Here is a 57,671-nt window from a genome sequence, read left to right on the forward strand (position 1 = left end):
TACGGTGGTGACTGTACCACCTTAAATGGTGTCCGGGATCATTGAACCACTACACTGTTGCGCAAAGTAGTTCTAGCCAGTATTTTTTTCTCTAGCTTCTTTGCTAGCAATGCTCATTTTAGAAGTAAAGTCAGCTTTAGACTGACCAGCTTGAGGCTCATTAATATTAGCGCCAATAGAAGTACCTGAGCGTAACAGCTGCTTGGAAAGTACATACTCTCGCTGATCTTTTGATAAATACTGATACAACTTAACAATGCGCACAGCAAAACCAAAAGACTTATCAAGCACATTGTTCACTTTGGCTTCCATGCTCTACTCCTAGTGGTGAGCTTCATTAGTGTTTAGTTATGAATGCTTAGTTTTTATTTTTAACACTAAACATTCAACACTAATCACTCAAAACTCAAGAGACGCGATCGCCACTGCCTTTACCGGACACGGTAAGCAATATATAACGAAAATAGTCCTTCACCGACAGAGATTGGATCATTTTTTGGTCGGTCTCTGCAAGCAGCTCGGGAGTAGACATGTCTATTTCATTCACCTGCGCCAAGCCAGTAATACCGGGGCGCACATCATACACGCCGTGCGCAGCACGTGCGGCAGTGAGCTCTTTCTGATTAAACAGCCCAGGCCGTGGCCCCACCAGGCTCATTTCACCTTTAAACACATTCCACAATTGCGGCAACTCATCTAACTTTGTACGACGCAAAAAATGGCCAAAAGGAGTAATGGAAGATGCGCTTGCCAAGTGAGAAGCCACAGAGGCGGTATCCACCTTCATGGTGCGAAACTTGACCAATGTGAACGGCTTTTGGTGTCGCCCTACCCGCACCTGACGAAAAATGGGAGAGCCGGTATCAAAGAGGCCGATAACAGTAAGCAACACCAGCACCGGGAAGCCGCAAATCAGCCCCAGCAGCGAAAATACCATATCAAAAAACCGAATCATCAAAACACCTTTTTAATCCTTGATCCACCGTCAGCGGCGGGTTCCAGCCCAGCAGTTCACGCGCCTTAGAAATATCCACCTGCAATGATCCTAGCAGGCGCTGCGCCATAGCCTTTTTACCCAGCATAGTGGCTCCAAATTGTAGTACTCCGGCAGGCACCGGCATCAATCGGCACGGCTTCCCCGCCGCCTTGGCCACCCCACGCAGCAGCTCGCTGGTAGATATATCTTCACCATCGCCAGCCAAAAACACCTGATTCGCCGCCGCTGGATGATCAACGCAGGTGATAATGAGGTCAACCAGATTATCCAGTGCCACCAGCGAACGCCGGTTGTGAATGGCACCCAGTGGCAAAGGCAAGCCCTTTTCAACCAGCTTGATCATGCTGGCAAAATTGCCCTTAACACCCAATCCATAAACCAGCGGCGGGCGAATAATCACCACCTCCATCCCCGTTTCAGCGGCCTGTTGCAGCAAGCCTTGTTCGGCTTCCCACTTGGAAATACCGCAAGCGTCTTCAGGTGCGGGCATATCATCCGCTCTGAAAGGCTTCCCCAAAACAGTTTGTTCACCGTTCACTTTAATGGAGCTGATAAAGATAAAACGTTTTACGCCTGCTTCAGCCGCCTGACGGGCAAGGTTGAGAGTGCCGTCTACATTAATCTTCCGATATTCAGCCAACGGATCCGCCATAACATCTTTCATAATGTGAGCACGGGCAGCGGCATGAATGATGACTTGTTGATCGATCAGGGCGGTTGACCAGTAAGTGTCAGCATCGAGGTTCGGCACTTCCACAATGTGAGCAGCGGGTATTTCAACACAACGACGCACGGCAGCGGTCAAATTTACAGCCGGTTTGGTCTGTAAGTCTGTTGCAAGTCGACTGCCTAGAAAGCCGGTGGCACCTGTTAATAATAGCTTCATAGATACAGCCACTCAGTTATCGAAAAGCACCTGAGCCAGATGCTCGGCTAACTGCCCATACTCGTATTGCTCCAAAGCAGCCTTGCGACCATTCTCACCCAATGCTTCTCTTTCATGGGCAGGCATTTGATATAGTTTCAATATAGCCTCAGCCAGCTCATCTGCTCTACCTGGCTCAATTTCAAACCCACACCCTGCATCTTTGATTGGGTGATAATCACCTGAGTCAATATGGTAAACGATCGGTTTGCCTGAAATTAAATAATCAAAAAGTTTATTAGGTGAAACACCAAAACGATACATTGGCTCTTTTTTTGCACCTACAACCAATGTATCAAAGCGAGCCAAGACACTCTGTACTCTCTGTTTTTCTACAAAGCCTAAAAACGTAACATTATTGAGTTTATTTTCTTTTACATAACCTTTCAAATCAGCTTCTTCCTTTCCACCACCAACTAAAAAAAACAACACATCAGAATATTTTTCTAGTCTCTTTGCAGCAGCTAGCACCGTATACAAGTCATTTGCTAGCCCAAATGTACCTGTATAACCTACAATAAATTTCCCCTTAGGTATTTTACCTTCTAGATCAAAAGGTAATGGCTTACTATTGGTCACTTCATCTTTTGCAAAACCATTAGGTATCCATCTATATTTTTCTCGACTTAAGCCATGTTCAGCCATATGCTCAACAGCATTTTTTAGATTTGATACAACAACATCAGATTCGCGGTAAGCTTTATTTTCTACCCATTGCAGAAATCTGATAAAAGGATGTTTAACCGAATAGCCACCTATATCTGTCAAGGTTAATGGCCAAATATCACGAACATCGAAAACTAATCTTGCACCGAACTTACTTGCAATTTTTTGGGTAGCCAGAAAAGACACAAGGGAAGGTGATGAGCAAACTACAGAATCAGGCTTATCAGAAATTACTTTTGAAACCTGCAACAACTTTATACAAAAAATAAACCAGTTAAGTACACGCTGTTTACTATGGGCGTCCACATACTCGGGCATATTAATCCAAACCATTTTCAATCCATTATGATTTTCAATTTTAAAACCTGACTTCATTATCACCTTTTCACGAAGAAGATGGTGTTTGGCTGATGCAATTAAATATACATTATAGCCTTTTCTTGAAAGCTCTTTTCCTAAATAGTAATGACGCCCTGCATAACCATATTCAGGCGTAGAAGCATACTGGTTTATAATCCAAACAGTTTTCACATTAACTCTCTAATTTTTTTAGCCGGATTACCAGCAACCACAGTACTTTTCGGTACATTTTTAGTTACTACTGCACCCAGGCCTATAAGAGCATCATCACCAACTGTAATTTTTTGCATCATAGCAACATTAGGCCCAATCCATACTCTTTTTCCAAGCCTTACTCCGCCACTTAATTCAGCACATGCAGCAACCAAAGTACCGTCGTCAATAAAGCAATTGTGAGCTATATGCACCAAGTTATCCGTTTTAACATGATCACGAATTATTGTGTCTGATAGTGTTCCTCTAGCAATAGAATTAAGTGCACCAATTTCCACAGCATCACCTATTAACACACCTCCTAAATGCGGGAAGCGTAAAGGCGTGCCATCATCCAGCCTTTCAAATCCAAAACCATCACCACCGATGGACGAACATGAACGTATACGGCTATTTTTTCCGATACGTGTACCAACATGCAGAACAACATTATGCTCAATAATTGAGTTAGCACCTATAACACAGCCATTCTCAATAACAACATTCTGACCAATTTTAGCACTAGGATCGATTTCGGCTGGCGCATCCCATGTAGAAAACCCTATCTCATTTCCCAAAAAGGTTAGTGCTTTAATAAATGCCAGCCTAGAATTTTCCGCTATTATAAACCCATTACTATCTGCCTTATCATAATTAGGCTGCATTGGTGTTATAACAACTGCACCGTGAATTTTATCTGGCATATTTTTAGAGAAGGTTATTTCTGAACTTTCAACATTACTTGATGCTGCGACACCTTCAATCAAAACATCAAACCCAGTCCATTGAAGCGACAACCTCGATGCAAGATAAGACAGCTGTACCGGTTTTTTTAATTTATAACCCATCTAACCACCTCAAAACTTTCAGCATATTCAGCACCTATTTGAACACCTCGGGTCTTGGCAAGAGAGAAAATAAAATCCATCCCCATGTATTCTCTACCTGACTGTGACTCATAACACTGAAGTGCTAGAAACTTAGATTCAACATGCGAATGATTGAGTTTGACAAAACAGGTAGTATCAAAAGACAAATTATTCCAAATCAGTTCATATCCTAGAATAGTAGTATTCTTGAAAGCCCTCATACCTTCTTGGGCAATTGTTGTATGATCTTGATGTATATCCTTCAGTGATGGCATTAAGACCAAATCATATTTTTTATATTTTCTTATTTTTATTAATTCTTCCAGAATTTCCTGCCGCACATAGTTCAACTTACGCACTTGATAATTGAATATAATCAGGTTACCTGCGGCAATACCCAGTTTTGCTGTTGCAGCCTTTACTTCTGTTTTAAGGATATCTTTTGGCAGATGATCAGGCACAGATTCTTCAGCTGTGGAGAAAGCAACATAAGTAACTTTCGCCCCCTGCTCAATCAATTTCGCTATAAAGCCACCTGCGCCTAACTCCCCATCGTCTGTGTGAGGTGCCAAAACTAATACATTCTTAAAATCCATTAATGCCCCTGCTCATCAACTCGCTCACAATCCTTTCCGCCGCCTTTCCGCCACCATACAACTGCTGCGTATCTTGCACCTTTCTACCCAAATTACGAGTGACTGCATCAATAATCTTTTGACCATTCGCCCCCACCAACTCATTGGCACCTGCATCAATCAATTCAACCCACTCAGTCTGATCGCGCATGGTGACACAAGCTTTACCAAAGAAGAAAGCCTCTTTTTGCACGCCACCACTGTCGGTAAGCACCAGACCGGCGTGGTCAAGCAGCCAGACCATTTCAAAATAACCAACAGGGTCAATTAAGTGCACATTCAGCAACAGGCCAAGTTTTGCTACTACATTGCGGGTACGCGGATGCAGCGGTAACACAACAGGTGCTACCTCGGTATGCAAGTGATTAAGTGCGTCGACTATGCTGGCAAGACGCTCAGGAGCATCAGTGTTTTCGGCACGATGCAAGGTAGCCAGAATAAAGCCGGGCTTCACATCAAATCCTGCCGGTGCCAGCGCATGGTTGGCAAAGAACAGAGCGGCATCCTGCATTACATCGCCGACTTGCAACACCTTTACTGGCTTTGCAGCAAAGCCTTCTTGCTGCAGATGGTTTACCGCTGTATCGGTTGGGCAAAACAGCAGGTCGCTTATCTGATCAGTAAGAATACGATTAATTTCTTCCGGCATACGCATATTAAAGCTACGTAGCCCCGCTTCAACATGCGCCACCGGCACATGCAGCTTGGCCGCTGCCAGAGCACCTGCCAGTGTAGAGTTGGTATCGCCATATACCAGCACGCGATCAGGTTTGTGCTCAATAACGGCCTGCTCAATGTCGGCCAGCATGCGACCAGTCATTTCGCCATGGCTGCCGCCATGAATATCCAGCTGAATATGTGGCTGCGGAATGCCAAGCTGATTAAAAAACACATCCGACATATTGGCATCAAAATGCTGTCCGGTATGCAGCATAATCTCTTCAATGCCATCGGTATTCTTAATGGCGCGGGATACCACACTGGCTTTAATAAACTGTGGCCGCGCGCCGATAATAGTGAGTATTTTTATCATGATTTTGACTCATAGATATTTATAAAAATTAAGCAGTTTCTGCTCTTCTATACTCCAGTTATACTTTTCCTGAACTACTCTTTGGCCATTACGCCCCATCTGCTCAGCCTCAATAGGATGAGAAACCAGGTAATCAATGGCACCTGCAATGGCTTGGGGATCCAGGGGATCGACGCACAAGCCGCAATGGTTGCTTTCGATAATTTTTTTCCAGAGGGGAAAGTGAGAACTGATAACAGGTACACCTGCACTCATATACTCAAACATTTTATTAGGCTGTGCATCTATGTGGTTGGGTGAAGGTAAAAAAGTAACCAAACCACCAACGCAGTGAGATAGTAAGTCACGCACTTCCTCACGGCCTACAAATCCCAGCGCATCAACGTGTTGCCAACCTTTATCAGCATGTGCTGCTTGTTCGACTGCTGGTTCATTAAACTTTCCAGCAAGTTGAAGACGTGCATCAGACTGAACCAATCCCATTGCCTGTATAACCTGTGAAATGCCACGAATCTGACCAATGCCCCCAACATACCCAACCTGTAGCTTCTTTTTCGACCAACCCACTTCCCCTGTAGACAGCTCTCCCAGTAGTGGATAATTATTGATATCAATTGATCGCACACCCATAGCTGCAAACTTGTCAAGTATATAGGGTGTTGCCGTGACCACCGCATCCAGCTTGCGGCAGGCCCAGCGTTCATATACTGCAAAGGTTTTAGACAATAGCCACTTGGCAGGCTTATTCAGATAGGGCTTACCCAGCAGCTGTTTGGGTACATCCTCATGAGCATCGAAGATCACCTTTTTGCCATGCTTTTTCAGCTTTAAGCCAATGGGAATCAGCTCGGGATCATGTAAGTGGTAAATATCAGCATCCAGTTCCAGCGCTTTGGTTAGCACACGACCAGGAGCGTTGCGAATACGATCCAGGCGCCCTTTGGAGGCAAATACGTCATAAATAGCAACATTATTTTTCGTTTCATCGCCCTTGCCATCTGCAACGACTAAAGAGACTGTGTATCCATTGTTAGCAAGCGAAGTACATTCCTTAAGGAAAATACGGGTATCGAAACGAGGATGGGCGGAGGTGAGGTGGGCAACTTTATGAGTAATTTTTGACATTACGGCCTAACACTTTGGATACAAAAGACTGAACACGTTTTATAAAAATATATCGTGAGTTCCAATTAGGATACTCAGAGTAATCATGTCCAAGAGAGGAAACATATTCATCAAGCTGCTCGACGCTAATGCCAAGCTTCTTAGCAAGATAATGCTTATCTTCGCGAAGCTCATTTTTATCATACAGAGGCATCGCCAACTCTTCCAAGGCCTGTTCACGACTCATTAATCCAGACAGTACCATACTGGAAAAATGGGGTTTACGCTTGTCCATATTAAACTTGGTTGGCAAATAATAATTCTGGAAAAATTTGGTAAAGCGCGATTCACCGTGCTTACGGCCATAAGGCTTGTACCCCACCTTATCTATAAGCTCAGCCAAGGCTGCTTCTTTGCTGTATGGCAGGTAATTGAGGGGGCGAATCGCTTTCATCTTTTTGATAAAAGGATAATATAGGTAATACTGTAAAAAACTGATTGTTTTATATTCTTTTAATGAAAGCACTCCAAACTGCTTATGAATCGCCTTTAAATTAATTGCATCCATTGCAGCATGATGCCAATTTTTAGGAAAAACGGCTTCAGTAGCAATGTTTCCACCACTAATCACGTAATTAATATTATTATCTATTGCAAAGTGATAAAGTGATGCAAAAAAGGCATGGTCCTGAACCACATCTTGGTTAGCGACACCGGCCTTAAGGTATGCCAGTTGTAAATCACGCACCTCTGGCCAGTTCATCACATGGGTATGCAAATCGTAACCGCAGTACTTAACGACCTTTTCAATATTGTAAACAGCCAGTTCACTGTTCCAGCCAGCATCCACATGAACAACAAGCGGGCGTATTCCGTACTCTTTCATCACTAGCGCCAAGTACGAACTATCCAGACCGCCACTTAAACCAAGGATGCAGTCATACTCATAACTTTTGCGCTCCTCCTTTATTTTATTAAATATCTGTTCTAGCTGTCGCTTACCTTCTTCATTCGGAAACCAGCGTTTACTGGTTTCAGTATCAAACTGGTGACAGTGATTACAGACACCTTGTTCGTCAAATGTAATCTCTGGATCTGTTGTATCCATTACACAACGGGTACATACCTGATGAGCACGCTCTGTCATCTAAACCTCAATCTACAAATAAATTTTCCAATTCGTGGTAAGCTGGATATGTTAGCAACACTGCTTTGTGCTTACCATGAAAAGTAAAGAATGATCCTACAGCAACAGCGGATGCACCAGACGCTTTCACTGCTTGCTTAATATGTGCTAAGTCTCCCACGCCGCCTTGTGCAATCACCGGAATATCAACCGCAGCGGTCACCTGTTGGATCAAATCAAGATCCAGCCCCCTTCCCGCTCCTTCACGATCAATTGAAGTCAGCAATATCTCACCTGCTCCATAGGCTTCAGCTTTTTTTGCATGCTCAACAGGGTGCATATCTGTTTTTTTAGTGCCATTATGAATATAAACTTCATAGCGACCCAATATAGTTTTCTTAACATCAATTGCTACAACAATACTTTGGGAGCCTGCCACTTGGCTGCACTCTTTGATCAGAGCAGGATTATTGTGAAACTCACTGTTTACAATTACTTTCTCAACCCCAAGGCGAAACAACTTCTCAGCCTGCTCAACACGCCGAACACCACCGCCATAAGCAATCGGCATAAAGGCCTCGGAAGCCATATCCTCAATCAGTGCATAATCAGGCTCTTTTTTATCAATACCAACAGAGATATCAACAAATGCTAACTCATCCACTTCTTTCTCATTGAAAATGCGCACGGCATTGATAGGGTCACCAACATATTTGTGATTTTTAAACTTTTCCCCTTTAGCCAAGCCACCATTTTGTAATAACAGAACAGGAATAACACGTTTCTTTAACATTATAATAACTCAATAAACCGTTTGAAGAGCTGCTTACCGAACTTATGACTTTTCTCAGGATGAAACTGTACTCCATAGATATTTTTATCGTGGATTGCACAGGTAAAATCATAGCCATAGTGAGAAACTGCCATTTGATTTTCGCTAGGTACACTGTCAGCATGGAATGAATGAACAAAATAAAATCGATCCTGCTGATCCTGCTCAACCGGCTGCAAAAGTGCAGGTGAGTTCGTAGGGCGCACTTCATTCCACCCCATATGGGGTACGACAAGATGCTCATTACCACTTAACGCTGAGAAGTCAAAACGCTTGACCTCGCCCTCAATCCAACTCAAGCCAGGCAACTGGCCCTCTTCGCTTTTTTCAAGAAGCAGTTGCATGCCAAGACAGATTCCTAAAAAAGGAATTTGCTCATTCAATACTTTTTCTTCTAACACCGCCTTGAAAGGCTCAAGATGTTTAATACCATGATCGTAAGAACCCACACCCGGAAGAATAATACCTTTAGCACCTTCAAGACTAACAGGTTGATTGACAATCTCAGCATCAGTGCCGAGGTAGCGTAGCATGTTCTTAATAGAGCCGCAGTTACCCATGCCATAATCGAGAATTTTAATCATCTATTCAACATCCTTTGATAGCCTTCAAGCATTTTTTTTTCTTGCATCTCCCAGGAATTTTCGCAGGCTACTCGATAAGCACTAACTTTCATTTGGGTTAAATCTTTTTGCAAAAATGCATCTAAAGCGTGATTGATACCAGCAGGGCTAAATTCACTAATAACCGCTCCCATGTTGTTTTTCGTTACTAAGTCCGACATATCCTTCATATTTGAAACCACTATTGGCAAGCCAGCCATGGCATACTCAAACAACTTATTAGGCATACAGTAATAGTAAGACAAACAAGTATTTTCAATCAATGAAATACCTGCATCTGCAGACGAGGTATATTCCAACACCACTTGTGGCGGCACGGCAGGAAAAAAGTAGATGTTTGAGTGGTGTTCGGCGGCAGCTTTTATATCCGCCTCTAACTGTCCATACCCCATAAAAACAGCAACGAGTTTGTCATCTTTACGGGCCTTAAAAGCCTCTAAAATAAGGTGAACTCCACGACCGGCAGCCAAACCACCTTGATACAATAAAATAACTTGGTCATTTCTAATCCCAATCTGTTCCCGAAAGTGATTATTGGCTTTTAACTCACGTCTATTAGGTGCATTCAAAACTACCGGCGGGCGTTTGATTGTGTATTCGTCTGCGTACCAGTCAGCAATGTTTTCACTTACCACCAAGGTCATATCAACATGCTTGATAATTTTTCCCTCAAGAAATTTACTGACTCTTTTTCTAAAACCCCACAAGCCATTGGTTTCTGTTTCTAACTCATGGGCATCATATACCAACTTGGCTTTATACAATTTCTTTAGAACTAGGCCTAAGGGCAACAAACTAAGAGCATGGACGTTAACCACATCGATGCTTTTTTTTCTATAGAAAAAAAACACTCTGAAACAGTATTCAATAAACTTAAAAACTTGCACAACAAAGTTTTTAGGCAGTTTTCGAGTGGTTAGCTTAAAGCGTTTTAGATTTATATCACCCGCATAACTTTCGCATTCTTTAAGATCATCACCATGTAAAGAGGCGATATAAATACTTTTAAAAACTTTCGCACTTGAAAGACTGTTAACTTGTTTAATAACACGACTTTCGTTTCTAAACTCAGTGAGAGAGACATGAAGGTTTTTCACCTATTACTTCCCTAGTATTGAAAAATACATTTACTGCAAAGCCTAAAAAACCACACGAAAAAGTATCATCTTTAAAACTTTCTCAACTTCAATTTTGTAGTGGCAGTTAAAATCATCAGAACCATAAGACCAACGCCCACAATATAAAAATCATATAAAAACCCACTAAACCCAGTAAAGGCAAGGGTTTTCAGATGAAATATCATCCATACAGTGAAAGCTATAGAAACTGCATTAACTTGAAGCCTTGAAATAAAATAACTTACTACAGCAACAAAGCCCCCCATAATGAAGGCCACAATTGGAACACCTAAATATCCAAAGTTTAAATAAGCCTCCCCCCAAAAAACAGTTGGCATAGAGCCAACCATCCCTTGCTCAACAAGGTTGGGAAACTTCCAATTCATGATATCAACAGTATAACGAACTGGCTCAAAAGGTAAGATATGTCCAGGATTTGGAAAGGTTTTAAACCAGTAAAAATCCTGAATATGTGGAACATACTCCAAATAAAAATAAGCTGGTGCAATACTACCTGCAAAAGCACGTGAAAACACTGACATTAAAGCAGATATAGGGCTGTCACTTCCCATGAAATAAATATAAAAAACCATAAGAACAACCACAACAGTAACACCTAATAAAACTATATCTTTTTTAGGCACAAATCCATTTTTTCGAACCAGGTAGTAAACCATAAAGAGTGCCATTAAAAGTCCTACAAAAGGCGCTTTTTCAGTTGCCATAACAGCCACAAAACTTGAAACAAAAAAAGCAGCCAAAAACAAAACTAAGCGTATAAAGGTTTTCTCAAGCAACCACAAAGCAAAAAAAGACAAAGTAACAAGTGTACCCAAGTCATGCATGATTAAACTATAGCGATGATACTTTGCGAAATCATTCCCCATATTGCTTCGCGCTACTGCTGCCGCTGCAGCACCTTCTTTTAAAGCAACAAAAATAGCGGGCTGCCCCACCTTACATAAATACAATGCGAGAACAGCTACAACCACACCGAACGCCAATACCAAAGCAGCTCTATTCAGTTTTTTTAAAGGTTGAATCTCTGAAGAAATTATTGGGTAAGGCCTCAAGCCTATTGCTAGACGAACAAAAATTGCACCTAACAAGAAAAACAACATCGCAGTAAAACAGCATAGAAGCACAACAAAAACCAGTTTTGAATTAGTAACACCTGTATCTACTCGATATTGATCAAGCTGGTAAAATAATGGAAAAAGTCCTAATACTGAAAAAACGTAAATGGACACAGTAGTTATATTCATTACACTTATCTCATTTACTTTTTCGCCCGCAAACTTCAATAAAAACCAAATCACCAGTGGAGTTAACAAAAAGAAAAACCAAAATAAAACATCAAGCATGTGGTTTTATCCTTCGATTATCCGTCGATACATTTCTTTAAGCTCTGCACCATTAAAAAAATAAGAATTATGCCACAGGGTGGTAAAACAGCCGCCGAGCTTACGACATTTTTTTTTCAATTCCAAAAAAATTTTCTCTGCCTCAAACGTATTTCCTAAACCAAGATAAATATCATCTATCACCGAGCACTCCATGGCAATCAGGGGTCGGATACGCACTTTATGTTGTTGCTGGGTTACTGGATTAAACGCCGGATATTCAAAACAAGTGCCACATCTAAAGCCGGGGCGGTCAGCGTAACTTAGGGTGGTGTCGTAGGCCATGCCGGCGTCGTTCCAGGCTTGTAGTGTGGTTGGGTGTTGCCAGCGTAGGTAGTGCATTCGTCCGCCGATTTCGGTTTGTTGTATGCCTGCTTGTTGTAAGGTTTGGCGCAAGCGATCGGCTTCTTGTTTAATAAGTTCTGGGCGCTGGTAGGTGCCGTAACTGGGATGTAAACCAATTTCGTGACCGCGCCGATGCATTTGTTCCATCAACTTTATAATACGTGGGTCTTCAGGCTGGTAGTCGGCGTCCATATTGCTGGTGGTGCCACAAATAAAGTAAAACGCACTGGTTAAGTTGTTGGCTTCGGATACGTCCATTAACCAGCTAAAAGTATTGTATGGGTCTTGTGCGGGTATGCGCTTGCCGCCCATAAGTTTTAACCAAGGGGCTTGTAGTGTGGCTTTTAGGTCGCGGCGTTTGAGTAGATGCCCTGCCATCATGCGGATAATGGTTTTCCAGGATTTGAAGGCATACAGGCTGGGGCTGTCTACGTCGTGGCTTACTTTCATGCTGAATTGGTGTTGTTTCAGTTCTAGCTGCGGCCATTGTTTTTGAATTACTTGTCCGAGTACTTGCAGCCATTCGTCTACGATTGGGCGATCTAAATAGCCGTGTTGATAAGCATGGCTGTGAATGGCAGGAAAGCGCCCGTGGTTATCTAGGTCGGTACGGTCGATTTCTTCTACGCGATTCAGCATCCAGTAGGTGAGCCCTAAGATGTCGTAGTGAATTATATGGTGGTCGACCTGTTGCTGAATTAAAGGTTCTGGTAACTGGCTAACACCCGGCGCAGGTAAAGATTGATTTAAGGCACTCTGCCAGCCCTCTGCCTCAGCATTCCACTGACTGCAAGGTAGGTCTGAATGAGGTTGATGAAAATCATCCTCAAGCTTGGGGAATGCAATATAACCTTGTGGAGTATTGACTAGGGAAAGCTTAAAGCCAGCGGTGGATTGCTCAAGTAAGAAGCTGTGGCCGAAGCGCTCTTGTAAGATAAGACATAGCCAGCTAAGCGCTGCAGGGGTGTATTGAGCCATAGAAATTTAAAACCTTACAAATCAGAAAAGGGCAACTTTTGCCACGAAAAAACACGAAAGATTCAAAATCATTATTTGCCACAGAATAACATGAAAACACACAAAAAGCAGGGATTAGGGAATGGGAATTGGTAACTTCTACTCCCTGATTCCGAATCACTGCCCTATTTTCTGTGGCTGAAATCATTTTCGTATTTCTTGTAGAAAGTGATAAATTTTCAATAATTTAGAATTGGTTTTGCTGATCGCGAAGTAAGGGGTTTGCACTGCATCAAAAGCTCTAAAAAAGTGTTCTACAGGTTCTTGAATGGAGCCTTCAAAGTCGAAGTACTTAACGCCTAAAATACCAAGGCCATGGTATTGGCCATATGTACATTGTTTTTCCTTTACGCCCTAGCGCTATTGATTTATCAATAAGAGTGCGCGACTGAATCGCATAAAGCTCTAAACCAGATTTAGTTTCTTCTATCAGCTCATCAGCGGTAAAATACTTAGCGAGTTTTTGTGTATAGATTTGGCCTGTTCTTTCTCTATAACAATGTTCGCCTGTTTCACCATCCGCGTCTTTGTAGGTATAGCAAGTAGTGACTTTGAAAAGCTTTTTAAAATACGCGTTTTTTTTCCAGAGTGCGGCTTCAACACAATGTACAGCTGTTGCTATTTTAAGTCTATGCCCTACACCAAAACCAACAACCCATGAGTTTTCAAGCTCACGCAATCGGTAATACGGTGATTTATCATCCCAAGACGTTTCACTTTTATGATGCTCACTTGTTAAAAACTCAGCATTAGGGCCTAGCGCACACACCGAGTGGTTCAAGTTAACACTGCGTATAACATTAGGAAAACGACGGAATACTTCCGTAAGCATGCCACCTGCGGATGGCTCACGCTTAACATTAAATACCGCGCCGTTCACTTGCTTATCACCATGAGGAAAAGCAGGCATAGCCAATGTGCCCTCTTCTCCTAAATAACTAATAAGCGATTTTACTAACTCTGCTGCACTGAAATTACCACTATTCAGCGGTTCCCAAGCAGAATGCAACATAACTGTAGCACCGGGCTTTATTCCAGCTTTAGCTAAGAAGCCCTGAATATCATCGAGCGTTACATTGGATGGTGTCTGCACATCAGGCGATGTCCAGTAACGCTCATGCATGTATGCAGAAATTCGTGCAGCCAAATAATTAGGGACTTTCAGAGCACGTCTGAAAGTATTTTTCATGCTGCTATTCCTTTGCTCTCCAGCGAGTTAACGATAGCTTGAACAGTAATTACTTGTTCTAACTCATCAAAATCAAAATCTACATCAAACACTTCTTCAAGCTCTAATACTAAGTTCGTATGATTCAAAGAGTCCCATTTGTGAGTGATTCCTAAACCTGAGCTTATATTGACTTCACTTCTATCTACTTTCAAACAACGGGCAACTACATCAATTACTTCATTAACTAATCTCATTATAACCTCTTGACTAATGCTTTTTTATCAATTTTACCACTTTGGTTCAGCGGGAAATCAGTTACAAATTCATAATGTGTAGGGATCATATAGCTTGGTAGAGCAGCTTCTATTTGTAAATTAATATCGTCTTCTGTCAGTACACAATTTTTATTCAGTCTAACAAAAGCGGCTAATGCTGCATCAGATTGATCACCAAATGTAACCACCGCGCTCACGTCTACACCGGAAATGTTATCGATAACTTTAGAAACTTCATCAGGATGAATACGATAGCCACGAATTTTAACTAGTCCGTCAATGCGCCCTTTCAAATACACTAGACCATTATCCATATAAGCAAGATCGCCTGTTTTATATAAAGGACGGTTAACAAAACTAGCTCTTGGATCTTTAGTTAAAGTCGCTTGAGTCAACTCATCATCAGCGTAATAACCCATAAGTAATTGTGGACCACACACACATAACTCGCCCTCTACATCAGGTTCTCCATCATCGTTTAAAAGTACAAAGTCTAAAGAATCAAAGCACTCACCAATAGGAACGGGCTTCTCGTCAGCAGCTAATTGCTCTTTATTGTCAAGACGCACGGCAAAGCAGTTAATCGTTATCTCAGTTGGGCCATACACATTATAAAAATGTGCGCCTTGAGTAAGCTTAGTGTAGTCACTTACCAACTGCCAAGGAAACCGATCACCGCCAGATAGAAGTAAGTTAATCGAAGAAATGTCTGCACCGCGCTTTTGTTTGGCAAAAGCTGTTAATGCTAAGTGGGTGGTTGGTACTGAATAAAGCACATCAACTTGATACTTCATTATCATTGCCAAAACACTTGGAATATTTGTATTGTGACGTGCAACGCCAATACTAGTACCAAATGCTAAGGCGAAGGCTAGATCACCCATGGTAATATCAAAGGTCAATTCGGACGTCAATAGCAAACGTTTTGACTGCGAATATTCAAAAAAATAACGTTTTGTCCAATCAATATAACTACGAAAGGATGCAGCAGAGATCACAACACCTTTAGGTTCGCCAGTAGAGCCTGAAGTAAAGATGATATAAGCAACATCTGCCGGGCGCAGACCTGATGACTCATCCTTCAAAGTGCTTGCGTTAATAGGTTCACAAAACAATTCCGTACTGCAAAGTGTTTTAAACTCTACATTCACTGCTTCGTTATTTTCGGCATCGACTACAACAGCAGCAGGCTTAATTCTATTAATAATATCTAAGTTTTTTTGTAGCGGCCAAGCTGTATTGAGTGGTATTACATACAAACCTGCTTTCCAAGCAGCCATTACTGTGGTTATATAATGAGCGCTGCGCTCCATCAAAATACATATACCCTGCTGAATACGCTGTGCGCGTGGAGCAAGGTGAGCTAATAAATTTAAGGTGCAGTTATCAACATCCTTACTATCAAGCTCAGACTGGCCGTCAAAATATCTTATATTTTCAAACCGTGTGTTGTCAAGAATTGTATTTATTTCTTTCATGGCCCACCAAAATATAAATATATCAATTTAACCTAAAAAACTAATTTTTATCTGCTTTACATATTACACAACAACAGAACAAACGCATGAGCTTTTAATTTTAGTCATCAAGGATTTTTCCCTGGACCTAAATGTGGATAGATAAGTTTAAAAAGTGTTAGAGGGTTCATTTACTTGATGACTGCCAACAGTAATTTTTTTATTGAAAAATTTAAATTTAACTCTATATAGCCATCTTTAGTCGCAACCGCATAATTTTTACCATTTTTATAAATAGTCTCTAGCGGTTTAGTTTGCTCATCCAGTATTTTATAATTACCAACACTCCAGCGCTGCCCTTTATAAAATCCTTTAGGCTGCTCTAGCGCATTAAGCCAAAGTTCCGTGCCACGTAAAACGTGCCAAATATGACTGGTTTCCCAATTTTGCCAATCTATAATTTTTTTATGCTCTTCTGGATTTATTTTTCTTGCTCTTTTAGTTGGGCTTTGCTGGGGCTGCTTAATTGGATTGGCTATATTACCCGCTAATTCATCTATAGTTTTAAGCAGGTTTCTAACGCCAACCTTTCCAATAAGCTTATTAAGTCGATCTGATGACTTTGTGCCCAATGGAATATTTACTCGTTCTTGATTAAGAATATCACCCGTATCTTCTCCCTTATCAATATAGTGGATAGTTACACCTGGGTTCATTTCTAAGTTAATATACTGCCATACATCTGGATTAGGGCCACGATAATCAGGCAACATAGCTGCATGCATGTTTACTGTACCCAGCCTTGGAATTGTAAATATATTTTCTTTTAAAAGCTGAGACATACTAAAAACAACAATCAAATCTGGCTGTAGGCTTTTAAGCCATTGTTCAAGCCCCTCATCACTACTAGACAGCATGTATCTATAAGGAATTTTCTTATCATCAGATAAGGATTTTAAAGTTTTTTCTTGTTTCTTAACCAGTGAGTAGAGTTGCCTTGCAATTTTATAAAGATAGTTGGGTTCTTTCCTTTTTATTGCATCTCTTGTTGCAGACTCAATTACACCTACTAAATCGTGCTTACTATTTAGTAAAGGCTGAACTACTCTAGACACACCTTGTGTTATAAGAACTATTTTTAAAGCTATCATTCTGCCTTTAACCTCTACTTTAAAATCTAAACTGTTAAGGGTGAACGGCGGCTATTTAGGGATTTCTCTATTTTCTCATGCCAAGATTTAATTACTTTAGTAGCTTCCGCTGTTTCACTCGAGCACATTATTAAAATACCACACAGGCAAGAAAATCTGTATTATCAAGCTCCTAATCTAAAACTCTAATTGGTCTTCCATATTCTATCCAACCCACATCTGTTTCATCATTGATAACTAGATAAGCACCGCCTACTATTTAAACTGATGCAATTAACAGCTTGCCGATTTTTATGGTGACAATATAACTCACTTTCGTGCAGTTGTTAAAGTCATCAATGAAACCCTCCCCATTCACTCATTGGCCTACACCGATAACTTTATTATGCTGTAAAATTGTGTGAGCTTTTCGATTGCAAAATTTTTATCGTCAGAGTGCACTTACATGTGCCAGCATTGTATTTTAACTTACCCTACTGCGGCTAGTAAAAAAAAGTTCATCAAACTTTGCGATGTTTAACTTTCTAATAACCTTGGTAATTGTTTCTTTGCTTTCTAGCTCTTGTGTTATATTGCCATTCGGGCTTAGTTCTTTTAGCAGACAGGATTGTTCTGTGATATTTATAAACCAGTCTTTTAGGTTGCCTTTAAACCAGTGCCCTTCTGGAATTGGCCAGCCCATTTTGTCTTTCCGCCAGGTTATTTCATCGGGTAGTTTTTTATCGAAGGCTAGGCGAGCTAGATATTTAGTCCAACCATTGTGCATTTTATAGCAGGCGGGAACTTGGGCTAAAAACTCTACCAAACGATAATCCATAAAAGGCATTCTGGATTCTATGCTGTGCCCCATCGACACATGATCGGAATAGTGGATTAACGTAATCAACCCCTTATTTATAGATGACATTAACTCCAAATTCAATACATCGGGCGGTTGGCGGCCTTTTAATTTTTTGAATACAACTTGGTAGGCTTTATTGCCAAAGATAAATTTAAAATTAGCCATTAAAAAGCTAAGTAGCAGCGTTTTTTTAGCTCTAGGTATTTTTAGGAAGTAAAAAAACTCCTTGTAAAGGTCTAGCAAAGAAATAGAGGTTAGGTAACTAGCAATGTATGGAAAGTAGCCTGCCAGTTGTTCATCCGCGCCTTGGCCATCCAGAGTTACCTTTACACCGATTTGTTTCACTTTCATAAAAGTATGCCAACCAGACATGCAAGTGCTTTCTGGTGGGGTTTCCATTGCCCAAATTACTTTTTGGTGTTCTGCAGATACATCTTGTTCTTGGGGTTCTATTTGGTTGGAGTTGACGTTGAGTTCTTTTGCCAGCAGGTCTATAAACTCACTCTCATCACAGTCTTGCGTGCCGTCTGACTTATAAACTGATGAAAACGTTTCTTGAAGCTCCGCTTTGCCTTGAGCTTTTAGTTGTTGATTAACCAAGTAAACGATGGAACTGCTGTCTAATCCGCCGGAGAGTGCGGAGCCTATTTTTACGTCTGCTCTTAAACGCAGCTTTACAGCATCTGCCAGCAGGTCGTAGTACTGCTGCGCATATTCTTTTGCTTTATTCGGGCAGAAGCGTTCTTTGCTGGTGTTGCTGGTTAGTTCCCAGTAGCGGGTGAAATTTGGTTGGTTTAGTAGTTGTTCTTTACTGCCTAAAAAGTAGTGAGCAAAGGGAAAGCGATAGACATTGGCAAAGGCGGTTTCGGCTTCGTATTCCTTGGGCCCGTTTTCTAGGTATTTTTTTAGGTAGCTTTTGTTGGGTGCTTTTTCTACTAGGCCGCTGGCGTAGATGCCTTTGACTTCGCTACAAAATACAAAGTGGTCTGCTGTGTGGGTGTAATAGAGCGGTTTTTTTCCAAAGCGGTCACGGGCGATAAAGAATTGTTGGTCTTGTGTGTCGTAAAGTATAAAAGCCCACATGCCGTTGAATTTGTTTAGGCAGTCTACGCCCCAAAAATCGTAGCTGGCGAGTATAACTTCGGTGTCTGATTCGCTGTTGAAGCTGTAGCCGTAACTTTTTAGTTCTTCTCTAAGCTCTGGGTGGTTATACACTTCGCCGTTGTAGGTAATGACGTAACGGTCTAGGTAGTGCATGGGCTGTGTAGCGGCTTCACTTAAATCGATTATGGCTAAACGCCTGTGCCCTAGCGCGAAGTCTGGGGCGTAATAATGTCCTTCACCATCAGGCCCACGGTGAATAATGGCATCGGTCATATTTTTTAAAGGTGATTGGTCTGCTACTTGGTTAGCAATATAACCTGCGATTCCGCACATAAAAAGCCTTAGATAATTAATTGATTTTTAAATTAAACAATTTCTTCGGTGCCCTTTAAAATAAGCACCAAATAAACACTGTATAAAATGACTTCATGTATAACAAAAGCTAAAAAAAATTTCTCTACTGTTAGAGATGAACAAAAGTATAGGGTTGGTGTGATGGTGCATAAGTAAAGCACCTGCCAAAACACGCCTTTTTTTATATTTTTTTCTAAGCCGAGTACTGCACTTAATGGGCTAACTGCAAAACGTATGGCTACTGCTATTACTAGATAACCAGCATAGACACCTGCGCGCCCCCATTCCGCACCAAAAACAAAGGAAAATAGTCCATCACCCCAAATAAATAAGATAGGTACTGCCGGCAGGTAAAGTAAAAACAGTAAGAAAAATATTTTTAGAATGTAGCTCCTTAGCTTTTCTGGCGCTGTGTGGCTTATTTCTACCACCTTTTGAAAAAGTACCTGTGCTATGGCCGATGAAATTATGGCAGTCGGCATATTGAGCACGCGAAATGTTAAACTAAACATACCGGCAATTGTACTTGAATAAAATTTTGTAAGCATTAAGACGGGCATTTGTATAGCACCAGCATCACATAAGCCACCCACAATTCCGTACTTAGGGAATTTATGATATTTTTTCATTTGTAGCTTTAGGGTACTCACTTCTGTTTTTTTCACTATTTTTTGGTAATTGCGATCTTTTCTAAGTAAGTAGGTTATTGAGGAAATAATTCCAATAAACTGCCCCCAAATGAGCCCACCACCTAGCTGTAAAAACCCCAGTCCAGTTTGGCTTATTCCTTGAAATAGGCTTTGGTTAACGCGAGAAACTGCTGTATTTTTAAACTTTTTCTGTCTGTTATTCCAATAGGTTAACGCTTGATATACTCCTGTTAACAGCACTGAAATTGGCACTAGGTATAACCAGGATGCAATGGCTTCATTACCTAAAAACTTTGCGATTTCAACATTCCATATAACAATAGGAATACTGATAATTATAGATATACATAAAGCAACTAGAGCTGATACCTGTAGCAAAACACGTGCTTCCTCATTTTCTTTTGGAAGCATAATGGCTATCTCATAACGCCCTGTTGCTACCACACCTAGTATGGAAACAAAAGCACCGTATAAAGCTAACACCCCAAAGTCTTCGGGTGTGAAAATCCGGGTTAGTATAGGAATAATCGCAATGGGTACAGCTTGTGCTAATACTGCCCCCGTCATTAAGGTAAGTACGCTTTTAGCAAATTCATTATTCTTTAAAAGCTTAGTTAGCATTCATTACTTCTTGTTTAATTGTAGGCAGGGCTTGTTTTGCGTATTCAATTACACCAATCTCATTTAAATGGTGTTCATCATAGTAAATTAGATGCTTTTCCCAAATGGGTGCATATTTAAAAAGGTCGAGTTTATCTAATGCTAAATAGGTGGCTTTATCAGTAAGCTCTCGTAAGAGTTGATTTGTTCGTAGGTAGTCTTGGTTAAGCCCACCTCTTATACCGATACCTAAGTGAGTGAATCTTTGGTTACGTAATGGATGGCGGTTGAGTAGTGGCTCTTGGCTAACAAGGTACTTATGCGCTTGTAGTGCTTCTTTTTTTAGGAAGTTAGTAAGGGCCTGGTTAAATTCTTGGCTTTGCATGTGCCAATTCCACGATGCGGCTATAAATATAGTTTCTGCTTTATCTAGGTGTTTCTTAACTTCTTCTATTTGACTTAGGCAGGATTCGTGTGCCCATTCAGCTATGCGCTGGTAGTTAAACTCTGGAATAGTAACACAGCTACTGGCAGTGATTATTCGTGCCTTAAAGCCAAGCTCTTTACCAACGTAATCGAAAAAGTGGTTGAGCATAGCGGCGTGAGAGTCGCCTAACACCAATACTTCTTTATTGCTTTTTAAATCACCCCTTAGGCAGTCTCCGACCAGGTGACCATGGCAATTTATGGAATCATCACCGTAGCGAGTGTATTCCACAGACAAGGGCTCTGGTGTGTAATAGGCATTGATTTTTTTCATTCCTACAACTGTTATAACTAGCAGTAGAGTTAGGCTGGCGTAACCTAGCAGTTGTATTTTGCTGCGTTTTGATCTTAATGGTGTTTCTATCCAGTAAAAACTGGCTGTTGCCAACGCTAACGTTAGCGCTATAAAAGCCAAGTTGTATTGCCAGTTGAGTATTTCTGCACCTGTGTAGTAGCGCATAAAAGCCAGCACTGGCCAGTGCCAAAGGTAAAGCGAATAGGATAATGCGCCTATCCAGACGAGGGGTTTGCTGGCGAGTAGTTGGGTTAAGCGGTTGTTAGTGTTTAGCAAAACAATCAACGCTGCCCCAACCGTGGGCAGCAGCCCGGCTATGCCAGGAAAGAGGCCTGTGAACCTGGGTTGAATTAATGCAAAAGCGATTAAGCTTGCTGCTAGTCCAGTCAACCATAGCTTTTGCCCCCCCCCCAGCAATCCAGTTGCTTTTACCTATCAGCAAAGCGGCCCATGCTCCTAAAAAGAAAGCGGGTAAGCGAGCAATAAGGCTGTAATAGGTTGCTTGTTCTATGCCTTGCTGTAAGCGATATTCTGCATAGATAGTGAGAAAAACTATTGTCGAGGGAAGCAGCCAGTTCAGCATACGTTTGGGTAACAGTAAAAAAACAAATGGCGCAATAAGGTAAAACTGTATTTCTATTGCTAGTGACCAAGTGTGCAGCAAGGGCTGTTCGTGGTTAGCGGGTGCAAAGTAATCACCAAAAGTGGCAAAATAGCTATTGCTGTTGAACCATGCGGATTTTTTTAAGCCTCCTCTGTACGTTGCAAAGTCAGCTGGTAAAAAAAGTACCGCAGCTAGCAGGGTCACTACTATCAGCACAGTGAAATATGCAGGTGCGATACGCTTGAGGCGGCTGCTGTAGAAGTAATTTAAGGTAGATAATAATTGATATTCAGGTTTTGCGTTTTTGTGCAGCAAGATGCTGCTGATTAAAAAACCTGAAATAACCAGGAAGATATCCACACCAACAAAACCGCCTGGCAGCCAAACGGGATTAAGGTGGAAAGTCATTACAGCCAATACTGCAATGGCTCTTAAACCTTGAATATCTTGGCGGTAAGCGGTGTTACTCACTCGGTTAATGCCTTAACAACGTTCAACTGATCTTCTTCACTCATATACGGATGCATCGGCAAGCTCATTACCTTTTCAGCAACTGCGTCACCAATTGATAACTGTACATCAGCATCAACCACTGCTGGCTGCTTGTTGAGTGGTATGGGGTAATGCACTGCTGTTGGAATACCTGCTTCTTTAAGCCTGGCTTGTACCTGCTCACGGTTATCGACCTGGATGGTGTATTGCGCGTAAACACTGGTGTTGTGTACTTCAACAAAGGGCGTGCTAGTGATGCCAGCTTGGTTGAGCAGCTGATCGTACTGTGCTGCTACTTGTTGGCGCAGGCTGATTTCTTCTGCAAATATTTCCAGTTTGGGTAGCAAAATCGCCGCCTGCAGGGTGTCTAAACGGCTGTTCACACCTACACGTATGTGGTGATAACGACGATCTTGACCGTGACGAGCTATTTGGCGCAGCACTTTGGCTAATTCGTCATCGTTGGTAAAGATAGCGCCGCCGTCACCGTAGCAGCCGAGAGGCTTGCTTGGGAAAAAGCTCGTAGTAGCAACCGTACTTAAGTTACAAGACTTTTTGTCTTTGTAGGTAGCACCAAAGCTTTGGGCGGCATCTTCTATTACCGGTATACCGTACTTGTCAGCAATAGCGTTAATGGCATCAAAGTCTGCGCACTGGCCGTAAAGCGACACAGGAATAATGGCTTTAGTACGTGGGGTGATCGCGGCTTCTAGCTTGGTTGGGTCTAGATTGTAGGTTTTGGGGCATACGTCCACGTAAATGGGCTTTGCACCAAGCAAGGCGACAGTTTCGGCAGTGGCTATGTAGGTAAAGCCAGGGGTAATAATTTCATCACCATGCCCGATGCCAAACGCCATCTGGGCTATTTGCAGGGCATCGGTTCCATTGGCACAGGTGATGCAGTACCTGGCACCGGTAAAGGCTGCCAGCTCCTCTTCTAATGCTGACACTTCAGGCCCAAGGATGTACTGACCATGAGCGAGTACGTTTTGTATACCAGCGTCTATCTTTTCTTTAATACGCGCCTGCTGGGCAGCTAAGTCAATGAACTGCATGTTTTACCTTTTTAATGACGAAAAATTTTTGCCACGAAAGCTGACTAATGTTGATTTATGAGTGTTAAGCGTCGAGTAATTTACTTAATGCAACATTTATAACTTAACACTCGACACGGCCTAACCCTTGGTTACTGTGCGGCCGCTTAAAGTATAAGTAGCGCCTGTGTGTTCGCAGCTGGTAGTGGCTTCGCCTTGTAGTGGTAAGTCTAACTGCTCGCCAAATTCACTCATCCAGCCAATTTGTTTGGCCGGTACTCCCACCATCAGTGCGTAGGCAGGTACGTCTTTATTAATTACTGCACCGGCACCTACAAAGGCGTATTCACCAATAGTAATACCACAAACAATGGTGCAGTTGGCGCCTAGGGTTGCGCCTTTTTTAACCAGCGTGTTGCGGTACTGATCTTTACGTTCGATTAAAGAGCGTGGATTGTAGACGTTGGTAAACACCATGCTGGGCCCGCAGAATACGCCCTCTTCCAGGTGTACGTTGTCGTAAACCGAGACGTTATTTTGTATTTTGCAGTGATCACCTATGGTGACTTTATTACCTACAAATACGTTTTGCCCAAGTGATACGCCGTTACCAATAACGGCACCAGGGCAAACGTGTACGAAGTGCCACACGCGGCAGCCTTCTCCTATTTGTGCTCCATCATCAACGATAGCACTTGAATGCTGATAGTAATCAGCCATGCTGCACCTTTTTAAGTAATGGGTGTGGATTGGCCGGATGGTCGACAAGTTTGGCTTTACGCATTACGTCTACGGTTTCGATGGCGGCGCGATTATCTTCTACGCCGTAGCCCTTCCCTGCCAAAATACGCTGATAGCTTTGTGTATGCAGATCGGTAAAGCCACCGGAAAACTCCAACTCTTCACCTTCAATATCAATGCTACGGTAAGTTGATTTTTCACCGTGTACGGCATTATCGGGCAAGTGGTTAGCATCTATAGACAAGAACCAACGCACATTAGCGCGCTCGTATTTTAAAAATCCAGACGATGTTTTTTCATCGCGGTAGTGCACTTCATTGTGGATAATGTCGCCAAAGATGAAATGCAGCATGTCGTAAAAATGCACACCAATGTTGGTAGCTACACCACCGGATTTTTCATCAAATCCTTTCCAGGACTTTAAGTACCACTTACCGCGAGAGGTTAAGTAGGTTAAATCCACATCAAATACTTTATCTGCCGGTGCCGCTTGTACCTTATCGCGCAGAGCAATAATCGAAGGGTGTAACCGTAGCTGCAAAATCGAGTTCACCTTGGCACCGTACTGTTCTTGATAACGGTTAAGGGTATCTAAATCTTTAGTGTTCAACACTAACGGTTTTTCGCAGATAACATCAATGCCATTTTGTAAAGCAAACTTCATATGCGGTAGGTGCAGATAGTTTGGTGAGCAAATCGCAATGTAATCCAGCTTTTCGCCTTTTTGTTTAAGATCTTCAACATAACCAGAAAATTCTTCAAACTCGGTGAAAAATTCCGCCTCAGGAAAGTGAGTATCCATAATGCCGACAGAGTCATTGATATCCATAGCAACGACAAGCTCGTGACCGGTTTCTTTAATTGCTTTCAAATGACGAGGAGCTATATAACCGGCAGCACCAACAAGACCGAACTTTTTCATTTTCACACCTTGGAAATATTAATTGATCCCTAACAAAATAAACTATTTTGCCAAAAAATAAATCGGATACAGGGGGTTAAATAATGTAAATTGGCCTTACTCCCTATTCCATAAAAAGCTTATAAACGTAGGTCGGAGTGGCCTAGGGGAAGTACATACTTGACGTCGTACAATACATGGTTTTTTTTACCCAAAGTACGGATTTTATCTTCGCCCCACTCTTTAAATTCAGTATGGTCAACTGCCAGCACTATGGCATCGTATTGGTTAGGAATTAGATTTCTTACTAAATCAATGCCATACTCATGCTTCGCCTCGCTGGCATCTGCCCAGCTATCATGTACGTCAACTTGCATGTTAAAGCTTTTTAGCTCATCGACCATATCAATAATTTTAGTGTTACGTACATCTGGGCAGTCGCCTTTAAAGGTGAAGCCTAATATCAACACTCGTGCTTCATCTATGTGTATTTTTTTACGCGCTACTGCCTTTACCAACTGAGTCGCCGTATAACGGCCCATGCCGTCATTAATGCGACGACCAGCCAGGATGACTTCAGGCTGATAACCCTCTTCTTTTGCTTTATAGGTTAAATAGTAGGGATCAACGCTAATACAGTGACCGCCTACCAAGCCCGGCTTAAAGGGTAAGAAGTTCCATTTAGTTCCTGCGGCTTCCAGTACCTCTTGGGTATCAATACCAAGTAGGTTAAAAATCTTGGCAAACTCATTGATAATGGCGATATTCAAATCACGTTGGGTATTCTCAATGACTTTAGCGGCCTCAGCTACTTTTATAGAGCTAGCCAAGTGGGTACCAGCAATGATAATAGAGCCATAAAGCCGGTCAATAAACTTCGCAATTTCAGGAGTAGAGCCAGAGGTGATTTTTTTAATTTTAGTTAAGGTGTTAATTTTATCACCGGGATTAATTCGCTCTGGACTATAGCCCGCATAAAAATCCTGGTTAAACTTAAGGCCTGAACCTTTCTCAATAATAGGTATACACACTTCTTCCGTTGCACCGGGATAAACTGTAGATTCATAGATGACAATATCATCTGCTTTAACTACAGTTGCCAGCATAGCTGACGCTTTCCGCAATGGTGTAAGATCAGGAGCATTTGCATCATCTATGGGGGTAGGTACAGTAACAATATAAACATTGCAGTCAGTAAGATCAGCAACATCATTAGTAAACTTTAATGTTTTTGCTGATTGTAATGACTTATCGTCTACTTCTAATGTAGAGTCATGTCCAGCCAAAAGTTCATTAATACGCTTCTGGTTAATATCAAAGCCAACTACATCTCGTGTCTTACCAAATTCTACCGCCAAAGGTAACCCAACATAACCTAACCCTATGATAGCAACCTTAGCTTCATCTAATTTATACATTATAAAACCTATTTACTAAAAATTATTTATTATCGTTACGCAAACTAATACAAACTTGACTGACAAACTCACGAAGAAATACAGCAATAATAGCCAACATTACCGATAACACTAATCCTAGTGCGACTATCAGATTCGTTCTACTTTTAACACTTGGATTTAAAATATCTAAAGGCTGAGAAAGAGAGGCGACACTTGTTGCTATTGGCGGAAATTCCATATTTACTGCTGCGTTTATTTTTATTTCTTCAATCAATGTCTGATGCCGAGTCAATAGTGGGACTAAAATTGATTGATGATAAGCAGAAACTTCTTCTTGAAATTTTTTATCTGTCATCGTGACTAGCTTAATAATATTTGACTGGTTACTTGTGTTTTCTATTATGACTTTTGTATTAAAGATGTCACTTTTTGATGCCTGTGGGATAAAGGCATCCGTAAGCTGTGTTTTCACTCCTAACAGCGGCTCAATAAATGCTGTTGGTGTTTTATAGCCAACGGCTATCAGTGTAGTAAATGCTTTGTCTGTACTTTCCTCTACAGGCTGTGGCCGTTTTAACCAGGCGACCAGCAAGGTTACTAACAAGCCAATAATAAAAACAAAAAATAACCAGTTACGACGTTTAATCATAACTTTAGCGAGGTCGATCAAGGAAATTTCATCATCATGGTAAGAGTATGGCGGAGCTGGCTGGTTAAACTGAGCATCCTGCTTTTGTGGCGACTGGGTCATGGCTCAACCTCTACAGTAAGTTATTGAATTTTATTACAACGCTCTTTATTTAAGATATGGCTTCAGGCACGCTACCGCCCATAGGGTTCTGTTGGCCATTCCCCCAGGGCCGTACCTCTGCGTTGATCTTCCTGTTCGGCCCAAAAGGCGCCAATGAGTTGCATTTTGCAATTCATTGGCGCCTTGCGAGCAAAGGCGCACAGTTTACTGGATTTACCTAGCGGATAAAACCTTGTTAATAAAATGGGTAAGGATCAAGAATACTTGTATTTTATTCAGTCGAACGGGATAAGGTCACAAGGTCACCGCCAAGCTTAATGTGAAGGTAAAGCTTTCATTTACAAGGTGTTTTTTCATTAAAGATGTTGGAGCGGGCGATGGGAATCGAACCCACGCATGCAGCTTGGGAAGCTGCCGTTCTACCATTGAACTACGCCCGCTCAGAGGAACAGTTCACTATAGCCCTTTTTGCGCTGTCGGCAAGCAGTTGATACCTGCGAGCCTAAAACAGCCTGTGAGCGACGGTAGCCTCCCAATCATCCTCTTGCGCAGCCCCCGCTGTGATTCTGTGCTCCCAATAGCCCCCCGGTCGAATGAATTCGACCCTACGGCTACATTCGAACACTTGCGGCCCCGATTTCATTCGACCTTATGCGGCGCCTTGTGCAAAATAAGGTCAGCTTCTTTTTCTGAATTAAGGACTTGTCTTATGCGTCTTCTCGGGGTTTCTCTGCTGGCGGTTACGCTGTCTGGTTGTGCGGGCTGGGGGTTCAACAGCAATGTGTCACCAGATGGCATCAAGGACTACTACAAGGGCGATGGAGTGCAGCTGTACAGCAAGGCTGAGCTGGAAGACGTGAATTACGTCACCCTGGGCTCGGTGGAAGGCGAAGCCTGTCAGATAAAAGCCGACGAGGCGCCGCCAAAAGAAGCAGATGCCCGCGCCAGCGTGCGTCGCAGGGCGGCAGACATGGGCGCCAATGGTATCTTGATGGACCGCTGCATTCGCTTCGATGAGATGCCCGGCTGCATCGAACAGGTACTGTGCAGCGGTCAGGCGCTGAAGGTAGCAGACTAATGCCGCAGCCCATGCAACCACTGCAGCCCCCACCTGTACAATCCGTGACGCTGGATCCCATCGGCATCATTCGCTCGCCCTATAAGGAGAAGTTTGCGGTGCCCCGCCAGCCGGGCCTGGTCACCAGTGCCCGGGCACGACTGGAGATGTTGCCGCCCTACAACGAGCCCAGTGCCTTTAGGGGCCTAGGCGAGTTCAGCCACCTGTGGCTGGTGTTCGTATTTCACCAGACCCAAAACAGGGGCTGGAACCCCACGGTACGCCCGCCGCGCCTCGGTGGAAACGAGCGGGTCGGCGTCTTTGCCACACGCTCCACCTTTAGGCCCAATCCACTCGGGCTCTCCGTGGTGAAACTGCACGACATGTGCAAGGAAGGCAACAAGGTGTGGCTGGAGCTGGGTGGCGTGGATCTGGTAGACGGCACTCCCATCGTCGACATCAAGCCTTATCTGCCCTGGGCCGATGGTGTACCCGATGCCCACGGCGGCTTTGCACCGGCACCGCCGGACATCAGCATGGAGGTACACTTCAGCCCCGCTGCCGAACAGGCTTGCAAAGGCTCCTATATTCCCGATCTGCAACAGTTCATTAGCGAGGTACTGGTGCAGGATCCGCGCCCGGCTTACAAGCGCCACGACGAGCACTGGCAGCAGTATGGGGTGCGGCTTTATCACTACAATGTGCGTTACGAAGTGTTGGGCCAACTGACTCGGGTGCTGAACATAGAGCTGGAAGCTCAGGATTAACGGCGCTTCTGCCTGAAGCCCCCCCCTGCTACAATCGCCTTCTTTAATGGATTTTAAAAATCAACAAGGTTTAAGCGCATGCGTACCACTCAATACTTGCTTTCCACCCTCAAAGAGACCCCGAGCGATGCCGAGGTGATCAGCCATCAACTGATGCTGCGTGCGGGCATGATCCGCCGGCTGGCGTCCGGCCTGTACACCTGGCTGCCCAGTGGCCTGCGGGTATTGAACAAGGTCGCCGCTATAGTGCGGGAAGAAATGAACCGCGCCGGTGCGGTAGAAATGCTGATGCCGGTGGTGCAACCCGCCGAGCTGTGGCATGAAACCGGCCGCTGGGACAAGTTCGGCCCCGAACTGCTACGCATTAAAGACCGCCACGAGCGCGGCTTTGTGCTGGGCCCGACCCATGAAGAGGTGATTACCTCCATGGTGCGCAACGAGGTATCTTCCTACAAGCAGCTGCCGCTGAACCTGTATCAGGTTCAGACCAAGTTCCGTGATGAGGTACGCCCCCGTTTCGGCGTGATGCGCTCGCGCGAGTTCATCATGAAAGATGCCTACTCCTTCCACACCAGCTTGCAGAGTCTGGAGCAGACCTACGACGATATGTATCAGGCCTATAGCCGCATCTTCGAGCGTATGGGGCTGGACTTCCGCGCCGTGCTGGCCGACACCGGCGCCATCGGTGGCAGTGCCTCCCACGAGTTCCATGTATTGGCCCAGAGCGGTGAAGACGATATCGCTTTTTCTACCGAGTCCGATTACGCCGCCAACATCGAAATGGCCGAAGCCGTTGCACCCAAGGCCACCGCCGACTCCGCCACTCGGGAACTGACCCTGGTTGATACCCCCAACGCCAAGACCATCGCCGCGCTGGTGGAGCAATTCGGGCTGGATATCGAGAAAACCGTCAAGACCCTGCTGGTGAAGGCCGCCGACGATCAGGACGCCCCGCTGGTAGCGCTAATGGTACGTGGCGATCACGAGCTGAACGAGATCAAGGCCGAGAAACTGCCGATGGTTGCCAGCCCGCTGACCTTCGCCACCGAAGAAGAAATTCGCGCCATCGTCGGTGCCGGCCCCGGCTCGCTCGGCCCGATGAACATGCCGGTGCCTGTGGTAGTGGATCGCGCCGTAGCTGTGATGAACGACTTCGGCGCCGGTGCCAACATCGAAGACAAGCATTACTTCGGCATCAACTGGGGCCGGGATCTGCCGCTGCCAGACGTGGCCGATCTGCGTAACGTCAAGGAAGGCGATCCCAGCCCCTGTGGCAAAGGTGTGCTGCAAATCAAACGCGGCATCGAAGTGGGCCATATCTTCCAGCTGGGTAACAACTACTCCAGCAAGATGAACGCCACCGTGCTGAACGAAGAAGGCAAGTCCACCGTACTGGAAATGGGGTGCTACGGCATCGGCGTATCGCGCATCGTGGCCGCCGCCATCGAGCAGAACCACGACGCGCGCGGCATCATCTGGCCGGAAGCCCTGGCGCCGTTCCAGGTTGCCATCATCCCCATGAACATGCACAAGTCTTACCGGGTGAAAGAAGTAGCCGAGCAGTTGTATAACGAGCTGACCGAGGCCGGTATCGAAGTGCTGTTCGACGACCGCAAAGAGCGCCCGGGCGTGATGTTTGCCGACATGGAGCTGCTGGGCATCCCCCACAGCATCGTCATCGGCGATCGCGGATTGGACAACAACGTGGTGGAATACAAGACCCGCCGCGACGGCGAAAAGTCCGAGGTCGCCATCGCCGACATCAAAGCCCAGCTGACCCGAGCCATCAAGGGATAAGCTCGAAGTCACAAGCTGGAAGCAAAAATGCGGCGCCGTTCGATACGGCGCCGTTTTTTATTCTGCCCCTTGTGCACGACTCCTCCCCCGCCATCGTTCTGCCAATCCCGAATCAAGGGGAGGGAGTAAAGCGGCACCATTTTTATTTGCCCCCTCTCGCCTCACACTTCACCGTTACCGATCTTCCGGACTGATAACCAAGCTCTTATACTGAGCAAAAAGGAGGGGCATGTATGGAGCAAGAAGAAAGTAACGCCTGCGCCATGGTATTGACCGGCGGCGGAGCCCGCGCGGCCTATCAGGTAGGTGTACTCAAGGCCATTTCCGAGTGTTATCCCCGTGGTCAGCCCATTCCCTTCCCCATTCTGTGTGGTACTTCGGCCGGCGCCATCAATGCCACAGCCCTGGCCTGTTATGCCTCCTGTTTTCATCTGGGGGTGCGCAAGCTGGAATACGTTTGGCGCCATTTGCATACCGAAGATGTGCTGCGGTTGCAGGTTGGCAAAATCGTCACCCACTCCCTGAAAAGCCTGGTCTCCGGCATGTTCGGCCGACCAACCCAAATGGCTCTCCCCCTGTTCGACAACAGCCCGCTGGAGCGGTTACTGGAAAAGCTTATCGACTTTCAGCGCATCGACAACAACCTGCTCTACGGCGCACTGGAAGTACTGGCTGTCACCGCCTCCAACTACAACACCGGTGACTCCACCACCTTTTTTCAGGGGCGGCCCTATCATCAACCCTGGGCCCGGGCCGGCCGTTCAGGTCGTTCGGCCATCATTACCCCCCCACACCTGCTGGCCAGCAGCGCCCTGCCCTTTATCTTTCAGCCCAGCCGACTGCAAAATCACCACTATGGCGACGGCTCCATTCACCAGCTCAACCCGCTGAGCCCGGCCATCCACCTGGGCGCCAGCCGCATTCTTATTGTCAGCCTTGCATCGGACGAAGCCGACTCCGGTAACCTGCCCAGCGACCCCAGCAGCTCGGATATTGCCGGTCATTTACTCGATACCGTGTTTACCGACGCGCTTACCTCGGACATAGAACGACTGCAGCGAATCAACAGCACCATACGGCTGGTTCCGGAACGCAAGCGGGCACAACTGTCGCTGCGCCATATCGACAACCTGGTACTCAAGCCCAGCCGTAACCTGGATGATCTGACCCACAGGCACTTTCACAAGCTGCCATTCAATATTCGCGCCCTGTTGCGACTATTTGGCGTTAATGCCGGTGACGCCACCGGTCTGGCCAGCTTTCTGCTGTTCGAGCAGGATTACTGCCGCGAGCTGATCGAGCTCGGCTATCAGGACACCCAGCCCCGACTGGAAGAAATCTGTCACTTCCTGGCGGTAGAACCGAGGTGGAAGAAAACCGGGTGAATATCGTCACCGGTACAATGCGTTGGCCCCTTGAAGAATCACCCCGGCTGCCACTCCAGTCGCCAGCCGGGCGCATCGGGCTCGGGGCTGAAAGCTTGGCACACGAAGAGGCCAACGGCGGCGACTAGTTGGTTGCCCTGCATCAACAGCGGGATCTGCGGACGTTGCCAGGGGGGGATGCCGTATTCCTGCCACAGCTTTTTCAGCGGCCGTGAGCCAGATCTGCCTGCCGGTCGAGCGCGCAGGCCGGGAACCTGAAAGGCAATGTGCAACTCAGCCAGATCAAACCCGGCCACAAGGTCGGCGCCCCGGCTGACGGGGCCGAGCCGCAGTTTCCCCACACCACAATGCAGCCATTCGCCTGTTCTCACATTCGCCAGAGGCCGGGGGGTGCTGCCGGCGGTCGGCAGATAGAGGAAGTCCTGATAACGGCGGATACAACGCTTCCCGAGGCGCACTTCCGGTTCCGCATCGACGCGGGCCAGCGCCAGTTCCTGCCAGATGGCCTGCAACTGACTGCGACTGCTGTGTATGCCATGCTGCTGCAACCAATGGCGCAGCACATTATGGCGTCGGGCCCGACTCAACGTCTGCAAGCCGGCAATCGACACGCCACCGGCGGAGTTCAACAAATCGGGCAAGTCTGCTTCGACCAGTTCAGCCGCCAGCTCCATCTGCTCGGCGCACAGCTCGGCGCTGCGCGCCAGGGTACGATTGAAAGAAGGCCACTGCGCCAGCAGGGGCGGCAAGATGCGGTTGCGCAAAAAATTGCGATCAAAGTCGTCGTCGGCGTTACTGGGATCGTCCACCCAGCTCACCCCCTCCTCCCGGGCAAAGGCTTCCAGCTGTCGTCGCGAGCAGGTCAGCAAGGGCCGCCACTGCTGGCCCGGGCCGAACGGCTTTCTCATGGGCATGGCCGCCAGCCCCGCCACACCGGCACCGCGCTTCAGTGCCAGCAGCAGGGTCTCGGCCTGATCATCCTGGTGATGGCCGGTCAGCAGTATCTCGCCCGGCATCATTACTTCGGCCAGCGCCCGATAGCGGGATTCGCGCGCCGCCGCCTCCAGGCTGACTCTGGGCCCCAGTTCTACCTGTACCCTGATGGTCTGACAGGGAACGCCCAACGACTCTGCCACCCGGGCGCAGTGAGCCGGCCAAGGCTCGGCCGCCGCCTGCAGACCATGGGCTATGTGTACCGCCCGCACCGCTCTGCCCTGTTCGCGGGCCAAACGTGCGGCCAGCGCCAGTAGCGCGGTTGAGTCCAGCCCGCCGCTAAAGGCCACCAGCAGCGATTGTTTCGGCGCCAGCGTGGCTGTGTGTCGGCAAAATTCGGCGTATAAGTCCATGGTCAGACCCTGAAAAAAGCGGGGGTTGCAGGGTCGATTTCAATCGACCAGGATATGGCACCACATCCAAACCGGTCGAATAAATTCGACCCTACGAAAAATCATGCAGGCGGCGTGTGTTTTTACCCCTAACGCCGTTACCGGCAGCTGGAGCTGGCCGCGGTTTCACGAGCCAGTTCGATCCGCTTGGCGGTGGACGGGTGGCTGGAGAAAAGGCCACCGCCGCTACCGGCGTGTTGCATCAGCTTTTGCTGCGCGCGCATGGCCGCGTAAGGGTCCATCTTCAACTGACACAAGACTTCTACCCCGTAGGCATCGGATTCCAGCTCGTCTTTTTGAGAAAAGCGGGCGCCGATAAACTGGGTGCCGATCTCCGCATATTCTGACGCTGCCAAGGCTCCTACGGTTCCGCCCATAGCACCGGCGGCCTGGCGAGCGGCGCTGGTCAGATAGGCGGTCTTGAAGCGGTTGAGGGAATGCTCGAATTTGATGTGACCGACTTCATGGCCGATCACCGCCATCAGCTCGTCGTCTGCCATCACATCCATCAAGCCGGAATACACGCGTACCGTACCGTCTGGCATGGCAAAGGCATTGATTTCATCGTCCAGATAGACCTGAAAGTTAAGCGGTGTGCCGTCGATGCTGGTCAGGCCACGAGTCAGCCTGGTCAGGCGCTTGCTGTAGGCATCATTGGCCGGCGCCAGCTTGTTTTCTGCATCCATCTGTTTGGCGGACAGGCTGGCTTCGGCCTGCAACTGGCTCTTGCTCAGGGTAAAGCCCTGCAGCGCGGTCAGCCCTGCGCCCAGCAGGGCGTCGTTCCCGTTAGCCGCACAACCGCTCAGGCCAAGGGTTACCAGTGTGGCGGCAATCAATGTTTTTTTCATGTTCATCCCGATAAGTACATTCACAGTGGCAATATCAGAAAGGAAAAAGGGGTCGGAGTCAATTAAGAGTTAATTGACTCCGACCCCTTGTATGGTCGAATGATGCTGTTCCAGGGTCGAATGAATTCGACCCTACGACCTCTTCATTCCTTACACCTCACTGGAGTCCGGCTCAGCAATAACCGTAGCCCATCAGACGCTGGTAGCGCTGTTCCAGCAGGGTATCGGTATCCAGCTGCTCCAGATCGTTCAGATCGGTAATCAGGCGCGCCTTCAGATTTTCGGCCATCTGCAGCGGGTTGCCGTGGGCACCGCCCATGGGCTCATCCACCACGTTGTCAATCAGCTTCAGCTCGTGGATCCGCTGAGCGGTAATGCCCATGGCTTCGGCGGCCAACGAGGCCTTGTCGGCGCTCTTCCACAGAATGGAGGCACAACCTTCGGGCGAGATCACCGAATAGGTGGAATACTGCAGCATGTTGACCCGGTCGCCCACACCGATGGCCAGGGCGCCGCCGGAGCCGCCTTCACCGATCACGGTACAGATAATGGGCGTCTTGAGACCGGCCATCACCTTGAGGTTACGGGCGATGGCTTCGGACTGACCACGTTCTTCCGCCCCCACGCCCGGATAGGCGCCGGGGGTGTCGATGAAGGTCAGGATCGGCATCTTGAAACGCTCGGCCATTTCCATCAGACGCAGGGCCTTGCGGTAGCCCTCGGGACGCGGCATACCGAAGTTGCGACGAATCTTTTCCTTGGTTTCACGTCCTTTCTGCTGGCCAATCACCATCACGGGGCGACCTTCGAACCGGGCAACACCACCGACTATGGCCTTGTCGTCCGCATAGGCACGATCACCGGCCAGCTCGTCGAACTCGCCGAACATCATCTCCAGGTAGTCCAGGGTATAAGGACGGCGAGGATGACGGGCCAACTGGGAGATCTGCCAGGGGCCCAGGTTGTTGAATACCTTCTTGGTAAGCTCGTCGCGCTTGACTTCCAGACGCTTGATATCTTCACCCAGGTCGATGTCCATTTCGCCTTCGCTGACATGGCGGAGTTCTTCAATCTGGGCCTGCAGCTCGGCAATCGGTTGTTCAAAATCCAGGAAATGGTGGCTCATAAGTCCCCTCTATTCAAAAATTAGTTCGACTTTATCCTGACCCAGCAACTGCTTTAACGACGCCAGCATCTGGTCGGTGGGGGTTACCCGCCACTCGGTTCCCAGTGTCAGCTGCGCCCGCGCTCCTGGTCGGCAATAGGTCACTCGAACAGGACAGACTCCCGCCCGTACCGGGGTGAGAATGTCCAGCAATTGGGTAAAAAAGCCCTGGTCTATCTGACTTTTATCGATGTTCAACGCCAGACCACGAGCGAAACGCTCGCGGGCATCACTGATATCAAGCACTTCTCGTGCCGACATTTTAAGGCCGCCGGAGAAGTCATCAAAGCTGACCTGTCCGCTGATGACCAGGATTTTATCCTTTTCCAGCAAAGACTCATAGCGTTCCAGTGCTTCCGAGAACAGGGTCACGTCCAGCCGGCCGGATCTGTCATCCAGGGTAATAATGCCCATGCGGTTGCCGCGCTTGGTGGTCATGACCCGGGCGGCAATCACCAGGCCGGCGGCGGTGGTGATTTTATCGCGGCTGGTGGCCTGCAATTCTATCAAACGGCCGCTGGTATAGTGGCGCAACTCTTTCGCATACTGATTGATCGGGTGCCCGGTAAGATAAAGCCCCAGGGTGTCCCGTTCGCCGTCCAGCCAGACGTTGTCGGGCCAGGCCGGCACATCCACGAAGGCGTGCTCTATGTGCTCTTCTTCCACCAGCACGCCGAACATGTCGCTCTGGCCCAGCGCCTCGGCCTTGGCATGCTGCTCCGCCGCCTTCATTGCCTCGGGGAGGGTCGCCATCAACGAGGCCCGGTGCGGGCCGAGGCGGTCCATGGCGCCGGACAGGATCAGCTTTTCCATCACCCTTTTGTTCAGCTTTTTCAGATCGACCCGGTTACAGAAATCGAATAAATCCCGGAAGGAGCCGCCCTGCCCTCTCGCGTCCAGAATCGAGTCTATCGGTGCCTCGCCCACCCCCTTGATGGCGCCAATACCGTAGACGATGTGGCCTTCTTCGTTGACGGTGAAACGATAACGACCGGAATTGACGTCCGGCGGCAACAGGGTCAGCCCCATGCGCTGGCATTCGTCGACCAGGGTCACCACCTTGTCGGTGTTGTCCATGTCGGCGGTCATTACTGCCGCCATGAATTCGGCCGGATAATGGGTTTTCAACCACAGGGTCTGGTACGACACCAGGGCATAGGCGGCGGAGTGGGATTTGTTGAAGCCGTAGCCGGCAAACTTTTCCACCAGATCGAAGATCTTGATCGCCAGCTCACCGTCGATACCGTTTTCTGTCGCCCCGGCCTCGAAACCGGCGCGCTGCTTGGCCATTTCTTCCGGCTTTTTCTTGCCCATGGCCCGACGCAACAGATCGGCGCCACCGAGCGAATAGCCTGCCAGCACCTGGGCGATTTGCATCACCTGCTCTTGATAGAGAATGATGCCGTAGGTGGGTTCCAGAATGGGCTTGAGCGACTCGTGCTGCCAGGTGGCATCCGGGTAGGACACCGCCTCGCGACCGTGCTTGCGATCGATGAAGTTGTCCACCATGCCCGACTGTAAGGGGCCGGGCCGGAACAACGCCACCAGGGCTATCATGTCTTCGAAAGAGTCGGGCTGCAGCCGCTTGATCAGATCCTTCATGCCGCGGGATTCGAGCTGGAATACCGCCGTGGTTTCGAAGCGCTTCAGTAACTTGAACGAGGCCGCATCCGTCATGGGAATGGCGGCGATGTCGACCGGTGGCTTGCCTTCCTGCTCAAGCCTGGGGTTTATCATGCCCAGCGCCCAGTCGATGATGGTCAGGGTGCGCAGCCCGAGGAAGTCGAACTTCACCAGGCCCGCTTCTTCCACATCGTTCTTGTCGAACTGGGTAACCGGGTTGCGGCCATGTTCATCGCAATACAGCGGTGAGAAGTCGGTAATGCGGGTGGGCGCTATCACCACGCCCCCGGCATGCTTGCCGGCGTTGCGGGTAACCCCCTCAAGGGCACGCGCCATGTCGATCAGCGCCTTGACCTCTTCGTCCTGATCATACATTTCGGGCAGCTTGGGCTCGACCTCGAAGGCCTTGGCCAGGGTCATGCCCGGATCCGGCGGTATCAGCTTGGAGATGCGGTCGACAAAACCGTAAGGATGGCCCAGCACCCGGCCTACATCACGCACTACCGCCTTGGCGGCCATGGTACCGAAGGTGATGATCTGGCTTACCGCGTCCCGGCCGTACAACTCGGCGACGTGATCGATCACCTCGTCGCGTCGGTCCATGCAGAAGTCGATATCGAAGTCGGGCATCGACACCCGCTCCGGGTTCAGGAAGCGTTCGAACAGCAGGTCAAATTCAAGTGGGTCCAGGTCGGTAATGCTCAACGCATAGGCCACCAGAGAGCCGGCACCCGAGCCCCGGCCGGGACCGACCGGAATGCCGTTATCCTTGGACCACTGGATAAACTCCATCACGATCAGGAAGTAGCCGGGAAAGCCCATCTGGTTGATCACATCCAGCTCGATCTTCAGTCGTTCGTCGTATTCGCCCCGCTTTTCGGCGCGCACGGCCGGGTCGGGAAACAGAAACGCCAGCCGCTTTTCCAGCCCTTCTTGCGAGCACTTGACCAGAAAATCTTCAATGCTCATGTCGCCGGTGGGAAAGTCGGGCAGGAAGTATTCTCCCAGCCGCACCGTCACGTTGCAACGCTTGGCGATCTCTACGCTGTTTTCCAGTGCCTCGGGAATGTCGGCAAACAACTCGGCCATTTCAGCCGGGCTTTTCAGGTATTGTTCGGGGCTGTAACGCCGGGGCCGGCGCTTGTCGTCCAGGGTGTAACCATCGTGAATGGCCACCCGGATCTCGTGGGCGTCGAAATCGCTTTTATCGAGAAACACCACCTCGTTGGTGGCCACCACCGGCAGGCTTTCGCGTTCGGCCACCGCCACCGCCATGTGCAGGTAGCTTTCTTCGTCCGGTCGCTCGGTGCGCTGCAGCTCCAGGTAGTAACGATCCGGAAAATGCTGCCGGTAGAAGTCCAGGCACTGGCTGACCAATGCCTCGTTGCCCTTGAGCAGCCCTATGCCCACATCGCCCTCGCGCCCGCCGGACAGCACTATGATGCCCTCGCTGAACTCGGCCAGCCAGGCCTTGTCCACCAGGGGCCTGTGCTGCACGTGACCGCGCTCGTAGGCCTTTGAAATAATTCGGGTAATGCTCTGGTAACCGCTGTTGTTCATCGCCAGCAGGGTGATACGAAACAGCTGTTCGCCCAGCTCGTCGCTCTGCACCCAGATGTCGGTACCGACGATGGGCTTGAGCCCCTTGCGGTGGGCATCGCCATAGAAGCGTACCAGGCCACAGAGGTTCATCTGATCGGTCAGCGCCAGCGCCGGATAGCCCAGCTCGCCGGCGCGCTTGTTGATGGGGCCAATCTTGGCCACCCCATCCACCATGGAAAAGTCAGAGTGAATACGCAGATGGACGAAGGGCGTACTCATGTGCCTGCCACCTCGGAGGCCGAGGCAAGCAGCGCCGCCACCGGCTTGAAGCTGCGTCGGTATTCCGCCAGCACACCATGCTCGGTCAGGGCCGACAGATGCTCCCTGGTAGGATACCCCTTGTGACGAGCAAAGCCGTACTGGGGGTGCTGGGCATCCAGCGCTATCATCTCCTGATCGCGCGCCACCTTGGCCAGAATGGAGGCGGCGCCGATCTCCGCCACTCGACTGTCGCCCTTGACCACCGCCTGCGACGGCATCGGCAGGCTGGGGCAGCGGTTGCCGTCGATAAACACGAAGCCGGGTTGCAGCGACAGCGCCGCCACCGCCCGGCTCATGGCCAGCATGGTGGCCTGCAGAATATTGAGCTCGTCGATTTCGGCAGGCGAACAGCGGCCTATGGCCCAGGCCAGGGCGCGCTCGCGAATAAGCGGCGCCAGCTGTTCGCGTTTTTTCTCGCTCAGTTTCTTGGAGTCACCCAGACCAGGAATGGGGTTATTTGGATCCAGGATCACGGCGGCAGTGACGACATCGCCGACCAGGGGGCCGCGGCCCACCTCATCGACGCCGGCCACCAGCACGCCCTGGGGATAAACGATGTCTGTCATGTTCTATTGGCCAGTTCCAGCACCGCCAGCGCGGCCTGCTCATCGGCATTACAGCGGATCTGTTTATGCAATTGGGTAAAGTGCGCCACCAGCTCGCTGGTGTCGTTATCCAGCAGCTTGCCGACCTCGTCCACGATATGGCAGGGGGTGCAGTCGTGCTGAATAAGCTCGCTCACCAGCATTTTATCCGCCAGCAGGTTGGGCAGGGAGGCATAGGCGGTATGCACCAGCTTGTTGGCCAGCCAGTAGCTGACCGGCTTGAACCTGTACCCCACCACCATGGGTTTCTTGGCCAGCATGGCCTCCAGGGTGGCGGTACCGGATGCCAGCAGTATGGCGTCGGCGGCTGTCATTACTTCCCGCCCCCGGCCCTCTATCAGGATCACATCCAGATTGGGTGCCACCTGCTGTTTGATGGCCAGAAATTCTTCGCGCCGTTTGGCACTGACCAGGGGCACCACAAACTCCAGCTCGGGGTGGCGCACCTTGAGCTGCTTGCAGGCTTCCAGATACACGGGGCTAAGCAGGGTCACTTCCGCATGACGGCTGCCGGGCAGCAGGGCCAGGTAACGGCCGTCGGGCTTGAGCCCCAGCCGCTCGCGGGCGCCCTGGGTGTCAGGCACCAAGGGCATCTGATCGGCCAGGGTATGGCCGATGAAGCGACAAGGGGCGTCGAAACGATCATAGAAGGCTTTTTCGAACGGCAGAAAGGCCAACACCATGTCGGTGGCGGCCTTGATCTTGTGAATGCGGTTTTGCCGCCAGGCCCATACTGAAGGGCTGACGTAATGCAGGGTAGCAATGCCACTCTTGCGTAATTTGAGCTCGACACCGATGTTGAAGTCCGGGGCATCTATGCCCACGAACACATCCGGAGGATTCTCGGTGAAGTGACGGATGATTTGCTTGCGAATGGTCAGAATACGCGGCAACCGTCCCAGCACCTCGACCAGGCCCATCACCGCCAGTTCTTCCATCTCGAACAGGGCTTTGCAGCCCTCAGCCACCATCTGGGGCCCGGCAATGCCTTCGAATACCGCATCGGGATGGCGCGCCCGCAGCTCGCGGATAAGGCCGGCACCCAGGGTGTCGCCGGACACTTCGCCGGCGACGATACCAATACGCAGGGGACGGACCTCAGGCACGAATAATACCGCGCTCGTTTTGCTTGAGGAACTCGATCATGATGCCCACTTCCGGCTGCAGCTTGTTCAGCGCTTCCAGTTCGGGAATCACTTCGGCCACGGTTTTACCGCTTCTGAAGATGATCTTGTAGGCCTTCTTGATGGCCGAGATACCTTCGGCGGAATAGCCCCGGCGGCGCAGGCCTTCGGAGTTGACGCCGAAGGGTTTGGCGTAAAGGCCGGCGGCCATCACATAGGGCGGCACGTCCTTGTTCAGCGCGGCACAGCCGGCGATAAAGGCGTGGCTGCCGACCCGGCCAAACTGGTGAATGGCCGCATGGCCCCCGAAGATCACGTGGGAGCCAATGTGTACATGGCCCGCCAGGGTAGCGTTGTTGGCAAAGATACAATCGTCGCCGATGCGACAGTCGTGGGCCACATGCACGTTCACCATGAAGAGGTTACGGCTGCCGACCCGGGTCAGGCTCTCGTCCTGACTGGTGCCCCGGTGAAAAGTGCAGGACTCGCGAATCACGTTATCGTCGCCGATCTCCAGAACGGTACGCTCACCGGCGTACTTTTTGTCCTGACAGTCTTCTCCGATGGAGCAGAACTGAAAGATGCGATTGCGCTGGCCGATACGGGTAGGGCCCTTGATCACCACATGGGGGCCTATCCAGCAGTCGTCGCCAATTTCCACTTCCGGACCTATCAGGGTCCAGGGGCCGATTTCGACCCCCTTGCCTATCCTGGCATCCGGATGGACGATGGCGGTTTCATGAATTACTGCACTTTGCTCCGTCACACTCAACCCTCGCGTTTGGCACACATCAGTTCGGCGGTACAGACCACTTCGCCGTCGACGGTCGCAACACCGGTAAATTTGGCGATGCCACGACGTTCTTTCAGGTAAACCACATCCAGCACCAACTGGTCTCCCGGTACCACGGGACGCTTGAAGCGGGCGTTGTCGATGGAAGCGAAGTAATACAGCTCGTTGGGCTTGGGCTTGCCCACCATCTTGAACGCCAGAATACCGGTGGCCTGGGCCATGGCTTCCAGGATCAGAACACCCGGAAATACCGGCTTGTTCGGAAAGTGACCGGTGAACATCGGCTCGTTGAAAGACACATTCTTGATGCCTCTCAGGGTCTTGCGCTCAGGGCTAATTTCATAATGTGCCACCTTGTCTACCATCAGAAAGGGGTAGCGGTGCGGCAACAGTTCCAGAATTTCCTGGATATCCAACTGATTCTGCTCGTTATTCAGTTCGTTATTCAAAATGTAACCCTACCAAATTGCTTAGTTTTTTTTGTCTGACTGCTTTTCAAGCCGGTTTAACCGCTTGTGCATATCATCGATGCGCATCACCCGCGCCGCCGTTTTACGCCATTCTTTATTGGGCTGCAACGGAATACCGGAAGAATAGATGCCGGGCTCGGTGATGGGCCGCATTACCATGCTCATGCCGGTGATGGTGACCCCATCACAGATCTCGATATGGCCATTGATGACCACGGCGCCACCAATAATACAATATTTACCGACTTTTAGACTACCTGCCATCACGGTGCCGCCGGCAACGGCGGTGCCGTAGCCGATTTCCACGTTGTGGGCGATCTGACACTGGTTATCGATAATCACGTTGTCACTGATGCGAGTATCACCCAGAGCACCGCGGTCTATGGTGGTACAGGCGCCGATTTCTACCCGGTTGCCGATGACCACATTGCCGAGCTGGGGGATCTTGACCCACTCGCCCTTGTTGTTGGCATAGCCAAAGCCGTCGCTGCCAATCACGGTTCCAGATTGTACCAGACAGTCTTCACCCAGGGCGACTCTGTGATACAGGGTCACGTTGGCCCACAAGCGGCTACGGGCACCCAGGGTGCTGTTTTTGCCGATAAAGCAGCCGGGACCGACCACGGCACCGGCACCCAGTACCACGCCGGACTCGATCACCGCCTTGGCGCCGATGGACACGCCTTCACCGATAATTGCATCGTCGGCGATCACCGCCGTGGGGTGAATGTCCACCGCCGGCTGCGGCGTGGTATCCAGGGCCTGAGCGGCCAGGGCAAAGCCGAGGTACGGATCGGCCATCACCAGGCTGGCCACCGGGCACAGCGCCTGATCGGCGGCGGTGACGATCACGGCACCGGCCCGGGTATTTTCCAGCAGGTGGTGATATTTGCTGTCCGACAGAAAGGCCACCTCGTCCGGGCCAGCCTTGTCCAGGGTGTTGACCCGTCGAATAATCAGAGTCGGGTCACCCTTGAGTTCGGCACCCAGCTGCCCGGCCAGTTCTTGTAACGTGATAGTCATAACCAGATTCTCATCCAAACCAAACTCTTACTTGCTGACCTTGCCGATCACCTGCTCGGTGATGTCCAGGGCCGGTGAAACATAGATAACGGCGCCCCGCTCTATGACCAGATCCAGGCCTTTGGCCTTGGTGATCTCGTCGATAGCGGTTTTGATACGCGCCAGCATCTTCTGACGTTCTTCATTTTCACGGCGAGCCTGATCTTCCTCAAGCTTGCGTCGTTTTTGCACATAGGCGCTCTGCATCTCGTTCAGCTTTTTCTGGGCCTCGGCCTTCTGCTGATCGTTCATGAAGGCCATGTCCTTTTGCTGCTTTTCGATAAAGCTGCGGCCATCGGCTTCCATCTTCTGCACTTCCTTGACCCGGGCGCCAAACTCGCTTTCCAGTTTTTTGGCCACCGCCTGGCGCTGGGGCATGTTCTGGAATACGGCACCGGTGTCCACCACCGCAATCTTGCCGCTCTGAGCCTGGGCCAGACCCGCGGTCAACAGCAGGACCAGTGCGCCCATCATTTTCATCATCTGTTTCAAGGTCATCTCCTTTATTTGAAATAATGTAAGGGGGAAGGGTGAGGGGAAAACCCCTGATACACCCATCCAGCTTGCCCCCTGGCGATACTCCGCCATCATATCTGTTTTGCCCTGCTCCGCAGGCCCTGCCGGCTAAAGCGGCAGTTATACAAGGTGAATCTTCACACCTCACAGGGTGTTAGAAGGTCCGGCCTATGTTGAAGTTGAACACTTCGGTACGATCGCCTTCCACTTCCTTAAGCGGGGCGGCGAGCGAGAACACCAGCGGGCCGAGCGGTGACAACCACTGCATGCTGACCCCGGCAGAGGCGCGGATGTTGGACGGATCGCCGAAGTCGTAAATCTGGTCACAGTTGCTGACACAGTTGGCCGCGTAGTCCGCCGAAAAGTTGGTGTTCCAGACGGTACCGACGTCCATAAAGACGCTGGTGCGCAGCGAGCGCTGCAGGTCTTCACCGGCGAACGGCGTGGGCACTATCAACTCGGCCGAAGCCGCCACCAGGGCGTTGCCACCGATGGTGCTGTCGTCACCACGGAATTTGGGATCCGAGTCGGTGCCATCGTTATACACAGCCCGCGGGCCCACCGAGTTGCTCTTGAAGCCACGCAGGGTGTTGAAGCCACCGGCGTAGTAGTTCTCGAAGAAGGGCAGACCCTGGCTGCCCTTGGTGGCATCACCGTAGCCATCACCATAAGAGGCACGGAACTTGCCGGTCAGCACCCAGTTATGCTCCCGATCGAGCGGAAAATAATGGGCATCGTCGAAGCTGGTCTTGTAATACTGCAGATCCGATCCCGGCACCGCCACCTTGAGCGAGAGACTCTGGCGGTTACCCGCGGTGGGGAAGTAGCCCCGGTTCAGGGTATTGCGGGTCCAGCCGGCGGTAATGTCGAAGGTGTTGAAACTGATTTCGTCGTTCGAGGACACATTCTCGCCATGCAGGGTCCAGAAGTCGTCCAACTGCACATAGCTGTCGCTCGGCTTGCCCAGGGTATTGTGCTCGAAACCGGCGCTGAAGCTCAGTCTGTTATCTTCATCGATCGGGAAGCCGCTCAATGCACGAATGCCATAGAGGGTGCTGTCGTAATCGGCCAGGTTGGCGTCATCGGCCTCGAACTGACGGTAGTAAATCCGGCCACCCAGGCTGACGCCGTCGACGGTAAAATAGGGATCTGTGTACTCCAGCGACACATCCTTGGAGTAGTCGTTCATCTGGGAGTTGATGCCCACCCGGTTGCCGGTGCCGAGGAAATTATCCTGCTGCAAGCCCGCCTGGATGCTGAAACCCGAGTCGGTACCGAAACCGATGCCGAAGTTGATGGAGCCGGCCGGCTGCTCCTTGACATTGACGTCCAGATCTACCTGATCGTCTTCACCGGGGATGCGCCGGGTTTCCACCTCGACGGTTTCAAAGTAACCCAGGCGATTCAGGCGGGTACGGGACTGTTCCACGTCTTCGCTCGACAGCCGGGCTCCTTCCATTTGCCGCATTTCACGGCGCAGCACCTCGTCTTTGGTGATGACGTTACCGCCGAAGTTGATACGGCGCACATAGACCCGGGTACCGGGATCGATATTCACCACCAGCTCTACTTTCTTGCTGGTTTCATCTATTTGCGGGAAGGTGGCAACCTTGGGGTAGGCATAGCCGAAACGACCGAGAAACTTGGACAGCACCTCTTCCATGTGCGCCACATCGGCGGCGGAATAGAGATCTCCCGCGCGCATTGGCACCAGCGCTTCCAGCTCGGACTGCCGGTCGATCAGGTTGCCCTTCAGGCTCACGCCAGACACCGTATAACGCTCGCCCTCGGATACGTTGAGGGTGATATAGACCCCTTCCTTGTCCGGCGACATGGACACCTGAGTGGAAGTCACTTCGGCCTTGAGGTAACCCCGATCCCGGTAGTAGGAACGCAGGGTTTCGATATCGCCAGCCAGCTTCTGCTTCTGATAGCGCTGGTCGGCCATGAAGTTCCACCAGGGTACGCTGTCGGACAACTGCAGCTGACTCAACAATTGCTCTTCGCTGAAATCCTTGTTACCGACGATGTTGATCTGCTTGATCTCCGCCGCCGGGCCTTCCACAAATTCGAATTTCAGATCGACCCGGTTACGCGGCAGCGGCGTCAGTACCGCCTTGACCTGGGCCGAATATTTCCCCACGCCGTAGTAAAAGTCTTCCAGGCCCTGCTCGAGCGAGCTCAGGGTAGTGCGATCCAGGGGTTCGCCAACTCGCACCCCTGCCCCTTCCAGGCTCTGTGTGAGCTGCTCTTCCTTGATTTCCTTGTTACCGCTGAAGCTGATGCCGGCAATGGTCGGCCGTTCGGTCACCTGTACTACCAGGATGCCGTTATCACGCAGCAACTGCACGTCTTCGAAGTTGCCGGAGGCATAGAGGCTATTGATGGCCTCGGCCAGACGAGTGGCGTCCACTTCTTCACCGACCCGCACCGGCAGGCTGAGCAGGGTTGCCCCCAGGGTGACGCGCTGCAGACCCTTGACCTGAATGTCCTGCACCACAAAAGAGCTCATGCCGCCCTGAGCATGGGCCAGCATGCTCGCACCCAACAGGCAGGAAGCGACCAGCGTATTTTGAACTGCCCTTTTTTTCTCTTTCACTGATCTTTCTTTAGCAGACCTTTCTTTAGCAGACATGGTGTGACTTTATCCTTGTGTCGGTCGCCCTAGAGGCGAGCAAAATCGTTAAACAGCGCCAGTCCCATCAACATCATCAAGAGCGCAGCGCCAATCTTGAAGCCGATTTCCTGTACTTTCTCCGGCACCGGTCGTCCGGTCACCGCTTCTATCACATAAAACAGCAGATGACCGCCGTCGAGCACCGGCAGCGGCAACAGGTTGATGATGCCTAAATTAACACTGACCAGCGCCATGAAGCTGAGAAAATAAACCAGCCCGTAGTCGGCACTGATGCCCGCTCCCTTGGCGATGGAAATGGGGCCGCTCAGGTTGTCGACCGAGACGATACCGGTCAGCAGCTTGCCGAGCATCTGAAACGTCAGCACCGTCAGATCCCAGGTCCGGCTGACACCGGCGCCGATGGCCGCCAGCGGGCCATAGCTGTGTTCGAAGCGATACTCTTCTGCCACCGGCAATACCTGAGGGGCCACGCCCGCATAACCGATGACCCGATCGCGACTTTCGCGCCGCTCCGGGATCAGCGTCAGGCTCAGGCTCTGACCCGCTCGAGTCACCTCGAGTTCCATCGGGACCTCGGGGGAGGCCTGAACCAGAGAGACCAGTTGCCGCCAGTCAGCCAGTGGCTCGCCGTTTATCGCCAGCAGGGTATCACCAGGCTGCACCCCCGCGACGGCTGCAGGGCCATTATCGACCACCTGAGCCACGGTCAGGGTGAGTTCCGGCCCCACCGGCACCAATCCCAGGGCGGTGATCGGCGAGGTTTCATCCGGGTCAAACTGCCATTCGGCCAGCGGAATGCGGACCTGGCTTCGCTGGCCGCTACTGTCTGCAACCTCAAACAGGGTTTCATCATCACCGAGACGACCGATCAGCGCAAAGTTCACCTCTTCCCAAGTGCGCACCGGCTTGCCGTCGATGGCCAGAATTTCCATGCCCGGTGCCAGCCCGCCTTCGGCCGCCGGTGAGGCAAGGGTGACGTCGTTCAGCACCGGCTTCACCGCCGGCACACCAATCAGAAACATCAGCCAGAAGGCGAAAATGGCAAAGGCAAAGTTGGCCATGGGGCCAGCCACCACGATCGCCATACGCGCCCACACCGACTTGTTGTTGAACGCCTGCTCCTGCAGATGGACAGGCACCTCGTCTACCCGGCCATCGAGCATCTTGACGTAGCCACCGAGCGGTATCATCGCCAACACGTATTCGGTGCCGTCCCGCCCCATGCGTCGCCAGATAGGCTTACCGAAACCGATGGAGAAACGCTCCACCTTGACGCCGTTGCGCCGCGCCACCCAGAAGTGGCCGTATTCGTGTACCGCTACCAGAATGCCCAGGGCGACAATAAAGGCGCCCAGATTCCACAATATGTCGCCCATCATGTTTTCCTTATCAATGCGGTGGCACAACGGCGTGCCTCGCCATCCAGCGCGATGATCTCGTCCAGGCTAGTCGCCCGAGTGCTGCCCAGCCGTTGCATCACCGCCTCGTTGACCGAGGCTATCGCCATAAAACCCAGCTTGCCGGCCAGAAAAGCCGCTACCGCCTCTTCATTGGCCGCATTCAGCGCCGTGGTCGCCCCCTGGCCGCTGGCACAGGCTTCGATGGCCAACCGCAGACAGGGATAACGTGCCATGTCCGGCGCCATAAAACTCAGTTCACCCAGCTTGCAAAAGTCCAGCGGCGCCACGCCTGACGCAATTCGCGCCGGATACGCCAGCGCGTGCGCAATGGGGGTCATCATATCCGGCTGGCCGAGCTGGGCCAATACCGATCCATCCGAGTACTGCACCATGGAGTGGATGACCGACTGGGGATGTACCAGCACCTCCAGTTGGCTGGCGGTGGCATTGAACAACCAGCGCGCCTCTATGTATTCCAGCCCCTTGTTCATCATGGTGGCGGAGTCGACCGAAATTTTCGGTCCCATCGACCAGTTGGGATGCGCCACCGCCTGGGCCGGCGTCACTCCGGTCAGCTCACCCACCGGGGTATAGCGGAAGGGGCCGCCGGATCCGGTGAGCAGTATCTTGCTGACCCCCGCCTCCGCCAGACTGCCCCGCCCCGGATTTTGCTGCAACTCGGCGGGCAGGCACTGAAAAATGGCGTTGTGCTCGCTGTCGATCGGCAGCAACCGGGCACCACTGCGGTGCACCATGTCGATAAAGAGCTCGCCGCTCATGACCAGCGCTTCCTTGTTGGCCAGCAAGACCCGCTTGCCGCCCTGCACCGCCGCCAGGGTAGACAACAAACCGGCGGCACCGACGATGGCCGCCATCACGGTAGTAACTTCTGGTTCGGCAGCCACTTCGCACAAGGCGTCGGCGCCACTCAGCACCTGGGTTTTACCACCCAGCTCCGCCAGTTGCCGACGCAGCTCCCGCGCCGCCGTCTCATCGACCATCACCGCATAGCAGGGCGTGAACTCCAGGCAATCGGCCAGCATGCGCTCAACCTGCCGGTTGGCGGTCAGCGCAAAAACACGAAACCGCTCGGGATGCCGGCGCACCACCGACAGGGTGCTCTGACCGATGGAGCCGGTGGCCCCGAGTATGGTTAACAATTCCACTTAGCCTCTCCTTTTGATGACGAGGCTGAAGTCAGCACCCAAGTTTGCAAGGCAGAAGCAGAATGACAAAAAGCAGACCGTCTGCGCCAGGGGTGGCGCAGACGAGCCCCCAGGGATGGGTTTACGGCGAGTCTGCATTTGTCTTCTGCTTCTGCCTTTACTCCCAGCCTTGATACAAGAGACTGCACATAAACAATCCGAGTCATCAGCTTAACAACCTGACGACGACGATAAACACCGGCAGGGCGGCGGTCAGGCTGTCGATGCGGTCCATGACACCACCATGACCCGGCAGAATACTGCCGGAATCCTTGAGGCCCGCTTCCCGCTTGAACATGCTCTCCACCAAATCCCCCAGCACAGACGCGAACACCGCCACTACGGAGGCGACCAGCAACACAATTCCTTCCTGAATCGGCAGATCCATGCCCCAGGTAACTAACAGCGCCAGCATACTCGCCGTTATCACGCCGCCGAGCATGCCTTCGATGGTTTTGCCGGGGCTGACCCGGGGGCATAGTTTGCGCTTGCCGAAGGCTTTGCCGACGAAATAGGCACCGGAGTCCGCCACCCATACCAGCGACATGACAAACAGCAACAACCAGGCGCCGAAGAAGGGGTTCTGCTCATATTCGTAGCTGCGCAGCGCCAGCAGCGCCCAGAAAAAGGGGATCAGGCTGAACAGCGCAAACAGCGTCTTCAGCCACAATTGCCCCTGCCAGACAGCGGCGCTGCGCGGATAAACCAGTACCAGTGCCAGCGATATCAGCCACCAGAAGGCGCCGGCATAGAGCACCAGAGAGACGGTATCATTCAAATCCGGGCTCCAGACCCGCTCTATGGGTACCATAGCCATCAGGCCAATCAGCACCAGAGCCAGGGAGACCATCACCACATTGGCCTTGCGGGGGTCGATAAAACGCCCCCACTCACGGCCGGCCAGCAAAAAGACCCCACCGGCAAAAAGCGAAAAAAACGGCAGCGGCAACAGAAAAATGGCGGCCAACACCAAGGGGATCAGGCACAGGGCCGTGATGATTCTAAGCTTTAACAAGAAATATCCTCTCTTATTTGAAGTGAGGGATGAGATGCCTAGGGTCGATTTCAATCGACCAGCGAACCTGGCACCTGACCAACGTCGGTCTAATAAAGCCGACCCTACGCCTCATCTCTCACGTCTTTATTATTTGTGCATGAGGTCGACTTCAATTGGCCTCATGCATAATGCTCTTTCTCACCTTATACCAATGCGATGATATATCTGATCAGACGTCATCCTGACGAACGTCAGGATCTGATGTTGTCTGCAGCAAGATACCGAGGCCGTCATGCCGAGACTTGATTCAGTACCGGTATGACGAGTCGGCAAGCTCTTCATCCCTCATTACGCCCGGCCAAAGCACGAATTTGTGCGCCGGTGCAGCCGAAGCGCCGCTCTCGTCCCACAAAGGTGGCAATGGCCTCGCTGAAGGCGGCTTCGTCAAAGTCGGGCCAGAGTACGGAAGTAAAATACAGCTCGGCGTAAGCCAGCTGCCACAATAAAAAGTTGCTGATACGCTGCTCGCCGCCGGTGCGGATCAGCAGGTCGACCTGCGCCAGATCGGCCATGGTCATCAGGTTTCCCAGATGATGCTCTGTAATGTCGGCGGGGGTGATATTACCGGCCACCACCTGCTCGGCCGCGCGACGGCAGGCCTGGGTGATGTCCCAGTGGCCACCGTAGTTGGCGGCAATATTGAGGGTCAATCCGGTATTGGCGGCGGTAAGCACCTCGGCGTCGGCAATTTTGCGCTGAAGATGCTCACTGAAACCACGGTGATCGCCGATCACCCGCAAACGAATGTTGTTGCGGTGCAGCTTGCGTACTTCCGAACCAAGCACGGCAATAAAGAGGCTCATCAGGGCGCTGACTTCCTCTTCGGGACGCCGCCAGTTTTCGCTGGAAAAGGCGAACAGGGTCAGGGCATCCAGCTTGAGCTGATGAGCAAAGCTGACCGCCGCACGTACCGATTTTACACCGGCCTTGTGGCCGCTGACCCGGAATTTTCCACGTTGTTCGGCCCAGCGGCCGTTGCCGTCCATAATGATGGCGACGTGACGGGGTAGCTGAGATGGGTCGTCGAATGCTGCCATGGTTTGGCTCGCTGGCATTGAAGTCACTCCTGCACAAAGACAAACGCCGTGCAGGCAGCTACACGGCGTCGGCTACTATACCTGATGTAAGTATCAGATTTCCATTAACTCTTTCTCTTTGGCGGCGAGTGCTTCGTCCACCTTTTTGATGTAGAGATCGGTCAGTTTCTGGATGTCGTCCTGGGCACGACGGTCGTCGTCTTCGGAGATTTCCTTGTCTTTCAACAGAGCCTTGAAGTCCCCGTTGGCATCGCGACGGATGTTGCGAATGGCCACCCGGCCCTGCTCGGCTTCGTGACGTACAACCTTGATCAGGTCTTTACGACGCTCTTCGGTCAGGGACGGCAGTGGAATACGGATCATGGTGCCGGTGCTGGAAGGATTCAGGCCCAGATCAGAGCTCATGATGGCTTTTTCCACGGCCTTGATCATGGTGCGGTCGAATACGGTAACCGCCAGGGTACGGGAGTCTTCGGTGGTAATGTTACCCACCTGCTTCAGCGGAGTGGCTGCACCGTAGTAATCCACATAGATGGTGTCCAGCAGGCTGGGGTGAGCCCGGCCGGTACGAACCTTGTTCATCTGGACCTTAAGCGACTCAAGGCTCTTTTCCATCCGCGTATTGGCGTCGTTCTTAATCTCGTTAATCACGGTTTTTATCCTTTTTTATTAAAGCTGAAAGCGCCGAGTGCCCAGGCTGAAAGCAAGATCCTGACGTTCGTCAGGATGACACCTTATGTTTTTCTCGGCGCCTGATGCTTAGCGCTCGGCGCTCAAAACTATTATTTCCGGCTGATGAGGGTGCCTTCGGTTTCCCCCATCACGGCGCGGCGCAACGCACCCGGCTTGTTCATGTTGAATACCCGGACCGGCAGGTTATGATCCCGGGCCAGGGTAAAGGCGGCCAGATCCATCACCTTGAGTTCACGATCCAGTACATCGTCATAATCCAGTTGACTATACAGCTCGGCATCCGGGTTTTTCATCGGATCTTCACTGTAGACACCGTCCACCTTGGTCGCCTTTAATACTACGTCGGCTTCAATTTCAATGCCACGCAAACAGGCGGCAGAATCGGTGGTGAAAAAAGGGTTGCCGGTACCGGCAGAGAATATCACCACCCGGCCCTTGCGCAACAAGCTGATGGCATCGGCCCAGTTATAGGGGTCGCACACACCTTCCAGGGTGATAGCAGACATCAGACGGGCATTCACATAAGCACGGTGCAGGGCATCGCGCATGGCCAGCCCGTTCATCACGGTGGCCAACATACCCATGTGGTCGCCCACCACGCGGTTCATTCCCGCCTGGGCCAGGCCCGCACCACGAAACAGGTTGCCGCCGCCGATCACCAGGCCGACCTGAACACCCAGTTCAACCAGTTCTTTGATTTCCTGAGCCATACGTTCGAGTACGGCGGGATCAATACCAAAGCCTTCTTCCCCTTGCAGCGCTTCGCCGCTCAGTTTAAGAAGAATGCGTCTGTATGCGGGTTTAGGATTGGTACTCATGCTTTTCTATTCCTGGTCATAGAAAGACCGCGACGGATGTCGCGGTCTGGATAGCACTAACAACGGCGGGAATTAACCCTTGGAAGCAGCGATCTGCGCCTGAACTTCGGCAGCGAAATCTTCTTCTTTCTTCTCGATACCTTCACCCACTTCATAACGGACGAAACCGATGGCATCGGCGCCGGCCTGCTTGAGGCGATCGGCAACAGAGATAGAAGGATCCTTGATGAAGGGCTGACCGGTCAGAGAGATCTCACCGGTGAACTTCTTCATGCGACCTTCAACCATCTTCTCGGCGATTTCTTTCGGCTTGCCGGAGTTGATGGCGATGTCGACCTGAATTTCACGCTCTTTGGCCACGACGTCGTCAGACACGTCTTCGGGCTTGACGAACTGCGGGTTGGAAGCGGCAACGTGCATTGCCACGTCTTTGGCCACTTCTTCGTCACCGCCTTTCAGGTTGGCGATAACGCCGATGCGGGTGCCGTGCAGGTAAGTGGTCAGGTTGTCACCTTCCACCAGCACGATACGACGCAGACTCATGTTTTCACCGATTTTGGCGATCAGGTTGGTCAGGGTCAGCTCGATGCTTTCGCCGTTTTCATACTCGGCCGCCTTCAGGGCGTCCAGGTCGTTGATTTTGTTTGCCAGCGCTATGTCGACAATCTTGTCACCGAAGGCGCGGAAACCGGCGTCTTTGGCTACAAAGTCGGTTTCGCTGTTCAGCTCGATCATCACGGCGGTGTTGCCGGCCTGACGCATCAGGATGATGCCTTCGGCGGCGATACGGCCGGCTTTCTTGGCAGCTTTGGCCTGGCCGGACTTGCGCATCTCTTCGATGGCCAGTTCGATGTCGCCATTGGCTTCGGTCAGGGCTTTTTTACAATCCATCATGCCAGCGCCAGTGCGCTCACGCAGTTCTTTTACCAGGGCGGCGGTAATAGTTGCCATGTCTAATTTCCTCGATCTTGGTCTACAAGAAAACAGGGGCACAAGGCCCCTGTTAACCCATTACTTTCGTATGGTTAATAAAGGCTGAAGCCTAGGCTTCGTCTTTATTACTCTTCTACGACGTAGTTGTCTTCGGCTTGCACGGCCAAGTCTTGCGCACGGGCAGCAATCACGGCGTCGGCAGCAGCATTCAGATACAGCTGGACGGCACGGATGGCGTCATCGTTACCGGGAATGATGTAATCGATGTTGTCCGGGTTAGAGTTGGTGTCAACAATCGATACTACCGGAATGCCCAGGTTGTTGGCTTCTTTGATAGCGATGTGCTCGTGGTCAGCGTCTACTACGAACAATACGTCGGGCAGACCGCCCATGTCCTTGATACCGCCCAGGGACTTCTCCAGCTTTTCCATTTCGCGAGTACGCATCAGCGCCTCTTTCTTGGTCAGCTTGTCGAAGGTACCGTCTTGAGCCTGGCTTTCCAGCTCTTTCAGGCGGCTGATGGATTGACGTACGGTTTTCCAGTTGGTCAGCATGCCACCCAACCAGCGATGGTTGACGTAGAACTGATCACACTTGGTAGCGGCTTCTTTGACGGCTTCAGAGGCTGCGCGCTTGGTACCAACAAACAGGATTTTACCCTTCTTGGAAGCGACGTTGCCCAGGTAGTTCAACGCGTCGTTGAACATGGGAACGGTTTTTTCCAGGTTGATGATGTGAACCCGGTTGCTGGCGCCGAAAATGAACGGCTTCATCTTGGGGTTCCAGTAACGAGTCTGGTGACCAAAGTGAACGCCGGCTTTCAGCATGTCGCGCATAGATACTTGTGCCATGATTTCCTCAAATAAGTGTATTGGGTTAGGCCTCCACACATCCCATGACTCCGACCCGAAGGCACCCTGGAGCATGTGCCGATGTGTGTGTGTATTAAGAAGGTGAATGTGTGTGACGGATACATCTGCAGGCATACCCGCAGATACAACTATCACGGCGCGCTTTATACCATAAAACCGGCCCCTGCACCAGTGTTGCCGTTATTCGACTGCGGCTTCGCTACTGCTTGACTACTGGTGGAAGTCAGACGCGCTTGGCGTTACACTTTTTGTCCTTTTATCGGCAATACCGATAGTAGCCCTGCGAGCGACGACGCAATCCTGAATCGGGCGCCCACCCACAGAGACGAAATTGATGAGCATAGTCATAAAAACCCCGGAAGAGATAGAAAAAATGCGCGTAGCCGGTCGCCTGGCCGCCGACGTGCTGGAAATGATAGAGCCGCACGTGCAAGCCGGCGTGACCACCGATCAACTGAACCAGATCTGCCATGACTATATCGTGAACGAACAGCAGGCGATTCCGGCGCCGCTGAACTATCACGGTTTCCCCAAGTCGATTTGTACCTCGGTGAACCACGTTATCTGCCACGGAATTCCGGCGGACAAGAAGCTCAAGGAAGGCGACATCATCAATATCGATATTACCGTGATCAAGGATGGCTACCACGGTGATACCTCCAAGATGTTCATGGTCGGCAAGGCCAGCATCATGGCCGAGCGCCTGTGCCGGGTGACCCAGGAATGTATGGAGCTGGGTATCAGGATGGTCAAACACGGGGTACGGCTGGGCGACATCGGTGCCGCTATTCAGCAGCATGCCGAAGCCCACAACTACTCGGTAGTACGGGAATATTGCGGCCACGGCATCGGCGCCGAATTCCACGAAGAACCGCAGGTACTGCATTACGGCAAACCGGGCACCGGTGAGGTCTTGGAAGCGGGCATGTGCCTGACCATAGAGCCGATGATCAACGCCGGCAAACGCCAGAGCAAGATGCTGGGCGACGGCTGGACCGTGGTGACCAAGGATCGCAGCCTGTCGGCTCAATACGAGCACACCCTGCTGGTAACCGAAGACGGTTGCGAAGTACTGACCCTGCGCAAAGACGACAACCTGCCGCAGGTTATTAAAGCCGGAAGCTGAACAGCTGCACCGAACTGCCCCTCCCCTTGGCTGTAGGAATGCAGGTATGACTGCGGGTTTTCACCAGGGGGAGGCTGAGAGAGGCGCTGCAGAAGCCTCTTCTCACCCTGATGCCCCCCACAATGATTCCATAATATTCATGATGTTGTGAAGAATTAGGTAAGATAACCCATGATAATCGGCGATCATTGGAGTCACCAAACTAGCTAGCAAGAGAGCCGACTCATGGTTGCTAAGGCTCTTTCGCTGCCGTCACAGGGCTGGGTGGGGGGGCATTTTGACCAAGGCATTGAGCCTACAGAATAAATGTGGAAGCCGGCCCGCTACAACCCCAGTATTTCCTTGGCGAAGGGGATGCTGAGCTTGCGCTTGGCCTGAAAGGAAGCATTGTCGAGCAGATCGAGGGCGGCGAGCAAAGTGCTCATGTCCCTGGACAGCCGGTTGAGCAGGAAACGGCCGACATCGGTAGGCAACTTGAAGCCGCGCAACTCGGCTCTCAGCTGCAGGGCGCTGAGCTTGCCCTCGTCATCCAGGGGTTTCAACTGATAAGCCACCCCCCAGTCGAGACGCGAAGCCAGATCCGGCAAGCCCAATCCCAGGTTGCGCGGTGCGTTGACGGCACTGATCACCAGTGAGCCCGACGCCCGCTCGCGACGGCGATTGAAGAAATTAAACACCGCCCGCTCCCACTCTTCCACACCGGCAATGGCATCCAGGTTATCCAGACACACCAGCGCCAGCAACTCCATACCGTCCAGCAGTCGGGGCGACATATTCTGATAGCTGTCGAGAGAGATATAGGCGGCGGTCTCACCCTCACCATCCAGCTCGGCACAGGCCGCATGCAGCAGATGAGAACGTCCACTGCCTTCCTGCCCCCAGAAATACAGCAGCTCGTCGCCCTGGCCTATGGCCGCATTTTTAAGCGCGGTGATCAGCTGAGCGTTATCACCCGGATAAAAACTGGCAAAAGTTTCATCGTCCGGCAGCTGCACCGCCAGCGCCAGCTGAGCCGGCTGATTATCTTCTTCATCACCGTTAATCATGTTGGCCCCCCGCCCAGCTGAATTCCCGCTCACCAGTCACGGCAAGCCCGGTGATGGTGGTCAAGGCCTGCAATACGGCGGCACGAGAGCCTGGCACACTCAGACGATAACGTCCCTGAGATCCGGCGCTGTCGACAACATAGACAGCGCCCACGCCGTCAAGCTGGCGCAACTTGCGTTCCAGCAACACTGAGTCGGCATACCGATGCAGGCCGGACACTACTATGGTCAGCTCGCCGCTTGCATCCGCCTTGGCAAGCAAGGGCTGTATCGGCATCGGATTATCTGGCCGCAGTGCGGACCGTTGCTCATTTTTCTCGACCCAGTAACGATTGAGACGCGCCATCAGCCCGGTCACAGTATCCGCGCCGCTGGCCAGCCGGCCTTGCAACAGGGGCTGTTCTTGAGCAGAGCCGAACAGCTGCCAGCGTCCGCCTGTCGCGTCCTGCTCGACGGCAAGCCAGTAGTTGGCGCCATAACGCCGACTGGCCTCGCGCAGGGGCTTGGCATCAAACAAGTCGCGGGTGTCCAGCGTCATGTGCTCCTCCAGATCCCACAGCGGCCACAACAAGGGTATCTGATAGGCAGAAGAGGCACGCCGCCAGACGCGACTGGCCTCGTTGCGGCTACGGCCCTCTTCCGATAACCAGACCAGCACGGTGGGCCTTGATGTCAGTGAAAACGGCAGCTCGGCGCTTTTCAGCAAGGCCAACAGCTCCTCTTCGTTGAACACGGCGTTATAACCTGGGCCTGTCGGTTCGGACTGCAAATAGCGCGACAAGTCACGCCGGGCTTCATCCTGTACCCAGGAGTCCTGCGCACGACCGCCGGTCA

The 57,671-nt window shown here is 50.4% G+C and carries 53 protein-coding genes and 1 tRNA gene (1 of these 54 running past the window's edge); 5 read left to right on the forward strand and 49 right to left on the reverse strand.

Features of this window, described 5'->3' with window-relative positions:
• Positions 1-72: 72 nt before the first annotated feature.
• From ACLEIV_RS14565 to ACLEIV_RS14700, 28 genes are all read right to left on the reverse strand, one after another.
• Positions 73-312, reverse strand: coding sequence for a four helix bundle protein (locus ACLEIV_RS14565; RefSeq protein ID WP_410457364.1), 240 nt, complete (start codon positions 310-312; stop codon positions 73-75).
• 94 nt (positions 313-406) lie between these two features.
• Entirely contained in the window at positions 407-955 is a 549-nt protein-coding gene (locus ACLEIV_RS14570; RefSeq protein ID WP_410457365.1) for a sugar transferase, read from the reverse strand.
• Positions 939-1,883, reverse strand: coding sequence for a UDP-glucose 4-epimerase family protein (locus ACLEIV_RS14575; RefSeq protein ID WP_410457366.1), 945 nt, complete (start codon positions 1,881-1,883; stop codon positions 939-941). Before ACLEIV_RS14575 ends, ACLEIV_RS14570 begins: the two co-directional genes overlap by 17 nt.
• 12 nt (positions 1,884-1,895) lie before the next feature.
• Positions 1,896-3,119: a glycosyltransferase family 4 protein gene (locus tag ACLEIV_RS14580; protein WP_410457367.1), complete on the reverse strand. Its 1,224-nt coding sequence runs from the start codon at positions 3,117-3,119 to the stop codon at positions 1,896-1,898.
• On the reverse strand, positions 3,116-3,988 hold the full coding sequence (locus ACLEIV_RS14585) for a UDP-3-O-(3-hydroxymyristoyl)glucosamine N-acyltransferase (RefSeq protein WP_410457368.1): 873 nt from the start codon (positions 3,986-3,988) through the stop codon (positions 3,116-3,118). The genes ACLEIV_RS14580 and ACLEIV_RS14585 overlap by 4 nt, the downstream gene beginning before the upstream one ends.
• Positions 3,973-4,605: a PIG-L deacetylase family protein gene (locus tag ACLEIV_RS14590; RefSeq protein WP_410457369.1), complete on the reverse strand. Its 633-nt coding sequence runs from the start codon at positions 4,603-4,605 to the stop codon at positions 3,973-3,975. Before ACLEIV_RS14590 ends, ACLEIV_RS14585 begins: the two co-directional genes overlap by 16 nt.
• Complete coding sequence (wecB, locus tag ACLEIV_RS14595) at positions 4,595-5,677, reverse strand: non-hydrolyzing UDP-N-acetylglucosamine 2-epimerase (protein WP_410457370.1); 1,083 nt, start codon at positions 5,675-5,677, stop codon at positions 4,595-4,597. The genes ACLEIV_RS14590 and wecB overlap by 11 nt, the downstream gene beginning before the upstream one ends.
• Before the next feature lie 9 nt (positions 5,678-5,686).
• Positions 5,687-6,802: a glycosyltransferase family 4 protein gene (locus tag ACLEIV_RS14600; RefSeq protein ID WP_410457371.1), complete on the reverse strand. Its 1,116-nt coding sequence runs from the start codon at positions 6,800-6,802 to the stop codon at positions 5,687-5,689.
• The gene (locus ACLEIV_RS14605) at positions 6,783-7,928 is read right to left on the reverse strand and encodes an N-acetyl sugar amidotransferase (RefSeq protein ID WP_410457372.1); all 1,146 of its coding nucleotides are present in this window, start codon (positions 7,926-7,928) and stop codon (positions 6,783-6,785) included. Before ACLEIV_RS14605 ends, ACLEIV_RS14600 begins: the two co-directional genes overlap by 20 nt.
• 7 nt (positions 7,929-7,935) lie before the next feature.
• Positions 7,936-8,700: an AglZ/HisF2 family acetamidino modification protein gene (locus tag ACLEIV_RS14610; RefSeq protein WP_410457373.1), complete on the reverse strand. Its 765-nt coding sequence runs from the start codon at positions 8,698-8,700 to the stop codon at positions 7,936-7,938.
• Positions 8,700-9,323 (reverse strand): imidazole glycerol phosphate synthase subunit HisH, encoded by a 624-nt coding sequence (gene hisH / locus ACLEIV_RS14615; RefSeq protein WP_410457374.1) that lies wholly within the window; start codon positions 9,321-9,323, stop codon positions 8,700-8,702. The genes ACLEIV_RS14610 and hisH overlap by 1 nt, the downstream gene beginning before the upstream one ends.
• Entirely contained in the window at positions 9,320-10,459 is a 1,140-nt protein-coding gene (locus ACLEIV_RS14620; protein WP_410457375.1) for a glycosyltransferase, read from the reverse strand. Before ACLEIV_RS14620 ends, hisH begins: the two co-directional genes overlap by 4 nt.
• A 71-nt stretch (positions 10,460-10,530) precedes the next feature.
• On the reverse strand, positions 10,531-11,844 hold the full coding sequence (locus ACLEIV_RS14625) for an O-antigen polymerase (RefSeq protein ID WP_410457376.1): 1,314 nt from the start codon (positions 11,842-11,844) through the stop codon (positions 10,531-10,533).
• A 6-nt stretch (positions 11,845-11,850) separates the two neighbouring features.
• Positions 11,851-13,206, reverse strand: coding sequence for a polysaccharide deacetylase family protein (locus ACLEIV_RS14630; protein ID WP_410457377.1), 1,356 nt, complete (start codon positions 13,204-13,206; stop codon positions 11,851-11,853).
• A gap of 331 nt (positions 13,207-13,537) precedes the next feature.
• Positions 13,538-14,434, reverse strand: a complete 897-nt coding sequence (locus ACLEIV_RS14635; RefSeq protein ID WP_410457378.1) for an AAC(3) family N-acetyltransferase — start codon at positions 14,432-14,434, stop codon at positions 13,538-13,540.
• Complete coding sequence (locus tag ACLEIV_RS14640; protein WP_410457379.1) at positions 14,431-14,670, reverse strand: acyl carrier protein; 240 nt, start codon at positions 14,668-14,670, stop codon at positions 14,431-14,433. The genes ACLEIV_RS14635 and ACLEIV_RS14640 overlap by 4 nt, the downstream gene beginning before the upstream one ends.
• Positions 14,670-16,169: an AMP-binding protein gene (locus ACLEIV_RS14645; protein WP_410457380.1), complete on the reverse strand. Its 1,500-nt coding sequence runs from the start codon at positions 16,167-16,169 to the stop codon at positions 14,670-14,672. Before ACLEIV_RS14645 ends, ACLEIV_RS14640 begins: the two co-directional genes overlap by 1 nt.
• Before the next feature lie 170 nt (positions 16,170-16,339).
• A complete protein-coding gene (locus ACLEIV_RS14650) occupies positions 16,340-17,299 on the reverse strand; it encodes a methionyl-tRNA formyltransferase (protein ID WP_410457381.1) in 960 nt (319 codons plus the stop codon).
• Positions 17,300-17,762: 463 nt separating this feature from the next.
• Positions 17,763-19,577, reverse strand: a complete 1,815-nt coding sequence (asnB, locus tag ACLEIV_RS14655; RefSeq protein ID WP_410457382.1) for an asparagine synthase (glutamine-hydrolyzing) — start codon at positions 19,575-19,577, stop codon at positions 17,763-17,765.
• A gap of 32 nt (positions 19,578-19,609) precedes the next feature.
• Positions 19,610-20,869, reverse strand: a complete 1,260-nt coding sequence (locus ACLEIV_RS14660; RefSeq protein ID WP_410457383.1) for a lipopolysaccharide biosynthesis protein — start codon at positions 20,867-20,869, stop codon at positions 19,610-19,612.
• A complete protein-coding gene (locus tag ACLEIV_RS14665; protein WP_410457453.1) occupies positions 20,859-21,995 on the reverse strand; it encodes an acyltransferase family protein in 1,137 nt (378 codons plus the stop codon). Before ACLEIV_RS14665 ends, ACLEIV_RS14660 begins: the two co-directional genes overlap by 11 nt.
• Complete coding sequence (locus tag ACLEIV_RS14670; RefSeq protein ID WP_410457384.1) at positions 21,892-22,704, reverse strand: acyltransferase family protein; 813 nt, start codon at positions 22,702-22,704, stop codon at positions 21,892-21,894. The genes ACLEIV_RS14665 and ACLEIV_RS14670 overlap by 104 nt, the downstream gene beginning before the upstream one ends.
• Complete coding sequence (locus ACLEIV_RS14675) at positions 22,701-23,780, reverse strand: DegT/DnrJ/EryC1/StrS family aminotransferase (protein WP_410457385.1); 1,080 nt, start codon at positions 23,778-23,780, stop codon at positions 22,701-22,703. Before ACLEIV_RS14675 ends, ACLEIV_RS14670 begins: the two co-directional genes overlap by 4 nt.
• Positions 23,781-23,900: 120 nt before the next feature.
• Positions 23,901-24,479: a UDP-2-acetamido-3-amino-2,3-dideoxy-D-glucuronate N-acetyltransferase gene (gene wbpD, locus ACLEIV_RS14680; protein ID WP_410457386.1), complete on the reverse strand. Its 579-nt coding sequence runs from the start codon at positions 24,477-24,479 to the stop codon at positions 23,901-23,903.
• Entirely contained in the window at positions 24,472-25,422 is a 951-nt protein-coding gene (locus ACLEIV_RS14685) for a Gfo/Idh/MocA family protein (protein ID WP_410457387.1), read from the reverse strand. Before ACLEIV_RS14685 ends, wbpD begins: the two co-directional genes overlap by 8 nt.
• A gap of 119 nt (positions 25,423-25,541) precedes the next feature.
• Positions 25,542-26,819, reverse strand: coding sequence for a Vi polysaccharide biosynthesis UDP-N-acetylglucosamine C-6 dehydrogenase TviB (tviB, locus tag ACLEIV_RS14690; RefSeq protein WP_410457388.1), 1,278 nt, complete (start codon positions 26,817-26,819; stop codon positions 25,542-25,544).
• A gap of 22 nt (positions 26,820-26,841) precedes the next feature.
• Complete coding sequence (locus tag ACLEIV_RS14695) at positions 26,842-27,552, reverse strand: hypothetical protein (protein WP_410457389.1); 711 nt, start codon at positions 27,550-27,552, stop codon at positions 26,842-26,844.
• A 366-nt stretch (positions 27,553-27,918) separates the two neighbouring features.
• Positions 27,919-27,992: transfer RNA gene (locus tag ACLEIV_RS14700), tRNA-Gly, on the reverse strand.
• Between the two features lie 269 nt (positions 27,993-28,261).
• On the opposite strand from ACLEIV_RS14700, the gene rcsF reads away from it, so the two are divergent.
• From rcsF to ACLEIV_RS14720, 4 genes are all read left to right on the forward strand, one after another.
• A complete protein-coding gene (gene rcsF, locus ACLEIV_RS14705) occupies positions 28,262-28,630 on the forward strand; it encodes an Rcs stress response system protein RcsF (protein WP_410457390.1) in 369 nt (122 codons plus the stop codon).
• Positions 28,630-29,376 carry a tRNA (N6-threonylcarbamoyladenosine(37)-N6)-methyltransferase TrmO gene (gene tsaA / locus ACLEIV_RS14710; RefSeq protein ID WP_410457391.1) on the forward strand — a complete coding sequence of 249 codons (747 nt, stop codon included), beginning with the start codon at positions 28,630-28,632 and terminating at the stop codon, positions 29,374-29,376. Before rcsF ends, tsaA begins: the two co-directional genes overlap by 1 nt.
• 78 nt (positions 29,377-29,454) lie before the next feature.
• A complete protein-coding gene (locus tag ACLEIV_RS14715; protein WP_410457392.1) occupies positions 29,455-31,173 on the forward strand; it encodes a proline--tRNA ligase in 1,719 nt (572 codons plus the stop codon).
• A 233-nt stretch (positions 31,174-31,406) separates the two neighbouring features.
• Positions 31,407-32,558: a patatin-like phospholipase family protein gene (locus ACLEIV_RS14720; RefSeq protein ID WP_410457393.1), complete on the forward strand. Its 1,152-nt coding sequence runs from the start codon at positions 31,407-31,409 to the stop codon at positions 32,556-32,558.
• 38 nt (positions 32,559-32,596) lie between these two features.
• On the opposite strand, the gene tilS is transcribed toward ACLEIV_RS14720, so the two are convergent.
• From tilS to rpsB, 19 genes are all read right to left on the reverse strand, one after another.
• Positions 32,597-33,904: a tRNA lysidine(34) synthetase TilS gene (gene tilS, locus ACLEIV_RS14725; RefSeq protein WP_410457394.1), complete on the reverse strand. Its 1,308-nt coding sequence runs from the start codon at positions 33,902-33,904 to the stop codon at positions 32,597-32,599.
• Between the two features lie 137 nt (positions 33,905-34,041).
• Positions 34,042-34,791 (reverse strand): M48 family metallopeptidase, encoded by a 750-nt coding sequence (locus tag ACLEIV_RS14730; RefSeq protein ID WP_410457395.1) that lies wholly within the window; start codon positions 34,789-34,791, stop codon positions 34,042-34,044.
• A gap of 172 nt (positions 34,792-34,963) precedes the next feature.
• Entirely contained in the window at positions 34,964-35,917 is a 954-nt protein-coding gene (accA, locus tag ACLEIV_RS14735) for an acetyl-CoA carboxylase carboxyl transferase subunit alpha (RefSeq protein WP_410457396.1), read from the reverse strand.
• A 9-nt stretch (positions 35,918-35,926) separates the two neighbouring features.
• Positions 35,927-39,400, reverse strand: coding sequence for a DNA polymerase III subunit alpha (dnaE, locus tag ACLEIV_RS14740; RefSeq protein ID WP_410457397.1), 3,474 nt, complete (start codon positions 39,398-39,400; stop codon positions 35,927-35,929).
• Positions 39,397-40,008 carry a ribonuclease HII gene (gene rnhB / locus ACLEIV_RS14745; RefSeq protein WP_410457398.1) on the reverse strand — a complete coding sequence of 204 codons (612 nt, stop codon included), beginning with the start codon at positions 40,006-40,008 and terminating at the stop codon, positions 39,397-39,399. The genes dnaE and rnhB overlap by 4 nt, the downstream gene beginning before the upstream one ends.
• Positions 40,005-41,153 carry a lipid-A-disaccharide synthase gene (lpxB, locus tag ACLEIV_RS14750; protein WP_410457399.1) on the reverse strand — a complete coding sequence of 383 codons (1,149 nt, stop codon included), beginning with the start codon at positions 41,151-41,153 and terminating at the stop codon, positions 40,005-40,007. Before lpxB ends, rnhB begins: the two co-directional genes overlap by 4 nt.
• A complete protein-coding gene (gene lpxA / locus ACLEIV_RS14755; RefSeq protein WP_410457400.1) occupies positions 41,146-41,937 on the reverse strand; it encodes an acyl-ACP--UDP-N-acetylglucosamine O-acyltransferase in 792 nt (263 codons plus the stop codon). Before lpxA ends, lpxB begins: the two co-directional genes overlap by 8 nt.
• A 2-nt stretch (positions 41,938-41,939) precedes the next feature.
• On the reverse strand, positions 41,940-42,401 hold the full coding sequence (gene fabZ, locus ACLEIV_RS14760) for a 3-hydroxyacyl-ACP dehydratase FabZ (RefSeq protein ID WP_071473405.1): 462 nt from the start codon (positions 42,399-42,401) through the stop codon (positions 41,940-41,942).
• 33 nt (positions 42,402-42,434) lie between these two features.
• On the reverse strand, positions 42,435-43,457 hold the full coding sequence (lpxD, locus tag ACLEIV_RS14765; RefSeq protein WP_410457401.1) for a UDP-3-O-(3-hydroxymyristoyl)glucosamine N-acyltransferase: 1,023 nt from the start codon (positions 43,455-43,457) through the stop codon (positions 42,435-42,437).
• Between the two features lie 27 nt (positions 43,458-43,484).
• On the reverse strand, positions 43,485-43,979 hold the full coding sequence (locus ACLEIV_RS14770) for an OmpH/Skp family outer membrane protein (protein WP_410457454.1): 495 nt from the start codon (positions 43,977-43,979) through the stop codon (positions 43,485-43,487).
• 187 nt (positions 43,980-44,166) lie between these two features.
• Positions 44,167-46,548: an outer membrane protein assembly factor BamA gene (gene bamA / locus ACLEIV_RS14775; protein WP_410457402.1), complete on the reverse strand. Its 2,382-nt coding sequence runs from the start codon at positions 46,546-46,548 to the stop codon at positions 44,167-44,169.
• A gap of 128 nt (positions 46,549-46,676) precedes the next feature.
• Positions 46,677-48,026, reverse strand: coding sequence for a sigma E protease regulator RseP (gene rseP / locus ACLEIV_RS14780; protein ID WP_410457455.1), 1,350 nt, complete (start codon positions 48,024-48,026; stop codon positions 46,677-46,679).
• Positions 48,026-49,216, reverse strand: a complete 1,191-nt coding sequence (gene ispC, locus ACLEIV_RS14785; protein ID WP_410457403.1) for a 1-deoxy-D-xylulose-5-phosphate reductoisomerase — start codon at positions 49,214-49,216, stop codon at positions 48,026-48,028. The genes rseP and ispC overlap by 1 nt, the downstream gene beginning before the upstream one ends.
• A gap of 205 nt (positions 49,217-49,421) precedes the next feature.
• The gene (locus ACLEIV_RS14790; protein WP_410457404.1) at positions 49,422-50,270 is read right to left on the reverse strand and encodes a phosphatidate cytidylyltransferase; all 849 of its coding nucleotides are present in this window, start codon (positions 50,268-50,270) and stop codon (positions 49,422-49,424) included.
• Positions 50,271-50,590: 320 nt separating this feature from the next.
• Positions 50,591-51,349, reverse strand: coding sequence for a polyprenyl diphosphate synthase (uppS, locus tag ACLEIV_RS14795; protein WP_410457456.1), 759 nt, complete (start codon positions 51,347-51,349; stop codon positions 50,591-50,593).
• Between the two features lie 93 nt (positions 51,350-51,442).
• A complete protein-coding gene (gene frr, locus ACLEIV_RS14800; protein WP_410457405.1) occupies positions 51,443-52,000 on the reverse strand; it encodes a ribosome recycling factor in 558 nt (185 codons plus the stop codon).
• Positions 52,001-52,131: 131 nt separating this feature from the next.
• Positions 52,132-52,860, reverse strand: a complete 729-nt coding sequence (gene pyrH / locus ACLEIV_RS14805; protein ID WP_204794428.1) for a UMP kinase — start codon at positions 52,858-52,860, stop codon at positions 52,132-52,134.
• Positions 52,861-52,932: 72 nt separating this feature from the next.
• Positions 52,933-53,811 carry a translation elongation factor Ts gene (gene tsf, locus ACLEIV_RS14810; protein ID WP_410457406.1) on the reverse strand — a complete coding sequence of 293 codons (879 nt, stop codon included), beginning with the start codon at positions 53,809-53,811 and terminating at the stop codon, positions 52,933-52,935.
• A 107-nt stretch (positions 53,812-53,918) separates the two neighbouring features.
• Entirely contained in the window at positions 53,919-54,644 is a 726-nt protein-coding gene (rpsB, locus tag ACLEIV_RS14815) for a 30S ribosomal protein S2 (RefSeq protein ID WP_204794426.1), read from the reverse strand.
• A 355-nt stretch (positions 54,645-54,999) separates the two neighbouring features.
• Here rpsB and map point away from each other — a divergent pair, with 355 nt between their 5' ends.
• Positions 55,000-55,791, forward strand: coding sequence for a type I methionyl aminopeptidase (gene map, locus ACLEIV_RS14820; RefSeq protein WP_410457407.1), 792 nt, complete (start codon positions 55,000-55,002; stop codon positions 55,789-55,791).
• A gap of 323 nt (positions 55,792-56,114) precedes the next feature.
• Here the strand turns inward: map and hda are convergent, their stop codons facing one another.
• Both hda and ACLEIV_RS14830 read right to left on the reverse strand, forming a co-directional pair.
• The gene (hda, locus tag ACLEIV_RS14825) at positions 56,115-56,837 is read right to left on the reverse strand and encodes a DnaA inactivator Hda (RefSeq protein ID WP_410457408.1); all 723 of its coding nucleotides are present in this window, start codon (positions 56,835-56,837) and stop codon (positions 56,115-56,117) included.
• Positions 56,830-57,671, reverse strand: partial view of a DUF2066 domain-containing protein gene (locus ACLEIV_RS14830; protein ID WP_410457409.1) — the 3' portion only. Its footprint extends 145 nt past the window's final position; only the last 842 of its 987 coding nucleotides appear in the window; its start codon lies beyond the right edge, outside the window; the stop codon is at positions 56,830-56,832. Before ACLEIV_RS14830 ends, hda begins: the two co-directional genes overlap by 8 nt.

It is taken from the genome of Oceanisphaera submarina, assembly GCF_046521305.1.
Taxonomy (GTDB): Bacteria; Pseudomonadota; Gammaproteobacteria; order Enterobacterales; family Aeromonadaceae; genus Oceanimonas; species Oceanimonas submarina.

What these genes read in the sequence shown, in the direction of transcription:
- bamA (WP_410457402.1), bottom strand. Translation starts at nt 46,548, where the DNA reads ATGCTGGCCCATGCTCAGGGCGGCATGAGCTCTTTTGTGGTGCAGGAC.
- tsf (WP_410457406.1), bottom strand. Translation starts at nt 53,811, where the DNA reads ATGGCAACTATTACCGCCGCCCTGGTAAAAGAACTGCGTGAGCGCACT.
- dnaE (WP_410457397.1), bottom strand. Translation starts at nt 39,400, where the DNA reads ATGAGTACGCCCTTCGTCCATCTGCGTATTCACTCTGACTTTTCCATG.
- ACLEIV_RS14675 (WP_410457385.1), bottom strand. Translation starts at nt 23,780, where the DNA reads ATGCAGTTCATTGACTTAGCTGCCCAGCAGGCGCGTATTAAAGAAAAG.
- ACLEIV_RS14660 (WP_410457383.1), bottom strand. Translation starts at nt 20,869, where the DNA reads ATGCTAACTAAGCTTTTAAAGAATAATGAATTTGCTAAAAGCGTACTT.
- tsaA (WP_410457391.1), top strand. Translation starts at nt 28,630, where the DNA reads ATGCCGCAGCCCATGCAACCACTGCAGCCCCCACCTGTACAATCCGTG.
- ACLEIV_RS14635 (WP_410457378.1), bottom strand. Translation starts at nt 14,434, where the DNA reads ATGAAAAATACTTTCAGACGTGCTCTGAAAGTCCCTAATTATTTGGCT.
- ACLEIV_RS14770 (WP_410457454.1), bottom strand. Translation starts at nt 43,979, where the DNA reads ATGATGAAAATGATGGGCGCACTGGTCCTGCTGTTGACCGCGGGTCTG.
- uppS (WP_410457456.1), bottom strand. Translation starts at nt 51,349, where the DNA reads ATGGCAGCATTCGACGACCCATCTCAGCTACCCCGTCACGTCGCCATC.
- ACLEIV_RS14600 (WP_410457371.1), bottom strand. Translation starts at nt 6,802, where the DNA reads ATGTCAAAAATTACTCATAAAGTTGCCCACCTCACCTCCGCCCATCCT.
- rcsF (WP_410457390.1), top strand. Translation starts at nt 28,262, where the DNA reads ATGCGTCTTCTCGGGGTTTCTCTGCTGGCGGTTACGCTGTCTGGTTGT.
- rnhB (WP_410457398.1), bottom strand. Translation starts at nt 40,008, where the DNA reads ATGACAGACATCGTTTATCCCCAGGGCGTGCTGGTGGCCGGCGTCGAT.
- tviB (WP_410457388.1), bottom strand. Translation starts at nt 26,819, where the DNA reads ATGTATAAATTAGATGAAGCTAAGGTTGCTATCATAGGGTTAGGTTAT.
- ACLEIV_RS14570 (WP_410457365.1), bottom strand. Translation starts at nt 955, where the DNA reads ATGATTCGGTTTTTTGATATGGTATTTTCGCTGCTGGGGCTGATTTGC.
- ACLEIV_RS14720 (WP_410457393.1), top strand. Translation starts at nt 31,407, where the DNA reads ATGGAGCAAGAAGAAAGTAACGCCTGCGCCATGGTATTGACCGGCGGC.
- ACLEIV_RS14650 (WP_410457381.1), bottom strand. Translation starts at nt 17,299, where the DNA reads ATGATAGCTTTAAAAATAGTTCTTATAACACAAGGTGTGTCTAGAGTA.
- ACLEIV_RS14640 (WP_410457379.1), bottom strand. Translation starts at nt 14,670, where the DNA reads ATGAGATTAGTTAATGAAGTAATTGATGTAGTTGCCCGTTGTTTGAAA.
- ACLEIV_RS14590 (WP_410457369.1), bottom strand. Translation starts at nt 4,605, where the DNA reads ATGGATTTTAAGAATGTATTAGTTTTGGCACCTCACACAGACGATGGG.
- ACLEIV_RS14605 (WP_410457372.1), bottom strand. Translation starts at nt 7,928, where the DNA reads ATGACAGAGCGTGCTCATCAGGTATGTACCCGTTGTGTAATGGATACA.
- ACLEIV_RS14625 (WP_410457376.1), bottom strand. Translation starts at nt 11,844, where the DNA reads ATGCTTGATGTTTTATTTTGGTTTTTCTTTTTGTTAACTCCACTGGTG.
- ACLEIV_RS14695 (WP_410457389.1), bottom strand. Translation starts at nt 27,552, where the DNA reads ATGACCCAGTCGCCACAAAAGCAGGATGCTCAGTTTAACCAGCCAGCT.
- asnB (WP_410457382.1), bottom strand. Translation starts at nt 19,577, where the DNA reads ATGTGCGGAATCGCAGGTTATATTGCTAACCAAGTAGCAGACCAATCA.
- ACLEIV_RS14645 (WP_410457380.1), bottom strand. Translation starts at nt 16,169, where the DNA reads ATGAAAGAAATAAATACAATTCTTGACAACACACGGTTTGAAAATATA.
- hda (WP_410457408.1), bottom strand. Translation starts at nt 56,837, where the DNA reads ATGATTAACGGTGATGAAGAAGATAATCAGCCGGCTCAGCTGGCGCTG.
- accA (WP_410457396.1), bottom strand. Translation starts at nt 35,917, where the DNA reads ATGAGCCACCATTTCCTGGATTTTGAACAACCGATTGCCGAGCTGCAG.
- ACLEIV_RS14715 (WP_410457392.1), top strand. Translation starts at nt 29,455, where the DNA reads ATGCGTACCACTCAATACTTGCTTTCCACCCTCAAAGAGACCCCGAGC.
- ACLEIV_RS14565 (WP_410457364.1), bottom strand. Translation starts at nt 312, where the DNA reads ATGGAAGCCAAAGTGAACAATGTGCTTGATAAGTCTTTTGGTTTTGCT.
- ACLEIV_RS14730 (WP_410457395.1), bottom strand. Translation starts at nt 34,791, where the DNA reads ATGAAAAAAACATTGATTGCCGCCACACTGGTAACCCTTGGCCTGAGC.
- wbpD (WP_410457386.1), bottom strand. Translation starts at nt 24,479, where the DNA reads ATGGCTGATTACTATCAGCATTCAAGTGCTATCGTTGATGATGGAGCA.
- hisH (WP_410457374.1), bottom strand. Translation starts at nt 9,323, where the DNA reads ATGATTAAAATTCTCGATTATGGCATGGGTAACTGCGGCTCTATTAAG.
- tilS (WP_410457394.1), bottom strand. Translation starts at nt 33,904, where the DNA reads ATGGACTTATACGCCGAATTTTGCCGACACACAGCCACGCTGGCGCCG.
- map (WP_410457407.1), top strand. Translation starts at nt 55,000, where the DNA reads ATGAGCATAGTCATAAAAACCCCGGAAGAGATAGAAAAAATGCGCGTA.
- ACLEIV_RS14575 (WP_410457366.1), bottom strand. Translation starts at nt 1,883, where the DNA reads ATGAAGCTATTATTAACAGGTGCCACCGGCTTTCTAGGCAGTCGACTT.
- pyrH (WP_204794428.1), bottom strand. Translation starts at nt 52,860, where the DNA reads ATGAGTACCAATCCTAAACCCGCATACAGACGCATTCTTCTTAAACTG.
- ACLEIV_RS14610 (WP_410457373.1), bottom strand. Translation starts at nt 8,700, where the DNA reads ATGTTAAAGAAACGTGTTATTCCTGTTCTGTTATTACAAAATGGTGGC.
- ACLEIV_RS14585 (WP_410457368.1), bottom strand. Translation starts at nt 3,988, where the DNA reads ATGGGTTATAAATTAAAAAAACCGGTACAGCTGTCTTATCTTGCATCG.
- wecB (WP_410457370.1), bottom strand. Translation starts at nt 5,677, where the DNA reads ATGATAAAAATACTCACTATTATCGGCGCGCGGCCACAGTTTATTAAA.
- ACLEIV_RS14685 (WP_410457387.1), bottom strand. Translation starts at nt 25,422, where the DNA reads ATGAAAAAGTTCGGTCTTGTTGGTGCTGCCGGTTATATAGCTCCTCGT.
- lpxD (WP_410457401.1), bottom strand. Translation starts at nt 43,457, where the DNA reads ATGACTATCACGTTACAAGAACTGGCCGGGCAGCTGGGTGCCGAACTC.
- rpsB (WP_204794426.1), bottom strand. Translation starts at nt 54,644, where the DNA reads ATGGCACAAGTATCTATGCGCGACATGCTGAAAGCCGGCGTTCACTTT.
- rseP (WP_410457455.1), bottom strand. Translation starts at nt 48,026, where the DNA reads ATGGGCGACATATTGTGGAATCTGGGCGCCTTTATTGTCGCCCTGGGC.
- ACLEIV_RS14630 (WP_410457377.1), bottom strand. Translation starts at nt 13,206, where the DNA reads ATGGCTCAATACACCCCTGCAGCGCTTAGCTGGCTATGTCTTATCTTA.